A 47394-nucleotide genomic window follows, 5' to 3' on the forward strand; every position below is an offset into this window, starting at 1 on the left:
TTAGCAAAAGCAATTGAAAGTGCTTTTAATCAAGTTTCGTTAAATGATATTTATAATTGGTTTACCCATTCTTGTTACTGTACTTCACCAGACTGAGAAAGGCTATAGAAAATTTTAGCGATCGCCTTAGGCGCACACAGCAGCAGAATTTCAGTCACTGTATTGACAACGATACCCAGTTGAGAAATATATGCTGTCAGTAATTCGTTAACTCTTTTACTAGTCTTTTATGAAGCGCTTCAATAGATTCTAACTATGATTAAAAACGTTTTTGACTATCAAATTTACGCAAAATCTATGTAAATTAGCCTTTATTTTGTGCCTAACTCCACGGAACATAATTTTAAATGTAAGGTGGGCAACATCTAAGCACAATGCTTATATGACAGTGATTACACAACACAAGCGTATTTCAACAATTAGATATTGCATATCTGTCATTTTAAAAATGCCAAACTTATAAAAATGAAAATCATTTGACATTAAAAATATGGCGATTTTGTATCTTTTTCTTAAGTGTTATTTTATTAATCTATTAAATATAGTCACTATTTTACGTAATATCCACATGGTTGTATCACTATAAACAGGATTAAAAATAAAGGGTTAGTAAATTACTCTCGAAAACTCGTCTTTTTTTGACTGACCATACATTGCTTTTTTTATTGGGTATTATAATTGCGCTTCTTCATGTCAATAATGAATATCTTGTTTTCTGACGGATTTTCAAATATTGGAGATTTTTGCATCTACGGCTAAGAGTTCCAGAGTAATTACTTCTTATATCTCATTTTGCCAGAATTTTCTCTGTAATCTTGGAATTTTTTAGTAGCCGACATACATGGTTATTAGTATTACTGCTGGAAAAAAAATCAGCAATTCACACCAGACACGTAATATCCTCTGTGTATTGCTGCTGATAGGGGATATTTTGGGTTTAGTGTTGAGTTATTCGATGTGTTTATGGTTGAGATTGGGTAAGAATTTGCATGGTTTTGACCCTTTAATTTATGTATTTTTCCTTCTAGTTCTCGTAGGGTTATATTTAGCAGATACTTACCATCCAGATAGGCAAATAGCAGGTTTACGCGCTCCATACCGCATTCTGATTAGTAATTTTGTAGTTGGCGCTCTTATTGCAGCACTTATTTACTGTACTAGTGCTTGGGGAACAGACTTGCTTCTGAAGCGGGGAATTTGGCTTCCTAGCTTAGGGCTATTTACTATCTGGGCTGTGGGATTAAGAATAGGCGCAGCAAACTGGGCAAAAGCTCAAGCTCAACACAGTCGTTGGTTAATTTTGGGTGCAGGTAAAAAAGCCATCCTCTTTGGCAAAACTTTCCTTGAACGCAGTTCGTTAGGGCGCTTGATTTTCCTCTCAATGGGTGAACAGAACTCCAATGAGATAATAGAAAATCATCGAGTTTCTGTAGGGAGTCTGAATGACTTACCCCAATGGAGTCAACAACCTTGGTCGGGGGTAGTAGTGACGACTCCAACGGAGTTATCTGATGTACAAATGCAACAACTGATGCAGTTGCGTTTATCGGGGGTTTCCATTTACGGTCTTCCCGATGTTTGTGAAACCTTGTGGTATAAACTTCCTTCGTCTCTGCTTCAGGATAATTGGCTAGCTTTTGGTAATGGCTTTAATTTAACTGCTGACAGCATTAGTCAAAAGCTCAAGCGCTCAGTAGATATTATGCTGACGTGCTGCTTATGTGTGTTTTTATCTCCATTAATGTTGTTGGCAGCTTTAGCAATTAAATTAGATAGCCCTGGCCCGGTGTTCTACTCTCAAATACGGACTGGACTAGAAGGTAAGCCTTTTAAAGTTTACAAATTTCGCTCCATGTATCAAGATGCCGAAAAACGTGGGGCGCAGTGGGCAGATAAACGAGACCCGCGAATTACCAGGGTAGGGCGTTGGTTACGCCTAACTAGAATTGATGAATTACCGCAGATATTAAACGTTATTTGGGGAGAAATGAGCCTCATTGGCCCTCGTCCAGAACGACCGGAATTTGATGTCAAACTGCGTCAAGAAATTCCCTATTATGATTTGCGTTATATCGTCAAACCCGGTATTACAGGCTGGGCGCAGGTCATGTATCCCTACGGTGCATCAATAGAAGATGCTTACGAAAAGCTAGCTTATGACCTCTACTACATCAAGAATTACTCCCTAGCGTTAGATTTAGCGATCGCTCTCAAAACTATTCGAGTAGTATTATTAGGTAAAGGTAGATGAATCAAAAAGTTTTAGTTACCGGTGGTGCTGGCTACATTGGTTCTCATGTGGTGCGCCAGCTAGGTGAAGCCGGCTACGATGTTGTTGTGTATGATAACTGCTCTACAGGTTCACCCCAAGCCGTGCTACATGGTGAGTTAATTATCGGCGATTTAAAAAATTCCGAATGCCTTTCTCAAGTCTTTCATCAACATCAATTTACGGCAGTTTTACACTTCGCCGCCAGCCTGAGCGTACCAGAATCTGTTGCCCGTCCCCTAGACTACTACGCTAACAACACGCGCAACACCCTAAATTTACTTCGTTGTTGTCACGAAACAGGTGTTAACCAAATTATCTTTTCTAGTACCGCCGCCGTCTATGGACAACCGGAAACTGCCGTTGTCACCGAATCTACACCAACTGAACCGATTAATCCCTATGGACGCTCAAAACTTTCTTGTGAATGGTTGATTCGTGACCACGCCAAGGCCTCTGATCTACGCTACGTAATTCTACGTTACTTTAATGTTGCCGGAGCCGAACCCGGTGGGCGATTGGGACAGATGACAAAAGACGCATCCCATTTAATTCGTGTCACTTGTGATGCTGCACTTAAACGCAGACTGGGAGTAAAAATTTTTGGTACAGATTTCCCCACACCAGACGGAACGGCAATTAGAGACTACATTCATGTAGAAGACCTCGCAACAGCACATTTAGACGCTTTAGCTTATTTAGAGCAAGGTAACACCAGCCAAATTCTTAACTGTGGTTATGGACAAGGCTATAGTGTCCGTCAAGTCATCGACCGGGTTAAGGCAATTTCTGGCGTAGATTTTCCGGTGATAGAAGCGGAGCGTCGTTCTGGTGATCCGGTTTGTGTGACAGCTTGTAGTGATAAAATTCGTCAAGTACTAGGATGGCAACCGAAGTATGACGATATAGATCAAATAGTTCATAGTACCCTCGCTTGGGAAATGAGTAAACAAGAACTGTTCCTCAATTCACTAGCTGGCGCTGCTTAACTAATTCGCAATTCGTAATTAAGGACTCAACACTTTTTACTCATCACTCAATACTTTGTTCATCGAGAAAGTCTATGTGATCACTAAGGAACAAAATCTTAGTTAAGAATTGCAAATTCCGAATTATAAATTGATAGAAACCATAAGGGATCAAAATCAGACTGAGGATTTAAGCAAGAGACTCACTGAAAAAGCCATAATTTTATCCGTCTGTACAAATATTAAGACAAGTAGTTCTTAAGCAGGTTCACGAAGCAAAGGTTATACTTTGTGGAAAAGACCTGCTTAAATTACTGTTTTTAATCACTTTTGGAAATCAATGGTGCTAAATTTTCGCTTTGCTGTAGTCAGCGACTTACACATCGCGCTTCCTCACACAATCTGGGATCATCCTAGCCGATTTCATTTGGTAGAAGTGGGTATTCCCGCTTTTGAAAGTGCCATCAAACATTTAACAAAACTTAATTTAGATTTTCTTTTGCTCCCTGGAGATTTAACCCAGCACGGTGAACCAGAAAACCATAGATGGTTACAAGAAAGATTATCTAAACTACCTTTTCCTACTTATGTTGTGCCTGGTAACCATGATGTTCCTGTAGTCATGGCTAATGAGCAATCGATCGCTTGTGCTGATTTTCCCCAGTATTATCGTCAGTTTGGTTATGACAACACTGAGCAACTTTACTACACTCAACAATTATTACCTGGAGTAAGATTAATTGGTCTAAATTCTAACTTTTTTAACGAACAAGGCCAGCAAGTCGGGCGTTTAGATGCCCAACAATTCCAATGGTTAGAGGAAGTATTAGCAGCAGCAGTTGATGAACTGGTGTTAGTGATGGTGCATCATAATGTAGTTGAACATTTGCCCCATCAATCTCGCCACCCAATGGCATCTCGCTATATGTTGGAAAATGCACCAGAATTAGTGCGGCTATTGCAACGCTATGGGGTCAAATTAGTATTTACAGGCCACCTACACGTCCAAGATGTTGCTTGTGCTGAAGGTGTATATGATATTACCACAGGTTCTTTAGTCAGCTATCCTCATCCCTACAGGGTTTTAGAGTTTCATCGTGATCAGCAGGGTCAGGAATGGTTGCAAATTCTCTCTCATCGGGTGGAATCAGTCCCAGAGTTTCCCAATTTACAACAATTATCACGAAATTGGATGGGCGATCGCTCTTTTCCCTTCCTAGTAAAACTACTTACTCTATCCCCCTTAAATTTACCATTAGCCCAGGCACAAGAACTAGCTCCCAGCTTACGGGACTTTTGGGCAACCATCGCCGATGGGGATGCAGTATTGGACTACCCCCAATTCCCGCAACAAGTACGCCGCTATATTCAAACCTATAGTGCGATCGCCCAAACTGGTACTCCCACCATGATTGATAACAATAGCACCCTACTACTAGACAGGAAATAAACCAGGGACTGGGGACTGGGGACTGGGGATTGGGGAGAGTTACTTTGACTGTTGACTGTTGACTGTTGACTGTTGACTGTTGACTGTTGACTGTTGACTATTGACTATTGACTATTGACTATTGACTATTGACTGTTGACTGTTGACTGTTGACTATTGACTGTTGACTGTTGACTGTTGACTGTTGACTATTGACCATTGACTATACAAATTCTTCCTCGCCCCTTAATCTTCTACCGACAACTCTCGGCAAATCCCAAATACTGATGTATAACCGTGTAGAAAAGTTCTCCCGCCGACTGGGCCGATTTCACCACCGCAGAAAAAGCCACCTACCGGGACATCTTGAATGTAGCGTTTGAATAGCTCAGAATCAAAGTTAGGTTTGCCGTAGAGTCCTTCACCACGTCCTACACAGGAAAACATCAACGCACCAACAGCAGAGTTGTCAAATTCAGCTTTTGTTTGATACCGTTCTAGCAGAAATTCCAATTCTTCGGCGGAGGCTTGAGAATCTCGCAGGTGGAATTGTAGGCGTTGGCCGGGACGGACAAGATCACCGATAGCGATCGCACCTCCAGATGGATCTACACCCAAAATACTACGAATTAAAAAATCCCCTTGCTGCAAAGATAGCTTAAATTCATCCATTGCCACACCAACAAACAATGAATGTTGTGCCAAAGCGCGTTCTTTGTCACTCAAGCTAGCAATCAAATCTCGCAGCACCACTAACGGCACTTTTTCATCCAGTTCCAGAATAATATTACGTTCAGCTTTAGTTACCTGTAGTGGTTCACCAATCGGCCTGCATCCTTGCGCCACAATCGGTTCTAAAACTATATTGCCACTCAACGCCAAGCCCACTGTACCTTCACGATGTAGGCTACCATTACAAAACAAAGCCAGACGATTACCCATCCCGCCGACACTAGCTTGTCCGCCTAAAATTACTGATCCTGGGTAAGCAAAATCTAGCCCTTGTAATAAATCATTAATTCCTGAAGAGAAAGCACTAGACAGCAAAATAAAATGCGGTGTTGGCGATGGAGGCACACCAATCAAATTAATCCACGTATCTGGAGGGCTATCTAAATCTGGTAACTCTTCCCCCAAAACGTGAAAAACCTGTAAATTTACCCCTGGTAGGTGCGCCAAAGTCAGGCTGAGGGCGGCTTCTGCTTCTAATTCTTGTGTCTGTCCACTAGCAGTCGTACCGATCACGCCACCACCACTACAGCCAATCATCACTGGCACAGAAAGTTGTTCAGCCAGCAGTGGTAAAACCCTAGAGTACTCACTAGCGAATGCAGACGAAATGAACACTATCCCCAAATCCGCAGGAGCTGTTAAGGTCGAGACAGCCCGTTGTACTACATCTGTAACAGCTGCTTCTAGAGAAGGGCGAGTTGATAGGGCATTTGCCCACTGCATTCGGTCTGCCATGAATTTTGGGCTTCTTTTTCTGTTGTGGTTGGTCGTTGGCTGAGTTATCAGTGATGAGTAAGAGTACGACAAGTAATTTTTATTCTCTCACCCCGTGGTAAACTATCGCCACATCTCCCTAATCTTCTTCATCTCCTCTACTTCCACATTTTATTTACTTCGTTACCATTTTCTAAAATCTTAAAATAAATGCTACAGTTGGCGGTAATTTTCATCGATACATCAAGCTACCCAACTAGCTGATGCAGCTCATTAGGTAGAATGGTGATTGTTAGAACAAAAAAATAGCAACTTTTGCAACTTTTCCATACTGTCATTATCAACACACAACGAGACTAAAGCAATGACCGACACTCAATCAAAAGACATTCAAGACCAAATCCAGGAAGAAGTAGAACAAGCGCGTGCCGTTTGCGACATCTCAGGTAGCAACTCAGCTGAGTGTGCTGCGGCTTGGGATGCAGTTGAAGAACTGCAAGCAGAAGCCTCCCACCAACGCCAAGACAAAAAGAAAAATTCTCTAGAACAGTACTGTGACGATAATCCAGAAGCTGCTGAGTGCCGTGTTTACGATGAATAAAAATTAAGTTTGTGAATTTTTTCGGCAGACAAGCAACCAGAATCCTTTGATTCAGTAGTTTTAACCTCTGTTCATGGGGCTTTTGTATTCTATCTCCTCGAAACTTACACAAGTTGAAGCTTGTTGATCTAGTTGTTGATGAGATATTTCTCAGAGCAATTTGCTAAAGTAGGTGCAAAACATTGGCGCTGAGATTCTGTCAGTTGCTTGTTTTTTTACACTCGGACAAGGTGAGAGCAAAATCAACAAAAGTATTTCTAACTTAAAATATCCTTCACTCCTTATTCCTAGTCCTTATTCTTAAAAACTGACAATTAACTATGCCAAATAGCGTGTTGCGCCAGTTAGTCTGGATTGATTACCGACTAGCAGTGTTATTTCTGATGATTGTGCCGATAGTTCTGTTAATTTGGGCTTATGCTCAACAAGCAGAAGCAATACAAAAGCTATTAATGATTTATTGGCGAGTTTCTAGCTTACTAGCCATCACCATCTACTTAATGATTGCCCAATACCCAGTTAGTTTTATTTCTGGGTTAATAGGACAAATCCTCATTCCGATTTCCCTGTGGTTTTGGGTAGACATCAACGATGAAATTGAGTATCAACCCAGTGGAGTGTTAAAACTCGCTTTCACTTCTTGGCGTTGGGCTGTCACCGTTTATTCTCTTATAGGAACTATAGCCTTCGTACCTTTTTTGGGTTGTGCGTTTTCCAGCAATATTGGACAAAATCCCACTTGTAGCGTCTGGTTAGAAGCTCCCTTACTATTTAAAGATTATTTTCACCACAATAGTAAACCTGGTTTCTTAGGCTTTTTAGGTATAGTTTGTCTAATTATTTATGTACTATATCTAAGCTACTTTGTCGTTGTGAAGTTGGGCAAGCAGGGACGCTCGGCTACACCACAGTAAACTGTCACTGCACTTCAGTTCTCAATTTCCAGCTTTCAAAATGAATTCTATTGGCAAGCGACTAGAACAATACACCAGCAAACGTCCACAAGAAGTTTTATTAGTAACGGTGGAAATCGCTGATGAACAAGACAAAATAGCCATCTTCAAAGGTTTTTCTAGTTCATTGATGCGTCCCACTGCATTTGATCCCGATGTCCCAGTGATTCCAGACGAGGCAAGAGTTATTAGTGTAGATCGCATAGCCAGCCCCTACAATCCTGAATCTCCCCGTTATATCCAACGTGATATCTCCTGGGAGGTTATGGAAAATGTTCTCACGGAAGCGGGTGTTTAGGAGACAGGAGAACTATTGACGTTTGAATTTTGTACTCCTGCGGAGAACCCGTAGGGTATTTTGAATTTTGAATTTGGAGCGAAGCGACGTGACTAATGCGTAGTGGATATACTTTACCTGTTTTTGCTTGTGCTGGTGCGATCGCAGCTTTACACTGGTTACGCCAGCGTCAGTCTCTACAAGTTGCGTTGGTAGATTTAATTGAGCCTGCACAAATCGCTGAAGTACCTATTGAACAGGTGGCAGGACTATCAGAAAATATGGCTTTGGCAATTACCCGCAGTGATCCAGGCGATAATCTTGATTTGACTAAAAATACCCCGATTTGGGCTGTGGTGGAATGGGGACAAGGTGGGGGTGAACAGGTAACTATCAAGGGCGGGGAAGGGATTGGTAAGCAGGTTAATGCTGATAACCGTGCGGCTATCTATAGCTATGCTCAAAGATTGTTGCAAGCCAACTTAACTCGATTATTAGCCCCAGAGGAAAGCATTATTGTCACTATCATTCTACCGGAGGGGCGATCGCTCGCTGTGCGGACTTCTAATTCCGCCTTTGGGGTTGTCGAGGGATTATCTCTACTAGGAACCACAGGTATTTCTCAACCTTTGAGTTCTCCAGATCAGTTAGACGCGTTTCGTGGTGAGTTGCAACACAAAGCTAGTTTGTATGAAAGTCTGGTATTCTGCATTGGCGAGAATGGTTTAGATTTGGCGCGAAAAATCGGTATTAATGCTGAGAAATTAGTAAAAACTGCTAATTGGTTAGGGCCGATGTTGGTAGAAGCTGATGCCTTGGGTGTTAAGGAAATTTTATTATTTGGCTATCATGGCAAATTAATGAAACTAGCCGGGGGCATTTTTCACACCCACCACCACTTGGCTGATGGACGACGGGAAGTTTTGGCAACACACTGTGCTTTGGCGGGTTTAAGTAAACAAGATATAGAAATAGTGTTTCACGCTCCAACGGCTGAAGCTGCACTCAAGCACTTAAAAGCGTTAGATAGTTCTACAGGTAGTGATTGGGTAAATCAAGTTTATAGTGCGATCGCCGAAACTATCGATTCTCGTTGCCAAGAATATATGCAAAACCATAGCAGCAGAAGCACAGCAACCACAATCTGCGGCTCAATTCTCTTTGACCGCGATCGCAAAATTATCGTGAAGAGCAAAACTGCTTGTAACTTAATGGGAAATTTATGTTAATTTATTATGAATAATCATAAATAATCCCCATAAATATCTTTTTCAGTAGTGGTCTTAGTGTAATTTATACAGTTTAATAAAATCCCTTAGTGGCACAACAAACGCATTCTACCTAGCGTTTGTCACGGATTAACTCACCATTTATCAGTCTAAACAAGCTGAAAATGGTGTTTATGTTCAGAACCCAAAACAACCATCTACTACCAGACTCACACTTTCGCCATTTATGAATACAGCGGTGACTCTACTAACCGAACAAGCCCCTCAACCAATAGAAGAGTTTGGGCAGCTTGAGCGTCAAATTATTATCATATTAGACTTCGGCTCTCAGTATTCAGAACTGATTGCCCGACGCATCCGCGAGACTCAAGTATACTCTGAAGTTTTGTCTTATCGCACCTCGGCTGAACATTTACGCCAACTCAATCCCAAGGGCATCATTCTTTCTGGTGGCCCCAGTTCAGTTTATAGCGATCGCGCTCCCCATTGTGACCCAGAAATCTGGAATTTGGGAGTTCCCATTTTGGGTGTCTGCTACGGAATGCAGCTGATGGTCAACCAACTCGGCGGCGAAGTAGCCAAAGCTGACCGGGGCGAGTATGGCAAAGCATCATTACATATTGATGATCCCACCGACTTACTGACTAACGTTGAAGATGGCACAACAATGTGGATGAGTCATGGCGATTCAGTCACAAAAATGCCCCCAGGGTTTGAAGTGTTGGCACATACAGATAATACTCCCTGTGCTGCTGTTGCTGACCACGACAAAAAGCTTTATGGCGTGCAGTTCCATCCAGAAGTAGTCCATTCCATCGGTGGTTTGGCATTAATCCGCAACTTTGTTTATCACATTTGCGAGTGTGAACCCACCTGGACGACGGCTGCTTTTGTGGAAGAAGCTATTCGGGAAGTCCGGGCAAAAGTTGGTGACAAGCGAGTACTATTGGCGCTTTCGGGAGGAGTCGATTCTTCTACCCTGGCTTTCTTGATGCACAAAGCCATCGGCGACCAATTGACCTGTGTATTTATCGACCAAGGCTTTATGCGGAAGTATGAGCCAGAAAGGTTGGTAAAACTCTTTCAGGAGCAGTTTCATATCCCTGTTGAATATGTTAACGCCCGCGATCGCTTCTTAGATATCATGGCTGGCGTGACAGACCCAGAAGAAAAACGTCGTCGCATTGGACATGAATTCATTCAGGTATTTGAAGAAACATCTAAAAATCTGGGGCCCTTTGACTATCTAGCACAAGGGACTCTTTACCCAGATGTCATTGAATCAGCTGATACCAATGTTGACCCCCAAACCGGGGAACGGGTAGCAGTAAAAATCAAAAGCCATCACAACGTCGGCGGCTTACCCAAAGACTTGAGATTTAAACTAGTTGAACCCCTGCGGAAACTATTTAAAGATGAAGTCCGTAAAGTAGGGCGGTCTGTTGGTTTACCAGAAGAGATTGTCCAACGCCAGCCATTTCCCGGCCCTGGTTTAGCTATTCGGATTTTAGGTGAAGTCACCGCCGACAGGTTGAACATTCTCCGCGATGCTGATTTGATTGTGCGCCAAGAAATTAACCAACGCGGTTTATACAATGAATATTGGCAAGCATTCGCAGTTTTACTACCTATCCGCAGTGTAGGCGTAATGGGTGATCAACGCACCTATGCTTATCCCATTGTCTTACGCATTGTCAAGAGCGAAGATGGCATGACAGCAGATTGGGCGCGTGTACCTTACGATGTTTTAGAAGCAATTTCTAACCGCATTGTCAACGAGGTTAAAGGCGTTAACCGCGTGGTGTTTGATATTACCTCCAAGCCACCCGGAACCATCGAGTGGGAATAATAGCAATTCTAGAGTATTAGATAAGGTGGGCATTGCCCACCTTATTTTTTGAGATTCCGTTATGCTTAAGTATTCATCTCAGCATTTGTTAATATTACTGTCTGAGTTTCTGGGTTATGAGGACTCTTGAGGGAGTATTGAGCATTAGTTTGTTGACAAGCCACCATCGTTTTGACGTGTTCCATCTCATCATCACGGATGGCTACAAACACATCATAAAGATGATCGATTTTGGGACGGCGTTCCGAAGGAGAGTGAGCTGTTTGAAATTCATCAAACATATATAAGTCTCCGTCACGATAATAGAGTTTTGCTACCTCAGGGGCTGGCTGGGTTTTCAACTCTGCTTCGTGAGTTGTCAGAAATTTGTGATAGCTGCTGTAAGCGTGTTGTTCCACCAGTTCCATAAAGTTATAGGCAGAACGGGGAGAAACAAAATATACCGCAATAATAATCCAGTAATAAATTAAAGCAGCTGTTTTAGCTAAAAAGCGATCGCCCCAAAAACCTGCACCTCCCAAAGATTCCATAATCAACAAGTGATGCAGCTCATTCCAAGATTCGGCAAAGTGAACTTTTAGCCAGTCTGCTTTACGCCACCATCCCAAAGTTTCGTAGAGGTGTAAAACCGACAGATAAGAAAAATAAGGTACTCGCGCCACGGTTTCTAGTACATAAAAGCGAGGATAGGGGCGATCGCGATAAACTGTATTAATGACAAATACTAAAATACCAACTAATAAGCGGATCATTCTGACTCTCCATCAAGTATCGACAGTGTGCTTTTTTTCACCGTTTAACCTGTTATAAACAGGAAAGTTGAGGAACTTGTGAGGACTGAAGGTAATTAGTAATTGGTAATTAGAAAAATTATGAAACTCTGACACAACTCAGTACTTATTCTTAATCATTACGAGCGTGTTCAAATTCGTATACATAAAATAGCCGACTAAATCTTTTCAGTTGATATCCAACTACCGCCAACAAAATAGCGCCGCCAAGTGCTAACCAAAATCCTACTGGAGGTAACGTGAATATAGATGCACCTAAAGCCGCTTGTATTGCCACAGTTCTTGCATCTAAAATCACAGCTAAAAACAAGCAGACAGCCGCAGATATATAAGCGAGTACAGTCAGACGATTGATGTTTTTTAGCGCATCTTGGCAAACTGTGCAATTTTGAGTATGGGTTGTCCAGACATCAAATAGCTTCTGCTTGTCTTTTTCGGCTGGAGGTATATCGCTGCTATACCCTTCCGCCCAAGGTACACCACCACCAGCTCGGTGTTTCAACCACTGACGCAATGCAATCACCATCTTGTCTTGAGGATTGGGTGTATATACAGCGTTCAGCCATTTACCGTTTCTTCTCTGGGCAATAATTTTTTCTTGGTAATGCAGAAATACCATATCTTGGTGCAGAAATAAGGATGCTAATACATGAACCAACCAAACGGGTAGTGGTAGTCCAAAAAAAGATAATCCTTGGGGTTTCTTTCCTTGGGGATTTTTGACGAAAACTTGACAACCAATGTGGCGACACCAACCAGGACGAGTTGGCGTAGCATACAAAGCCAAAATTAACTGTCCACCATCCTTAGAGGTAGAAGCTATTCTCATTTGACAAGGTGGTTGAAAATCGTGAATTGCCTGTACTGTATTGCCTTGTGTTGGCTGAATTTCAAAGGCGAACCCATCTTGGGTAGATATGCGGCGTACAGGAATCATATCGTAGAATTTGGCATCCTTGTAGCGATCGCCTATGATACCGTGATGGGAAACAGGTACATGAGCGGGGTCTGAGACATTTTCCATAAAGTAGTCCCACCCATAGGGCAAATCGCGGAAATTCCAGGGTGATTTTATGACTTTACCTGAGTTATCTTCTAGTTCTGGAACAATTCGCGGTGTCTGCAATTGGCTTTCTATCTCGGCTTGTTCTCCTGCTTCCGCCCACACCCACAGTAGCCCCTGGCGTTCCTGCGTCGGATACACTACTGCACAGGATTTTTGATTTTTACAGTTGTTTGCCGCCGTCTGTTCGTCTTTAGACTGGGGTATACTTACACAATTCCCTTGAGCATCAAAACGCCAAGCATGGTAAGCGCATAAAAGTGTACCGTCTGCTTCGACTCGGCCTTCTGAAAGTGGTGCAAGTCTATGGGGACAAAAATCTTCAAAGCAGCGCCATTGACTAGAACCATCCCGCCACAAAACAATATCTTTGCCTAATAATTGCATAGCGTGAGGACGGCTAGGATCAAGGAACTCTACCACAGCTAGCGGATACCATTGCTTTGTCCATTGGAAGATATTTTCTTCTTTTGAGGATTGTTCGTTAGTTGCGTTATCTAATGAATTTTCGTTTTGGGAGTTTCCTTGCAACCTGGTTTCAGTAGTCATGGTAGAGTGTTTGCCTATTGTGACGTGGAAATTGAAGCACACAGAAGCACAGGATTTTCATCCTCTGTTGAAAGATGTCTGCTAAGAGCTTAATAAAAGGCTGTACTTAGTGGATTTTATCTTAGGAATGGATGACCAATACTATTTCCTGGGAGATATTCCCAAGAATTTTACTTCACCTCGTACTAGATTTCTGCAATTATTTATATGCCCTCGGCTGGATTCGTAAATAAAACTTTGAGCGCAATGATAATCATCAGAACAGCGAATATTTTACTTAAAGTTACAGTTGGTAAATTTGTGCCTACTTTTGCGCCTAACCAGCCGCCTAAAACGAATCCTAAACAAATGAGTGCGGCTATTTTTATATCAACATATCCTTGTTTATAGTAGACCCAAGCTGCTAATAAATCAATTGGTGGCACTAATAAAGCTAATGTAGTTCCTTGCGCTTGCTGTTGGGAAAAACCTAAGAGAAAAATCAGCGTAGGTAAGATAATTATGCCGCCACCAATACCTGTCATACCACTAACAATTCCTGCCACTAATCCTAGAATTAAGCAAATTAAAATGCTATTCATGCTTATATTTATCCTCGATTTACGTTTAGTATATGCAATAGTATTATTTTAAATTGAGCAACTATTATACAGGATGTATCTGGCTACGGCTATAAGAACGATTGTTATACAACTATTACCTAATTTTTGAACTATAAGTAGAGTAGAAAGTGTCTAGAAAACAATCAAAAATGGTGGGCATTACCCACCATAAATTTGGACTTTAAGAGTAGGTCATTGTGCAGCCCAATTATTTAGGAAATATCCTCATTTTATTAAACTAGATAACTTGTATTTGGTACAATTGGGAAAAAGGCATACTCATACCAAGCAGTCCAGATAAAACTGCGAATCCAGCGATCGCGTTTTTCTTGGCTCAATTCATAAGCAAAGGTTCCGCGAGATTCATCAATAGAAGATAGGTGAGAGTTGCAACCGCAACCATGCTGATAAGTAAAACCATATTTGGAGGCGATACTCTGCACCTTCATTTGCACGGCAAATACTTTACCAGCATGGAGGATAGCATCCCAAGAACGCTTGTGTTCAATATCCCGCTTATCAAATCTCAGGGCGCGTTCTTCAAACACATGATCTCGGTAAATTGGTGCTAGATGCACATGATAAAAACTTGCTGGTAGTTCGTAACCGAATTCTTGGAACAGTTCTAAACCAATCCGCGCAACTTTGACATAATCAGCATCTTTCGATTCCACTTCCCGCAGAATTTCCTCAAAGTTGGGATAGTTATGAGTCATGAAATCATAACCATAGAACTCCAGAGTTTCTCGTCCTAGTTGTCCAAATAACTGACAAAATGATGACTTGAGATGCGCTAACTCTGGACGTTCGTTAAACAAGTCAACGTCACCCTGTTCTAACTTGTATAAGAATAACTGCGCCATCTCCACATAAATTTGGGCGTTGCAGAGTCCCACATTGGCTGTACCTTTAGCGATGTCTTGCCATACAAGAGGTAGTTGAGCAACAGGAACAGCGTTTTCTCCGGCAATAATAGCAACATTGGGGAATTCAAGAAGTTGCATTGGCAATTTCCGTAATAAATTTTTAGTTTATCCTGAGATGTTATGTTGTGCGTGGGTTCAGCCCGCCGTAGACATCACCTTTATTCATAAATTTTGATACACTTCATTCATGAGGATGTTGAGCAATCACGGCTTCTAAAGTTGTGAAACCTGCATTTTGTGCAATAGCTTCTCTCAGCTGAGCCGAGTCTATGGCATCTTCTAGAGTTTCTAGGCGTTTTAAGTCATCCAGTCCAATTACCGCTACAACTGGCTTACCGTGGCGTTCTATCAAGATGCGCTCTTTTCCGTACTCTACTCGATTGATAATTTCTGGGAATTTGGCACGGGCTTCGGTGGCGCTAACAGGATTTATCATATATTTTGCAAAATGGTAAATTCAACAGAGGGAGTTGAACAAACAAAATGAATTCAGCCATGAGGACATCGCCCACAGGCTGAACACATCAAGAAATCATCCTCGTAGATACTTGTAAGCAGCGTAAGCCATAGTTACTACACCTGTAACGATCGCAGATTCATCGACTTCAAATTCAGGGTGATGTAAGGGATGATTGATAATTCGTTCAGGGTAGCCTACACCCAAGCGAAACATAGAACCGGGGACGTGTTCTAAATATACAGAAAAATCTTCTGCACCCAAAGAAGGTTCAGGTAATACCTGGACGCGATCGCTTGTCCAAGCTTCTTCACCTGCTGATTGAAACAACTGGGTGAGAGCATAGTCATTGTAGACACCGGGGACACCTTGGCGATAATTAACTTGATAACGCGCCCCGTAAGAATGGCAGACATTGGCAACAATTCTTTCAATCCAGTTGGGGAGTTGGGCGCGGGTTTCTGGGTGGAGCGATCGCACTGTTCCCAACAACTGTACTTTATCAGCAATTACATTCGGCGCTCTCCCACCAGTAATTTTCCCAATGGTCAACACCACCGGACGTAAGGGGTTCTGGGTGCGGCTAATGGCTTGTTGCAAGCTCGTAATCACCTGGGAAGCGATCCAAATTGCATCAATCGCCTCATGGGGACGCGCACCATGTCCAGATTCGCCAATAATCAAAATTTCTAAATCATCCGCCGCCGCCGTTAAAGCCCCGTAACGCACCCCAATCGAGCCAGCCGGAATCGAAGGAAAAACATGAATACCTAAAATAGCGGAAACGTCCTTGATTGCCCCATCTGCCACCATCCAGCTTGCACCTTGAGCAATTTCTTCCGCAGGCTGGAATAAAAACCGCACATTTCCACCCAATTCCTCTGTCATCTGAGACAGTACCATTGCCGCCCCTAAACCTACCGTAGTGTGGATATCATGACCGCAAGCGTGCATTACACCATCCGCCCGCGAGGCATATTCTAAACCAGTACGTTCTTGAATGGGCAAGGCATCCATATCTGTGCGAATTGCCAAGAAACTATGATTTTTCTCAGTAACTTGTAATTCACCAACTACACCAGTTTTACCAACACCTTCTTGTACACGCAGACCACTAGAAGATAAGACACCAGCCACAAAGGCAGCAGTTTGATATTCTTGACCGCTAAGTTCGGGGTGAGAGTGGATGTGACGGCGAATTTCAATGAGGCGAGGGGCTAGTTTTGTGGCTAAGTCTTTAATAAGGGTGAGCATTGCTTGATTTTCGTTGACAGGCTTTGTTCCATGATAGTTAGGGAATCGGGAATGGGGAGTGGGGAGTGGGGATTGGGGACAAAAAAGTAAAAAGTAAAAAGGTAAAAGATTTTTTCTTTTGACTTTTGCCTTTTTACTTGCTTTTATGGATTGAGGATGAAAGCCAAATCCAAAATAAACCCAGGTAAGACATCTTCGCCGGAAAGTTGGGGCGGTTGGTCAGCCGAAAAATTAATTGTTTCTACCTCAGCATCAGAGCGATAAATTTCTACTAAGGGTGTTTGTGGGTCAATGAGGAAACCCAAACGAGCGCCATTATCCCGATACTCCTGCATTTTTGCCCGTAATTTTTTTAAGGAATCGGTTTCCGAACGCAGTTCAATCACAAAATCGGGACACAATGGCGGAAAGCGCCGCCTTTGTTCACTTGTCAACGCTTCCCAGCGTTCTAATTTCACCCAAGCCGCATCAGGGGAACGAAAAGCACCATTTGGTAAGCGAAATTCTGTTGATGAATCAAATACTTTACCGAGTTTGGCTTGTCGATTCCATAAGTTTAAATCTGTTGTTAAATTAGCGTTTCTAATGCCGCTTTCGCCGCCTGTTGGGGGCATAATGATTAATTCTCCTTCTGCCGTCAATTCAATTCGCCATTCGTCATTGGCTATGCACAGTTGATAAAACTGCTCATCCGTTAGACCTACGGCTGGTGGGATGTTAAGGGTGAGAGTTTCCATAGGTAATTTGCCAATCGGGTTTATTTTATTATGAGCGATCGCCTACGGTGGGTCACGGTTTATGGATCATTGAGGCAGCTAACTTAATTGTTTCCCTTCTTGTAATATCTACCAACAGATAGGTGGCATAAATGAAGCTAGCGAATATCTAGTTAAGTATGAGTACTAACTAGAGTACATAAGTACTTTGCGTAAGTCCTACAGAGTAAACCAAACTTACATCCAGGATTTGATGAAAGCACTATTGCTCTATCCTCGGTTCCCTCAGTCTTTTTGGTCTTATGACCGCTTTATCGAAATTGCTGGACTCAAAGCTCTCTTGCCCCCATTGGGAATTATTACAGTTGCAGCACTGCTACCAAAGGAATGGGAAATTAAATTTTGCGATCGCAACGTCAACCTGGAAACAGAAGCGGATTGGGAGTGGTGTGACCTAGTAATCCTTTCGGCAATGCTAGTGCAGAAACCAGATTTTCATGCCCTAATTCAGAAAGCAGTACGCTTAGGTAAAAAAGTGGCAGTCGGTGGCCCTTACCCAACATCAATCCCCCAAGATGCCTTGAACTCTGGAGCGCATTATTTGATTTTGGATGAGGGCGAGTTGACAGTTCCTCAGTTTCTAGAAGCCCTCAACCAAGGTCAAGAACAAGGAATCTTTCGCTCTCTAGAAAAACCTGATGTTAGCCAAAGCCCGATGCCCCGTTTTGACTTGCTACAACGGGATGCTTACTTGATGATGGCTCTCCAGTTTTCTCGCGGTTGCCCCTTCAACTGCGAGTTTTGCGATATTATTACACTCTACGGTCGCAAACCACGTACAAAAGAGCCTCAGCAAACCATAGCTGAGTTACAGACTCTTTATGATTTAGGCTGGCGAGGGTCACTGTTCATAGTTGATGACAACTTTATTGGCAATCAGCGTAACGTCAAACGCCTCCTGCGAGAGTTAATTCCTTGGATGAAGCAGCACAATTATCCCTTCACCTTCATCACAGAAGCTTCTGTGAATTTGGCCGAAGATGAAGAAATGCTGCAATTAATGAGTGAAGCAGGTTTTTATGCAGTTTTTCTTGGCATAGAAACTCCTGACCAAGACAGTTTGCAAGTCACACAAAAACTGCAAAACACTCGTAATCCACTTGTAGAAGCCTGTCGCCAGATCAATGAAGCAGGAATGTTGATTTATGCGGGGTTTATCCTTGGTTTTGATGGAGAACGCCCAGGAGCAGGAGAACGAATTCAAGCTTTTGTAGAACGAACAAGTATTCCTCAACCGATGTTGGGTATCCTTCAAGCTTTACCCAATACTGCTTTGTGGACTCGTCTGCAAAAAGAGCAGCGTTTATTAGAGAATCAGGGTATTGGTGGTACTGAAGTGGGAGACCAAAATACCTTAATGAATTTTATTCCCACCCGTTCCATCGATGCGATCGCTAGAGAATATGTAGACGGCTTGTGGACGTTGTACGAACCCAGCAACTATCTCCGGCGATGTTTTCAGCAATGTCTGAGTATTGGCGTGTCTTCAAAGCGAAAGCAAACAATGCAATTTTCTCCGGGTCAGGGATTGCGGCTCGTTGCTCAGTTAATCTGGCATCAGGGCTTACGACGACCGGAAATTCGCTGGCAGTTTTGGCAACAACTCTGGACGATTCTGGTGAAAAAGCCTCAAGTTCTCAATATGTATTTAGGTCTATGCGCTGCGGGAGAACATTTTTGGGAGTACCGCACTTTAGCGAGGGAACGGATTACTCAACAATTAGGCTACGACCCACTCCAAGTCTCTGTGTTACCTAAGCCAGAACTGATGCTGATGAAATAGAGTGGATTGGTTCTAGTGGTTCACTAACCCAAAATTGCCATCTTTGCGTTTATTCGGCAGAACGTAGCCACTTGAGTGTTAATTATTAACGTAAGTTGCTAGTTATTACATCATAGTTACATAACTAGCAACTTACGTTAGTGTCTCACCGATCGCTACCAATTAGCTACAGCTTGAGCGATCGCATCCTTCGCATCTGCGAGAGATTTTTCACGAGCATCTTCGCCCATGTTCAAGGACTCAGCATGGATGAAGGTAACATCTGTTAGTCCCATGAACCCTAAGATAGCACGGAGATAAGGTTCTTGATAGTCATAGGCTGCATAGGGTGTTCCTGGTGGATAACTACCACCGCGCGAGGTAATAATTAGTACTTTTTTGCTGCTATCAACTAAACCTTTATAGCCATTTGCATCAACACTAAAGGTACGTCCTGCACGAACTATTTGGTCAATGTACGCCTTGAAAGTAGAAGGTATATTTAAGTTATACATCGGCACACCAAAAACTAAGCGATCGGCGGCGAGAAGTTCATCGATGAGGCTATTAGATAGTTCTATGGCTGATTTTAGTTCAGGGGTGTGTGATTCTGGTGAAGAAAAAGCCGCAGCAATCCAAGATTCATCTACATGGGGAACAGGGTTATGACCTAAATCCCGGTAAGTTACGGTATCACCAGGATGGCTATCTTTCCAAGATGTGATGAACTCGTAAGAGAGTTGGCGGGAAATAGAGCGATCGCCTCGTGGACTAGAATCAATGTGAAGGATATTTGCCATAAATAAATTATTTACCGTTACGCAGAGAATAGTTGTCGGTACTGAGTGTTAAGTTGCAAGACTATTTACCGACGAGTCAGAATGTACTGACTCATTACTCACCACTCATCAATATATTTGTCAAGTTCAAAAGTACTTGCTGAATCGACTTTAAACTATGTAAAGTTGATATGAAAAGTACGCACTTAAAAGTAAGCTACTTACTTAAAAGTAACTATGAAAGCTGAAGCACAAAAAGATGAAAAGCTCACTTGTGAAGTGGAAACCACTTTAAAGGTAATTGGCGGACGCTGGAAGGTTTTAATTATCAGAGAATTAATGTTAGGTGTCAAACGATTTGGGGAATTGCAGCGAGCCTTACCCGGAATTACACAAAAGATGCTTACCCAACAACTGCGAGAAATGGAAGACGACGGGATTATACATCGACAAGTTTATGCACAAATCCCCCCAAAGGTAGAATATTCTCTAACACCTTTGGGGGAAAGCTTACAGCCAATTCTCTATGCTATGCACGAATGGGGTGTGAAGCATTTAGCAAACAAATAATCACCAAAGCCAAAGTTATTTCAATTAGTTACTTTGCAAATATTCAATTGCTGCTTCTAATTTAGAGGGGTAGCTTTCAGCAAATCTTTCAAACCAAAGTCCTTCTGGAGAAAAGGGGTCTAGTTTTTCTAACCAATTTTGTGCTTGCTGTTTTAAAGCCTCTCGCTGTTTAGCTTTGATTTGTTCTTGTCGAAGTCTTTCTTGTTCTAGTTCTTGCTGTTTTCTCAGTTCCTCAGCCGCATCTTCAGCAGCAATATCTGCTTGAACCTCTGCCAATAGATTATCCATCATGGATGATGACTTGGGTTCAGAAGGACTGAAGGATTTGAAGATATTTGGTTGTTGTGTTTGTTCGTTCTCGTATTCAGCTTTGATTTGAGATAACAGCTTGTCTAGAGCATCCATAGCTAATCTGTAATAGCATTAAGTAGCACTTCGGAAAGACTCAAATCTTCCATATCTTCCATTGTAATGGTGTCACAGATATCAAATTTAGCACCAGCACCTTGCAATTCATCATCTAAAACTTTGAGAAAGCGGGTTGCTTGAGCATCTGAGCCGACTTGAATGAAGGAAATGGCTAATTCTTCATCTTTATCCATCCGGCGGGAGGCTTCGATGATCACCCTCATCACGGCTTTGCGATCGTCTGGTTCACCATCGGTAACTACTAAAATTGTCTCACCATTGGGCTTAGTTTTACCAGCGCCTTTGCGTTGAAAATAATCATCAGTTGCGTGTTTTAGCACAGCCGCTAAATCAGTGGTTCCAGATGGGTCATTTTCTTGAAAAATTTGATTAACTTTGGCTGAGGTAACATTTTCATAGCGCTTAAATCTGCCAGAAAAGACATATACAGTAATGCCATCTGGATCAAATTGTTCGCATTTACTAGCTAACGCCAAGGTAGATTCTTGTGCAGTTACCCAGCGATTTCTACCACCTTTTTGATCAGGGGTAGCCATACTACCACTTTTATCGATAATGAGAGTGTAATCACGATTTTCTAGCATCAATAAATTCTCCCATCGCTAACAAAAATAATTAAAATTAACTAGTCAATAATCGCCTTCATCAGCACATCTGATAAATTAGTTACTTCTAATTCATCTAAAGTGATAGTGTCACAAATATCAAACTTAGCACCCACACTTTGCAGATGATCATCCAAAGCTTTAAGAAACTTAGTTGCGTGGGAATCCGAACCTACTTGAATAATGGAAATTCTCAATTCATTAGCATTTTCTACAAGATGAGTCGCTTTAATAATGACTTCAAATACAGCTTGACTATCAACAGGTGTGCCATCTGTAATTACTAAGATGACTTCTCCTGCGGGCTTTGTTTTTCCTAGAGATTTGCGCTGAAAGTAACTATTGATGGCATCTTGAAGTACGCCAACTAGATTTGTGGTTTCGCTGGGGGAATTTTCTGCAAATAACTGTTTAACTTTGGCTGAAGTTACATAATCGTAACGCTGAAAAGTTCTAGAAAATAAATAGACAGTAATACCATCAGCATCAAACTCCTCACATTTACGAGCTAAAGCAAAAGTTGATTCCTGTATGACTTGCCATTTGCTATTTCCACTATTGCCATCTGGATTGGCCATGCTGGCGCTGTGGTCGATAATTAGGGTGTAATCACGATTTTCTAACATCATATTCAGTTGAATTAATAACTAATCAGTGATTGCATTCATTAACACATCTGCGAGGCTCATATCTTCTAAATCTTCCAGGGTGATGGTATCGCAAATATCGAATTTAGCACCAACACTTTGCAATTGATCGTCTAAAGCTTTGAGAAACTTAGTAGCTTGAGCATCTGAACCTACTTGAATGATGGAGATACCCAATTCTTCATCCCGTTCCATCTGGCGGGTAGCATGAATGATGGTTTCAAATACGGCTTTGCGATCATCTGGTTCGCCATCAGTAATTACTAAAATTGTTTCACCATTGGGTTTAGTTTTACCCGCAGCTTTGCGTTGAAAGTAGTTATTCAAGGCATCTTGCAGTACACCTGCTAAGTTTGTTGTTCCGGCCGGGTCATTTTCTAAAAATATCTGGGCGACCTTAGCTGAGGTAACATCGTCGTAACGTTTAAATTTGCCAGAAAATAGATAAACAGTAATACCATCTGGGTCAAACTGTTCAGCCTTCCTGGCTAAAGCTAGGGTTGACTCTTGGGCTATTTCCCATCTGCTTCTACCACCTGCTTGGTCAGGGGTAGACATACTACCGCTTTTGTCGAGGATTAGTGTGTAGTCGCGATCGCTCATCATAGTATTCCTTAAATTATTACCCTGCCGTTCTAGTCTAGTTCACACATCTCTGGTATAGGCGAAGACTTTAAGCTTTTGTATCAATCCTTGTGATCTTTTCATCCTTGGTGGTGAAATTTATGTCCTGGGAAACTGCCTTAGTCATCCGTCAACTACAGTGAAGTAAGGAATCTTGGAATATCAGGAGTAGTCATGTACGTACTGATTGGTGGAGCCGGCTTAGTGGGGTTAAGCCTGGCGCAAAAACTGGTGGAACTGGGGCATACTGTTGCCATAATTGATGTTGACCATACCGCTTGCCGTTACGCTCGTGAACAAGTAGGAGCAATGGCTTTTGAAGGTAGTGCGGTGAGTACAGAAGTATTGTTAGAAGCGGGAATCCGTAAAGCTGACGCTTTGGCGGCTGTTCTCAGAAGTGATGCCTTAAATTTAGCAATGGTAACACTCGCTAAACACTACGGTGTTTCCCATATTCTGTCACGGATGCGCCATGCCGATTTTGCTGAACCATTGCGTCTGGCAGGCGCTAATCATGTTATTAGTACTGTTGAACTGTCAGTTTCCACGATGGTGAATGCGATCGAGTATCCACAAGTGGAATCAATGATGCACTTTGAGCAAGGACAGATTGAAGTTTTAAAAATTTCTATTCCCAATAGTTGTTATGTAGCCAATCGTAGCCTAGCCGAAATTGCTCAGGATTCTCGCTTTCCCTCAGGTTCCCTCATTATTGGCTACCAACCCCATCCCCACGAAGATTTGGTAATTCCTAATGGTAGTACCGTACTAGAATCGGGTTCAACTATATTAATTGCAACCAAACCAGGTTCTCTGCATCAAGTGATTGACTTTATCGAAGGATGTAAATAGTTTGATGAAGTTTTGCCGACGTTTTTGTTTAGCGATCATAATCATGGTTCTTGTGTCTTGTGCATCAACCAAGACGACCTTAAAGCCTTCAAAAAAAAATACTTTAGCGACCCCATCCCAAAAGGTGGTGACTCTAGATAAAAATTTTCAGATAGCAATGGGACAAACCATCTATGTTCCCATCTATTCCCACATTTATCATTACAATCGCCAGGAGGTTTTTAATTTAGCCGCTACACTCAGTATTCGCAACACAGACCTGTCAAATCCAATCATCATCACTTCTGTGCGTTACTATGACTCAAATGGAAAATTAATTAAGCAGTATTTAGAACGTCCGATTCAACTTGATGCCCTAGCTTCTACTGACTTTTTTATCGATAAAAGTGATACTAGTGGCGGTTTAGGCGCAAACTTTATTGTCGAGTGGATAGCTGCAACAGCAGTCTCGGAACCGATAGTGGAAGCAATCATGATTGGTACTGATTTTCAGCAAGGAATTTCTTTTACTAGTCCTGGTAAGGTTATTAAAATTCAAAATTCAAAATTCAAAATTCAAAATTGAAGAAGGCAGGAGACAGAGGGCAGTCCCAATGAAATTTTTTTATTGGGACTGCCTTCTGTCTTTCTTTGATAAACCTGTGGAATAACTATTAATCATCGTCCAGTTGTAGCAACTTTTCATTAATAATTTGTATCCGATTCTGCCCAATATCTTGGGAGAGAATTCGTTTACGCATTGCTTGTGTGAGTGCGCCTTTTTCTGCTAGCAGTAAACGCCGACGGATAGCATCGAGTTTGCTAAGTGCGCCACTTTTATGATCAAATTCATCTGGACGGCGATTATAGAACTCTCGTAAAGCTTTTTCTGCACCTGCTACTTGTACTTGGTACGCTGAACGCATTTCCTCGTATACAGCTTTTGGTAACACTCCCGTTTTCAAGAGGGTATCTAATTCGTCTTGTGCGGCTTTGGCTGTGATTAGTTGGGCTTGTAATTCTTCAACCTGTTGCTGTGACTGTGAAAATTGGGATAATTTTAAACGTTTGACTAATAATGGTAAGCTTAACCCCTGCCCCACCAAGGACACTAGGACGCAGCCGAAGACTATAGTAATAAGACTTTCCCGTCCTGGCAGTGTGGTAGGTAAACTTAACGCCAAAGCCATTGACAGTGAACCTTTAATGTTGCCTAAAAACAATAAGTGTTGCCAGCGTAGTGGAATTGGCCTGTCAAACCAACTAACTCCTGCGAGTAAAGGATAGATTGTCAAAACTCGCCCGACTTGATAAGCCAAAACAGCCAGTAGAATTGCAGGCAAAGTTTGCCAAAGCGTGATTAGATTGATTTCTACACCAATTAGCAGAAAAATAAAGGTGTTAGCAGTAAAACTGGCATATTCCCAAAAACTCAATAAGGTAATGCGACTGGAAGCAGAAGTATTGCCAGACAGCCCAAAATTTCCGAAAATTAAACCAGCGACCACTACAGCTACAGCACCGGATACGCCTAAAAATTGTCCAACCTGAAAAGTTCCTAAGGCAACTGCCACAGTCAGCAGTAGGCTGCTTAGGGGATCATCTAAACGGTTAAATACAGGTATGCTCAGGTAGCCTAAGACTAAGCCAACAAGACAGCCACCCACAGAAATAAATAGCAGTTGTTGGATTCCCTCTATTAAAGTGAGCGAACCAGTCGAATATACTTGCAAAATTAAATTGAAGGAAACTAAGGCCGCAGCATCGTTAAATAAAGTTTCTCCTTCAACGATGGTAGAAAGGCGGGAGGGTACTGGTATTTCTTTAAATACGGCAATCATGGAAACTGTATCCGTGTTTGCCAGAATTACTCCTACAAGAAAAGCCGGTATCCAATTCAATCCCAGCCCAAATTTTAACAAGATGGCGATAATAGCACTGGAAAGTATAGCCCCTGGCCCTGCCAGCAGGGCAATTGGTTTGAATGTACTACGTAAGCGGCTGATATCTGTATTGATACCGGCTTCAAAGATAAGAATAGGCAGGAAAAGATTTAAAACCAGCGCCGGGTCTAAACCAATGGGACGAGACAAGAGTTCAGTTATAGGCAAACCTGCTAATACTAACCCTGTGACATAAGGAACTCGCAATCGCCGGGATAGCAACGCTACACCTGTGGCAACGAGTAAGAGAATAATAGAAATCTTGATTAATTCGGTAATATTCACGAAGATATGCAGAATTTATATGGTGTTCAATCAATTTTTGGAGGATACAGCCAGTTTGAACACTTCCCAAAGGATGAGAGGCTTGCATAAAGTTATCAATTGCAACTCTCCCCTACTAAAAAATGGAAAATTACCCCCTTTGTTATTTGGGCAGGTCACAACCTCGTTATAGATTGGTAATGTATCTATAACACCGGCCTAATTCGGGCTTAGTCTTTCACAGCGAAGGGTTGGGAAATGTTTGCTTCCTCAGAGACTTCTATACTGGGAATAATTTTACTTGTAGCTTTCACCATTTTGGGTTGGGGCTTTTACCGCGCCAGACCTTTTGGTAAACTGGGAATCTTAGCCTGGTTGCAGTCGGTGGTATTAATGGCTCCCTGGCTGTTATTTTTTGGTTTGTTTGCTGCCGGGATTTATATCAACATCGTCGGCATATTGTTCTTGGTCGTAGGTTCTGCTGGATTGTACATCTATTTGGGTAGACAGTTGCGATCGCTTGGACAAGATGCCATCCTCAAGCAACGGGCAACGGAAAGGCTGGCGGCTGAATCTTCACCAACGCCAGAAAATATCCCCCAGCCTGTGGGGGTAGTTGTAGAAATCATGCCAATCCCCGAAGAAGACTTAAATGTAATTAAAGGCATTTTCGGGATTGATACCTTTTTTGCCACAGAAACGATCGCCTACCAAGAAGGTGCTATCTTCAAAGGTAATCTACGCGGCGAACCCCAAGAGGTTCATACTCGTCTGAGTAAGAGTTTGCAAGACAAGTTAGGTGAAAAGTATCGCCTATTTTTAGTAGAAAATACAGACACTAAGCCTGTGGTGATTGTGTTACCCAGCACTAATGATCCACGCCCGACAACATTACCACAGAAGGCTTTTGCTGCCATCCTGGGTATAGCAACTATCGGCACTAGCCTAGAAACTGCTGGATTACTCTTGAATTTTGATTTATTTTCCACTCCAGCCAGATTGCCAGAGGCTTTGCCCATAGGGGTCGGGATATTTGCCATTTTAGTGGCTCATGAAATTGGGCATTGGTTACTTGCTCGCCGTCATCAAGTCCGCCTCAGCTGGCCTTTCTTTTTGCCGGCTGTACAAATCGGTTCTTTTGGGGCAATTACTCGCTTCGAGTCACTATTACCCAATCGCTCAGTATTATTCGATATTGCGGTCGCTGGGCCGATAGCTGGTGGGATTGTTTCTTTGCTCATGTTGATTGTGGGTTTGCTGCTATCCCACCAAGGCAGTTTATTTCAGTTACCCAATCAGTTTTTTCAAGGATCAATTTTGGTCGGTAGTCTAGCACGGGTTGTCTTGGGTTCGGCGCTGCAATCGCCTTTAGTCAACGTCCATCCATTGGTAATAATTGGTTGGCTAGGATTGGTCATCACCGCTTTGAACTTAATGCCAGCTGGCTCCTTAGATGGTGGTCGGATTATTCAGGCAATTTACGGACGTAAAACCGCAGGTAGAGCAACATTTGCTACTTTAATTGTGTTGGCATTGGTTTCTCTGGGTAATGCACTGGCGATGTATTGGGCGATCGTGATTTTGTTCTTACAACGGGATTTAGAACGTCCCAACTTGAATGAAATTAGCGAACCCGATGATGCTAGGGCGGCTTTATGCTTGCTTGTTTTGTTCTTGATGATTACTACCCTTTTACCTCTAACTCCTGCTTTGGCTGGGCGTTTGGGGATTGGTGGTTAGTTCAGTCTTAGCTATATCCTCGACTTTTTCTAAGTCGGGGATCTGAAAACTCAATTTCATCTTAAAGGGCTTCTAACCAAGCTTGTAAATTAGCCAAACTTGTAAAATCTAATAACGCTTCGCTCAAATCTTCGAGAATCGGTAGAGGTAGAGTGGAAATGTGCGATCGCATTTCTTGAGAAATTTCTCCAAATCGCTTAGTTAGCAATCGAATAACCAGATTCACAGCCTCTTGCTGTCTTCCTTCTTCACGCCCTTCTTCACGCCCTTCTTCCCGTCCTTCTTCCCGTCCTTCTTCACGCCCTTCTTCCCGTCCTTCTTCTTTAATCTCTCTATAAATTCTCGTTTCTTTAAGTGTAATTCCCAACATTTCTTCTACCTCTGTTTTACTTAATTGTTCAAACTTGTACACCATTATCGTTGTGATCATCTCTATTATGGCGCGGTTTGATGGTTGAGATGCTTGCTGTTGACTCCTTGTTAATAAATATCTAGCTTCCAAGGGTGCTTGTTCTTCATTTATCGTAGTTAAAACCATCAATGCTAACCATAAGGGCAAAGAGCGAATATCACCCAATTCATCTAAATACACTCGATGAACTTGGTTGCTGTTCAGTAATGCACGATGGGGATAAACATCGCTTTGTTCGGTATAGCGCGATGGATAAATGATTACCGCTTGCCAATCGCTAAATCTAGCACGGTTGCGGTAGAAGTATAACGCGGATTCTGCAAATACTCTTTCATAAAGCTGTTCATCTTTTTGGAACTGCACCTCACAGAAATACACAACACCAGGATTTTCGCTGTCTGGTGGTAAAAATACCCCATCGATTTCAAATTTTGGTTCTTTAACAGCTACCGAATCAAATCGATAAGACTCCGCATTTATAGGAGGGTTTGTCAATAATTCAAATAGTAAACTGGGAGATTGTTGGAACAGTTTATAAAATATCGAATCTCGACGCATGAAAGAATTTGGCTGATTTTTCGTTTATGGTTAACAGTCTCTGATAAAACTTAAAAAAGGGCAATTCTTTGCAGCCCCATACACCACAGAAGCCTCAATTCTTCCGTGGTGTGTCGCGTTTATTTATGGCTTCCAACCTGTAATCAGATTGGGATATTTGGCTGGTTGGGAGAATATTTGTTGGAAGCCGGCTTGACGTTTTGCGGATGCTTCCTGGCTGAGATTCCAGAGGGTTTCGTAGAAGAAGAAAGAAACGCCAGCAAAGTTGCGATCGCGTACTTTCTGTACTTGGGTTTGAATCTGTTGCATAGGTACGGAGCGATTTTTCAGCCCAGATAAAATCCCAATACTCACAGGGATATGTGCTTTGGCTGCTTTGACTTCTGGATATTCTAATTCTTGAACAAAAACGTTTAAATCATCCCGGTAAATTTGCAATACCAGTTCCTCAATCAGTCCCATTCTTTCCCATTTCTGCCAATCTGCTAAAAAGTAATCATAGGAGAAACGCTGAGGATTAGGTGCAACGGAAACCAAGCAATCTTTTTTAGTAGCTTTAATCGCTTTAAATACTCTTTGCATGAAGTTGGTAATTTTACTGGCTCTCCAACGTAACCATTCCGGATCACGGGGGTTTTTGGAGGGGGCTTGACCACGGTGTTCTTTTTTGTATAAAGCTACTGTGTAGGCATCGTAGCCTAATTCTGAAGGTAAGCCGAAATGATCGTCAAATTGAATACCATCAACGTCATAGTTTCTCACAATCTCCACGATTAAATCTTGGATAAATTGTTGAACATCTGGCCGGAAGGGATTTAACCATACGCGATCGTGTTTACCTTCCTTGACTATGCGACTACCGTTGCTGCGACTGGTTAACCATTGGGGACGGTTTTTGGCGAGGAGCGAATCGGCTGGAGCCATGAACCCAAATTCAAACCAGGGAATTACGGTTAGTCCTTGTTTATGTCCTTCCGTGACGATTTCTTTGAGCATATCTCGCCCCTGTAATCCTGGGGTGGGGTCGATCGCTCGTCCAATAACTTTGGCTGCAACTTTGCTGGGGTAAAGTGTATATCCCCAGTTCCACACTGCTGGATATACGGTGTTGAAGTTGAGTTTATCTAAACTTTGTAAAGATGTTTTGAGGCGATCTCGTTCAAATAATACATCACTATCAATATTGGTTAACCATACCCCTCTCAATTCAGATGCTAATCCTGCACCAGGCGTAATTTGAGCGTTTAAGGGAAACGATAGCATCACCGTAGCCACAACACTCAAAACCATCATTAAGCCAAAGAATACCTGCTTTTTAATTGCTGCAATATTAGGTAATAAAGATCCACTACACCACTTCACAAATACTTTCATAAATCGTTACAAACATCTGCTAAGAAAACATGAAGCATGACTGTAATAGTTAAGCAGAAGTTGCACCGTTTTGTTAGCGTTGAGTGGTCAGAAGCCTTGCCATAAAAGGCTGATAAAGTTGTCTTCAAATCGGCAAAACTACCTTTGGCATGGGATTTGCTAGCTCAAAAAGCTGGAAAATTTTCTGCTCTTACCTGTTTGTCAATCCCATATAATCTTTATATTCATTAGATAATTATGTAAATTTTTAACTAATTTTGGAAAAATAGTGTATCTTTATGGTGATTCTAAGTAAAAATAACGAAAGCTTAGGATAAAAAATCAAATAGTTACTTAAACAAGTAATAAGAATACACTAAGTAACTCTATCACTGTGTTAAGCAACTTTAGAAACCACGGATCAGGTTGATAATGAACAGCTTAAGTAACTCGCAAGACCTATTGACAGACATGACAGCCGCCACAAAAAGATTAGAAAGGGCGCTGATGCTGGCTACTGGCGAGTTCTCACTCATCTTAGCTTGTGCCAACTCTGTGAAAAAACAGCAGCAAACCCTTAATTCCTTACAAGAATCTTCTTCAACCAACATTCAAGAGATTACCCTCTCACCAACGGACGAGACACTATACACAACCATTAAAACCAGATTGGGCAATACTCAACCGGAAGTTCTGATGATTCGGGGTTTAGAATCGGTAGAGGCCATTAACCAACTCATTCTCAGTACAAATATCATGCGAGATGAGTTTCGTAAAGACTTTCATTTCCCCTTGGTATTATGGGTAAATGATGAAATTCTTCAGAAATTAATCTGGTTAGCACCCGATTTAAAAAACTGGGCAGCTAACACCATTAAATTCGATGGGGTTCAAAATCCACTGATGGAAACTTCAGCCCTAACTGCTTAAGACTGGTGGGGATTGGGGATTGGGAACAAAAAAGTAAAAAGTAAAAAGGTAAAAGATTTTTTCCTTTGACCAACTGTTTTCTATTTCTCTAGAAATACTTAGGAACAAAAAATTAATACACGAGCGTCCATCTTCACATATATAGCTGTCGCCAGTAGTGCTAGGACATCAACAGATGATACAACCTAGACACAAAAAGACTTTTCACCCAGTCCCCAGCTATATAGCCGTAGCCAGATAGATTAGGACATCAAGCTAAGAGCAAACGGTGACAACACAAGGCTTTCAAGTCTGTCAACCGTCAACCGTCAACCGTCAACAGCTATACATCAGAAGACATACCAGCAAGAAGTCCCAAGTAATGTTATCTGGGGAATAATTACGGAATTTATCTGATTTCTTAGGTATTAATTCTTGAACATTGCAATACTGAACTCTAGACGCTGATGTCAGCGTTTTATCTTAGGAATTATGCTGCCAATTTATCGTTATACTAAACAGGCTCAAATTATTACTGCTTTAATCTTGACTGGTATTCTATCTGTTGGTGGTGGGTTGACACTTATAAAGAACGCCAGCGCTTCATCTATCGATTTTTTAGCACAAAATGTTCCAGCGAACCGCTTACCGCGCCTTGTAGCTAATGCTGTGTTGCGGGATTTATCAAATAGAGAAGGAATTTCTTCCCTCTTTTTGAAAATCACTGATTATCGTCAACAAACTTGGCGCAATGGTTGTTTAGAACTACAGCGACCGGATGAACTCTGTTCTCAGGCTTTAGTTCCAGGTTGGCGAGTTGTAGTTTCTCGCGGTAAACAAACCTGGATTTATCACACCAATCAAAATGGTTCTGTGGTTAGGTTAAACGAACAACTTAACACAGGTAGATTACCCCAAAATGTGAGAAATGCTGTATTAGCAGAGGCGCGACAAATCTCAGGATTGCCAACTAGGGCTTTGAGTGTTGTGGAATTTCAGCCGACTAACTGGGTTGAAGGTTGTGAAGTCTCCACTTTTCCCAATCCTTGCGATCAAATTTTAGTCTCTGGTTGGCAAGTAACTGTAGGTGCTGGGAATCAGCGTTGGGTATTTGTCAGTAATGAAAATGGTGATAGAGTCCGGTTAGCAACTGGAAGTAATCCCAGTGCAAATTTACCAACATCGATTATAGATGAAGTGTTAGCGGATGCTTCCAATCGCAGTAGAAGCAAGATTGCAGTCAGTTCGAGAAATATTACCCAAGCAGAACGGGTGGTGTGGAGTAATGGCTGTCTAGATTTAGATGGGGGCGTTTGTACCTTCGCACAAGTGCCTGGTTGGCGTGTTACGGTCACAATAGGCCGGGAAAAGTTCGTTTATCACACTGACAATAACTTTTTAGTCAAGTTCAATCGAGCTGCTAGCACAACTACTGGTAATGTTAACTCTGGGCAACCAATACCTATTTCTGAAAGTGAATTACCGCCACCTTTAGATAGGAATGTGGTCTTCCGCTCAATTGCGAGTGGTGGTTTTACTGGCAGAACCTACGAGACAATTTTGCTCAATGATGGTCGATTGATTCGTGTGCAGATTGGTAATGCTAATGATTCTGAACGCAGTGTGCGCCGTCTGAGTCGCCAAGAATTACAGCAATTTCAGCAGTTGCTACAACGTTATAGAGGCGAATTTAATAATCTGCGCTACCCCGCACCCAGAAGCAGTGCTGACTTTATCACTTACACTCTTACTAGCCAAGAAGGTACAGTGGAATACAATGATATTTCTGTAAATAGCGTACCGAGAAATTTACAAGCTGTTATTACCGCTTGGAATCAAATTAACGATACCCAAATCTCAGATGATGGTAATCTCAACCCTGTACCGATTCGTCCCAGCGAGTTACCACCACCTTTAGATCAAGGTGTAGTATTTCGAGAAATTTCTAGCGGTGGCTTTGCGGGTAGAACCTACGAAACAGTATTACGTGATGATGGTTTGTTAATCCGTGTGCGGATTGGGGATGCGAATGATTCTGAGCGCAGTGTGCGCCGTGTTCCTATGCAGCAAGTACGTCAATTCCAACGGTTGCTAGAACGCAGATCACAGGAGTTCCAAAATATTAATTACCCAGCCCCTAGAGGTGCTGCTGATTTTATCACCTACACTCTGACCAGCGAAGACGGTACAGTACAGTACAACGATATTTCTCAGAATAACTTGCCGCAGGATTTACTGGGAGTGGTGCAAGCTTGGAGGGATATTGTGGGGAATAGGTAATTGGGAATGGGTAATTGGGTGTTTCTTGATATTAGAAGATTTCCTCACAAGTTCCTCATGTTTCTCGTTGAGAATAATGTGCAGTTAATCTCAACGAGAAATTCTTATGGATTGTCACAAATGTAAATCTCAGGGTCAATCTTGTAAAAAGCGATCGCCTAAATCGCTATTTTTTCCTAAAAGTCAGCGACCATTGACTGACAATATTTCACACAATCCCCAAATTGCTTTGGTAGGAATGCCCAATGTTGGTAAAAGTGTGTTGTTCAATGCACTAACGGGAATTTATGTCACAGTTTCTAATTACCCCGGTACAACTGTAGAAGTAAGTCGTGGGTTGGCGCAGATTGGGGAACAAAGCATCACAGTGATTGATACACCAGGAATGTATTCACTACTACCCATCAGTGAAGAAGAAAAAGTTGCCAGAGATTTATTGCTTTTAGAACCCGTAGTTGCTGTGGTTCATGTGGTAGATGCAAAGAATTTGGGAAGAATGCTGCCTTTAACTTTTCAACTGATAGAAGCTGGACTACCAATTTTACTCGCTGTCAACATGATGGATGAAGCCCAACGTTGGGGGTTGGATTTGCGACCAGACTTACTGGAGATGGAATTAGGGATTCCAGTAGTTTGTATGGCGGCTGCTTTGAACCAAGGTATAGATGAATTGCGACACAGGATAGCTTCACTTCTGCCAGTTCAGGTTGCCATGATACCAGCGTAAGTATTTGATATCAGGAGAAAAGGGCATGATTAGCCAAGTTATCTATCCAGAACCAATTGAAGCAGCGATCGCTCAACTAGAATCGTGGTGGCAGACATTGGGCAATCGCTATTTATTTCATAATTACTCACTATCACCTCGTAGCCTGGCTTTATTGTTGTTACAGAAAGACCCAGGATTATGGCAAATATTACAACAAGACCAAGAACAGTGTCGTCATCTGGAAGTTTTGATTACTGTTACCCAAAATCAACTTCATCAACCTTTGGGGCTAGCGATCGCTAATACTCGTCAAAGTCAGGCTCGGACAATAGAAAGATCAGTGTTGCATGAAACCAGAGAAGCGCGATCGTCAATTACAGAAACACTCCACCAACTCACAGTCAACCCTATTACTGGCTTCCCTATTCTTGTGGTTATTCTTTACTACGGAGTTTACAAATTTGTCGGTGAATTTGGTGCAGGGGAACTAGTAGATCGCATCGAAAGCTTTTTTGAAGTACAAATTAACCCATTAGTCAACCAAATCACGGCGCAAATCATTCCCTGGCGACCAATTCAAGACTTGATTGCTCATGACTATGGCATTATCACCTTGGGAATCCGTTATGCTACAGCGATCGTTTTACCTGTAGTTGCCACTTACTTCTTGATGTTCTCGTTACTAGAAGATAGCGGCTATCTTCCACGTTTATCTTTAATGCTGGATCGCTTATTCAAATCCGTCGGTTTATCTGGTCGTGCAGTCATTCCGATGGTGTTGGGCTTGGGGTGCGACACAATGGCAACAATAGTCACCCGCACCTTAGAAACCAGACGTGAACGATTAATTGCCACCTTTTTACTTTCTCTGGCCATACCTTGTGCAGCACAGTGGGGTGTAATTGTGGGACTACTGGCACAAAAACCAGCCGCCTTATTGTTTTGGGGAGGTTTTATCACCGCCATCTTCCTAGTAGTTGGGTATCTCACCGCCAGATTGCTACCTGGGACTTCCGGCAGGTTTTACATGGAAATTCCCCCTTTACGTTTGCCCAAATTACGGAATGTTTTCACTAAAACCTGGGTGCGGATGAAGTGGTATTTCTTGGAAGTATTACCCTTATTTATCTGGGCATCTGTGTTGATTTGGGTGGGACGTTTAACGGGATTATTTGACGTAATTATTCGCGCCATTGAACCTCTCACCTTGGCTTTAGGAATGCCAAAACAAGCAGCCCCCATATTTCTCTATGGCTTTTTCCGTCGAGATTATGGTGCAGCCGGACTATTTGATTTGCAGCAACAGGGAAGCTTGACAGGTAATCAGTTAGTGATAGCTGCGATCGTTTTGACTTTGTTTTTACCCTGTATTGCCCAATTGCAAATGCTGATTAAGGAACGGGGAACTAAAACTACTTTGGCAATAGTACTGTTTATTTTTCCCTTCGCCTTCCTTATGGGATATGTTGTCAACCTCGGTTTAATATTATTCGGAGTGAACTTTTAATATGAACGCCTTATCAACAGTTAAAGTCGGTCAACCGCAAACGGTAGTAAGTTTACGAACTCAAGATCAGGCTGTACTACAAAAGCTGATGGCATTCGGGATTTTACCGGGGAGCAAGTTGGTGCTAGAGCAACGCTTTCCATCCTATATCATCATGGTCGGCAGAACTCGCACCGCCTTGGATCGAGAAACAGCACAGTGTATTTTTGTGGAATCTCGCAATTGATTACTTTTGAGCAACCTTGATCGCAGATGTCTGTTCTGCTGATGATGTTACAGTGTCAGCTCGTAAAGCGCTGAACATCCCAAATCTACAGAGTCCCGTACCAAATGCCAGCCTCATCAGTAGTAGGGTAGGCACTTCTCGCAGAGATTTAATGAAACCAGATAGACCAAAACGCACCAATCCCTCCGGTCTAGCTATTCCTTGCCAGATAGAATCCAGCCAAGAGGGGAGTGTTTGTTTTGTCCAGTCTGCGGTGATTACCTCCCCTTCTACTAATCCCGTTGCTGCCAAAAGCTCAGAAAAGCCTTCAATGCTGGAAAAAGCTGGATGAGACCACTGATCTAGTAGTTGCTGCATTACTGGTTTCTCCCAAAAATTGAGGGGTTTTTGGCGATCGTCTCGCTGATTCCAGTCGGCTAAAACCATTATTCCACCAGGCTTTAGCACCCGCATCAATTCTTTGGCAAAAATGGCTTTATCTGGCATATGTGGGCCAGCTTCAATTGACCAAACTACATCAAAACTACCATCTGGGAAAGAAAGCGCCATCGCATCATCTACCAAAAACTGTGCATTCAGTTCCTGAGGTGTTAACTGCTGGGCGCGTTGGACTTGTTGGGGGCTGATAGTGATACCTGTAACAGCAAATCCATAATCCCGTGCCAAAATGCGACTACTACCCCCAATTCCACAACCAACATCTAACAGGGTAGTACCAGGGGGTAATTTATCCAAACCACCCCAACGCACCATTTCATGGACAAAATCAGATTTAGCCGTCAGAAAATCTTTCCTTTGCGGTGGCGAACCATAATGACCTAAATGGATATGTTCGCCCCAGTAAAACTCTAAAATCCCGTCTTCAGTCCACTGGTCGTAGGAATTGGCTACGGAGTTAGATGATTGATAACGTCTAGCAGTAATGAGATATAACGCGATACCTGCCGCTAGTAGTGTTAAGAAAAATACCAGTGTAGAAAACAACCAATTCATGAAAATAAAGCCTTAACATTTATATACAATTTTATCCCATTGCTTTCTTCGCAGAGTTTAACTATTCACGCCTACCTCATTACTTAGAACTGTATGTAGGGTGGGCAATGCCCACTATATCCGGGTTTTGGTGGGCATTGCCTACCCTACAGATACTTAGGAACACCAAAAAATCAATTATCTGGTCTGGTAGGGTGCGTCAGTATGAATAATTTCTGAGTATAGTTAGGTTCTATCGAACTGACGCACCCTACATTTGGATATTTTTACTGGAAGTCCTTACGTTAATTATTACTAGCGAATGATAGAGAAAATAGCTTTTGCTGATAATATTTCAGTTTTGGTATTCCTCTAAGCCAAAGAACCAATTACTTTATGAATAAGCTGCCGAAAATAGACCGTCAGCGAGAGCATCAAGCGAATGAACGGACTTTTTTAGCTTGGTTACGAACTTCTATCGCCTTGATTGGTTTTGGGTTTGCTATTGCGAGATTTGGGTTATTTTTGCGTCAGCTTGATATGGCGATTTCACAAAAAGAAACTTATGTCAATCCTCTATTCAACTCAGAGAATTTAGGGATTGTTTTGGTGCTTGTGGGAATTTTGGCGATCGCTCTAGCTGCATGGCGTTACAATCAAGTATTCTGGCAAATAGAGCGCGGCGACTATCGACCCAATCGATTGGCAGTATGGTTGATGACTGGAGTCGTGATGATTTTGGGGTTTTTAAGTATTCCTTTACTCTTGTTACGGGAGCAATCCATACCGCGACCATCTTCTATTTTCAAGCAGCCAAAATCTGAAAATATTCGTTAATAGTCAATAGTCAATAGTCCACAGTTAAAAGATAGTGGAAATCATCCCGAACCTCTACCCCAGAAAATGCAATTAATTAGCTAAAAAGCCGATTAATTAGGCAGTTTACCAATAGAGTACATTGTTAATAGATAATGTATATATAAAGTGTTGCGGATGAGATACTGACATATGGAATATTTGTAGGAAGTCGAATCAGTAGCCGCAAGCCCCATATAAATACTCATTTTGATAATGATATCACTTACCGTTGAATACTGATAATATCTGTAAAATAGGTAATTGGTAATGGTAAAGAACAATTACCTATTACCATTCATTAAATACATTTAATTCCCTGGTTCTGGCTATTTCTCATTCTTCTATCTCTACATTCTGAAAGTGCAGTTTAGGGCTAGGACAAGGATAAAATTATGAGCCAAACTTTTGCAACTATTGACGGCAATGAAGCTGTCGCCCGTGTTGCTTATAAACTGAATGAAGTAATTGCTATCTATCCAATCACCCCCTCTTCAGCAATGGGTGAATTGGCTGATGCTTGGATGGCGGAAGGTCGTCCTAACTTATGGGGTACAGTTCCCAGTGTGGTGCAGATGCAGAGTGAGGGCGGGGCGGCTGGTGCGGTGCATGGGGCTTTGCAAACGGGTTCCTTGAGTACTACCTTCACAGCATCTCAAGGGCTGTTGTTGATGATTCCCAATCTCTACAAAATTGGGGGTGAACTGACTAGTATGGTGGTTCACGTAGCGGCGCGTTCCTTGGCTACCCACGCCCTATCAATTTTTGGCGACCATAGTGATGTGATGGCGGCGCGTGGTACTGGGTTTGCTATGCTGTGTTCGGCTTCGGTGCAGGAAAGTCACGATTTCGCTTTAATTGCCCATGCGGCTACTTTAGATACACGGGTTTCCTTTTTGCATTTCTTCGATGGCTTCCGTACCTCCCATGAGGTGCAGAAAGTAGAGCTTTTAGCAGATGATGATGTGCGATCGCTCATTAATGAAGATAAAATATCTGCACACCGCGCCCGCGCCCTCACTCCAGATAGTCCATTGTTGCGGGGGACAGCCCAAAATCCTGATGTCTTCTTCCAAGCCCGTGAAGGTGCAAACCCTTACTACAACGCTTGTCCCGCAATTGTCCAAGGGATTATGGATAAATTCGGCGAACGGACGGGGAGATATTATCAAATATATCAATACCACGGCGCGAGTGATGCCGATCGCCTAATTATCATCATGGGTTCTGGTTGTGAGACTGTCCATGAAACAGTGGATTATCTCAACGCCCGTGGGGAAAAGGTAGGCGTTCTCAAAGTCCGACTATTTCGCCCCTGGGATGTAGAGAGATTTATCCAGGCTTTACCTAGTAGTGTACAGGCGATCGCTGTCCTCGACCGCACTAAGGAACCAGGAAGCGCGGGGGAGCCTTTGTATCAAGATGTAGTTACAGCGATTCATGAAGGATGGGTAAATAAAAATAATTCCCCAGTCCCCAGTCCCCAGTCCCCAGTCCCCAAAATTATTGGTGGAAGGTATGGGTTGTCGTCGAAGGAATTTACACCGGCGATGGTGAAGGCTGTGTTTGATAATTTGGCTCAAGCTACGCCGAAGAATCACTTTACTATCGGGATTAATGATGATGTAACGCATACATCCCTAGAATATGACCCTAGCTTTTCCACGGAACCGGATAACGTTGTCCGGGCGATGTTCTATGGTTTGGGTTCCGATGGGACAGTGGGGGCGAATAAGAACTCAATTAAGATTATTGGGGAAGGAACAGACAATTACGCCCAAGGTTATTTTGTTTACGACTCCAAAAAATCTGGCTCGATGACGGTTTCTCACTTGCGCTTCGGTTCTCAACCCATACGTTCTACTTACTTGATTGACCAAGCCAATTTTATTGGTTGTCATCACTGGGGATTTTTGGAACGCATCGAAGTTTTAAATGCGGCTGCTCATGGGGCGACTATATTGTTAAATAGCCCTTATGATGCGGCTACTGTTTGGGAAAATTTACCCCTGAAAGTCCGACTGCAAATTCTGGATAAGCAACTCAAACTCTACGTCATCAACGCCAATCAAGTCGCCCGTGATAGTGGGATGGGTGGACGCATTAACACCATTATGCAGGTGTGCTTCTTTGCTTTGGCGGGGGTATTGCCAGAAGCGCAAGCGATCGCCAAAATAAAACAAGCGATAGAAAAGACCTATGGTAAGAAAGGGGTGGAAGTTGTTCGCATGAACCTGCAAGCGGTAGACCAGACCCTAGAAAATTTACATGAAGTGAAAATTCCTCTTGAGGAAAAAGGGAAATGGATAGATGAAGAAGCACTCCTATCTAACCAAAGTCCCTTCTCCACAAGCGCCCCCAAGTTTGTGCGGGACGTTCTGGGAAAAATCATGGTGTGGCAAGGTGATGACTTACCTGTAAGTACACTACCACCTGATGGGACATTTCCCACAGGTACAGCCAAATGGGAGAAGCGCAACGTTGCTCAAGAAATACCTGTGTGGGATACAGATATCTGCGTACAGTGTAGTAAGTGTGTAATGGTTTGCCCCCACGCCGCAATTCGCGCTAAGGTTTATCAGCCGGGTGAGTTAGAAAATGCGCCACCGACTTTTAAGTCAGTGGATGCTAAAGATAGAGACTTTGTTAACCAAAAATTCACTATCCAAGTCGCCCCAGAAGACTGTACAGGCTGTGCTATTTGTGTAAATGTCTGCCCAGCCAAAAATAAATCCGAGCCATCCCTGAAGGCGATTAACATGGCAAACCAGCTACCTTTAAGGGAACAGGAAAGAGAGAACTGGGATTTCTTCTTGAATTTACCTAATCCTGACCGACGCAAGTTAAAACTTAACCAGATTCGCCAACAACAACTGCAAGAACCTCTATTTGAATTTTCCGGTGCTTGTGCTGGTTGTGGTGAGACACCTTATGTAAAACTATTAACACAATTATTTGGCGATCGCGCAGTCATTGCCAACGCCACTGGTTGTTCTTCCATTTACGGCGGAAACCTCCCCACCACCCCCTGGACGAAAAACAACGAAGGACGAGGCCCGGCTTGGTCTAATAGTTTATTTGAGGATAACGCCGAGTTTGGTTTTGGCTACCGTCTGTCATTAGATAAACAAGGGGAGTTTGCGGCGGAACTTTTGCAACATTTCAGCACAGAAGTGGGTGATAACCTTGTAGAGTCGATTCTCAAAGCACCACAGAAAACCGAGGCTGACATTTGGGAACAACGCCAAAGGATTGAGTTGTTAAAGCAACAGTTAGATAAAATTCCCACCTTTGACCCCCACCTCAAATCCAAAATCCAAAATCTCAAATCCTTAGCAGATTACCTAGTCAAGAAAAGCGTCTGGATTATTGGCGGTGATGGTTGGGCTTATGATATTGACTTTGGTGGTATCGACCATATATTGGCGAGTGGTCGCAATGTGAATATTTTGGTGATGGATACAGAAGTGTATTCTAACACCGGGGGTCAATCTTCCAAAGCCACCCCAAAGGCAGCTGTCGCTAAGTTCGCCGCCAGTGGTAAGCCAGCACAAAAGAAAGACATGGGCTTAATGGCGATGAATTACGGTAACGTATATGTAGCAAGTGTGGCGATGGGTGCGAAGGATGACCAGACACTCAAGGCATTTTTGGAAGCAGAAGCCTTTGACGGCCCATCGATAATTATTGCCTACAGCCATTGCATCGCCCACGGTATCAACATGACCACAGGCATGAACCAACAAAAAGCCCTGGTAGAATCAGGACGCTGGTTGTTGTATCGTTATAATCCACTGTTGCAACAACAGGGCAAAAATCCCTTACAGTTAGATATGCGATCGCCTACTCAATCAGTAGAGCAATCAATGTATCAAGAAAATCGCTTCAAGATGTTGACGAAAAGTAAACCAGAAGTAGCTAAACAACTGCTAGAACAAGCACAAGCTGAAGTTGATGCACGTTGGCAGATGTATCAATATTTGGCAAGTAGGTAATGTGTAATGGGTAATGGGTAATAGGTAATAGGTACAAATCTATTACCTATTATTGTTCATCAACAATCGATAAAATACGATTATAGAGAGAACGACTAACCCAAAATTTTGCTATATTGATTAAATCATCCAAAACGGGTTTAACTGATAAAATTAAACCCCGACTTTTTGCTTCTATCAAAATCCCTAAAATACCTGTAATTTTCAAATTATATTCAATTGCTATTTGTCTGCCCAACTGTTCATCTATAATTAACCAATCAGCCTTTAATTCTAATGCTAAAGCGATAGCAGAAGATTCACCTTCATCTAATTTATTTCTTAACGACACCACTAAATCATCGTTGGTGATTGGGTTAACTTGAATCCAATGCAATGTTTTAACTTCTTTAGCTCCGGGTATAGAATCTCCCCACTGAGTTAATTCATGAAAAACTGCTGATGGTATGATAATGCCGCCATAAAGTTGTTTTAGTAAATGAATTTTGCCTATAGCAGCTAGATTAGTAATAGGTGAAGTGTTGCTAACGATAGGCATAATTATTAAAGAATACCCAAATTTTGTAAATCAATTTCTAAGTCACTTTCATCATAATGAAGAGGAATATTTCTCTTTGCCAATTCATGTTGAAATTGCAATAAAGGCACTTGAGCCAACTGGGAAGCTTTACCAAGACTAATGTTCTTTTTTTGAAATAATAGGATAATCAGTTCGAGAATTAATTCCTTTTCTGATAATCCACTTGCTTGGACAATCTCATCAGAAATGACTAAACTCATCTTTGTTCACCAAGGTATCCAGATTATTTTAATTATAAAGGCTAGATAATTTAATTAATCCTTATCAATAATTACCAAAAAAAGGGGTAGATATACTACCCCCTTACCGAACCAGGAAACTTAGATTATTAGCTACAGCAGAACCTTAGCTAAAATTGGCTGCACACGGGTAGAGATTTCTGGTACATACACCTGTGTAACGTAGTCAGCAATCATTCTGTCTGTATTAAATAATGGTGCATTGGTTTTGATGGATGCTTTCATGACTTGCACCCAACGATGGGGAATCCCGTTGGCATCTTGGTCGTAGTATAGAGGTACAATTTCCTCTTCTAGCAACTTATACAGGGATTGGGAATCAATGCGGTCTTGTAATTCTTGGTCGCTGGTGTGAGCATCTTCACCAATCGCCCAACCATTTAAGCCTTTACCATTTGCATCGGCTTGGTAACCTTCACACCACCAGCCGTCAAGGACGCTGCAATTAATCCCACCGTTGAAGCAGACTTTCTGTCCACTTGTTCCCGATGCTTCTAGAGGACGACGAGGATTATTCAACCACACATCCACACCTTGCACTAATTTCTGTCCGGTGTAAATGTCGTAATCTTCAATAAAGGCAACACGGTTGATAATGCCTGAATTATGACACCATTCCATCAAGCGTTGGATAATCCGTTTACCTTCTTCATCGGCTGGGTGGGCTTTGCCGGCAAATACTATCTGCACTGGACGTTCAGCGTTGCTGAAAATGCGTAACGCTCGTTCTGCATCACGTAAAATTAAGTCGCCACGTTTGTAAGGGCTGAAGCGTCTAGCAAAACCAATTGTCAGGATTTTGGGATCAAGTAAACTATCACTGGCTTGAATTAGTCTTTGGTCTTCACCCCGATGTTCCCGTGACTTTCTGACTTTATAACGGGTGTAGGCGACTAATCTTTCTTTGAGGATGAGATGGCGTGACCATAATTCCTCATCGGGGATATCGTCAACTTTAGCCCACATTTGGGGATCAATGGCGCGAGTTTTCCAGTCTGCACCCAAGTATTGATTATATAGGTCGGCTAATAAAGGTGCTGTCCAGGTGGGTGCGTGTACACCATTGGTAATGTAACCAATTGGCACTTTCTCTTCCGTTCTTTGGGGATAGAGGACAGTCCACATCTTGCGGGATACTTGACCGTGTAGTTCACTCACACCGTTACAAGCGCGAGACATCCGCAGGGCTAACACAGTCATACCAAAGGGTTCCCAAGGGTCACCCAATCGCCGTGCGCCTAAAGCTAAGAATTGTTCACGGGAGAGGCGTAATTGTGTCCAGTAGTGGGCAAAGAAAGAGTCGATTAAATCGGGGGAGAAGACATCGTGACCGGCAGGAACTGGTGTATGGGTGGTGAATACGCAACTATTCCGCACGCTGGCTTCAATGTCGTAGAAGGATTTCCCTGTACGTTCGATTTCCAGACGAGCAATCTCTAGGGTACAGAAAGCGGCGTGACCTTCGTTGAGGTGATAGACGGAAGGTTTGATTCCCAAGGCTTGCAACGCCCGGACACCACCAATTCCTAAGACAACTTCTTGGGCGATACGGGTTTCCGTGTTACCACCGTATAAATGTCCTGTTAACCAACGGTCAATGGGATCATTGTCATGGCGATCGCTATCGAGTAAATATAAACTTACCCTTCCTACTTGCACGCGCCAGATTTGCACTGTTACCTGGCGCTGGCGAATCTCCAATTTAATTGTGAGTGGTTCCCCATGCTCATTTTTAATCAACTCAATGGGCATCCGGTGGAAGGAATTATCCACATAATAATCTTCTTGCCAACCTTGACGGCTCAAGCGTTGACGAAAATAACCTTGGCGATATAGTAAGCCAATACCCACCAACGGTACACCCAAATCGGATGATGATTTCAGATGATCCCCAGCCAAAATACCCAACCCACCAGAGTAAATTGGTAGAGATTCATGAATACCAAATTCGGCACAAAAATAAGCAACGGGGTTTTCGTGGGAAACTTGGGGTGCGACTCGACTCACCCAAGTATCTTTCTGGTTGATATATTGGTCAAACTCCTGCGCTAAGGCAGAAACTTGCTTGAGATAAAACGGGTCTTCAGCTAACTGGGTGAGGCGTTCGTAGCTGACCGATTCTAAAATTGCTACTGGGTTATGTCCACAGCGTTCCCACTCTTGGGGATCAATGGCTTGAAATAATGCTAGGCGATCGCCGCTCCAACTCCACCAATAGTTGTAAGCTAAATCTGCTAATCGCTTGAGGGAAAAAGGTAGCTTTTTACTTAAATGTAAGGCTGCTGTATTTGCACTGCTCTGAGACATAAAATTCTACGCTTTGAAAATTAAGTGTGAGATACTTGCGGTTATCAAAGAAATACTTTCTTGCTGCATGGTTGACAACACAGCATTAGTAAACGTCTTGTTTTTTCTCGATTTTACTCATCATCTACCCCCAGCCAACGCCATTCAGGTTGATTTGTGTTGAGTTTCAAGTAGTTAACTAGCACCTGAATTGGGGAATTTTATTGACATCAAAACTTACCTAAAATTAGTGATGTTTACTCTTTATATCTTGTAGAGACTACCATTATTTATCAGAGTTTTTGATGTTGTTTTATATCAATACCACTCACTAAATTTTAATTTATTTATTCTTTTGTAAAAAAATATTTAAATATATAACAATGTAGTGTTACCAGCCAAAACCTTATTAGCAAAATTATATTAGAGATGAAAAAATTCTCTGCATCCAAGAAGACCTTTCCAGCTAGTGAAGATTAATCGGTCTGATGGAAAGCTATGTGGAATCTGTTTTGCGTAAATTGACTGGGCTTGGAGAACTTACAAACAATAACTCTAGACTCATATGATCAATCGCATTACCTCTGTTTTTCTTGTTGGTTTGATAGCATCCGCTTCAGCTTTGGCTATTTCCCCCAAGGCTGACGCGAACACACCAGCGTTTTCTATCTTTGAGTTAGGTAGACAAAATAACAGTCGCTATAACCGGGATAACGACCGTCGTGATGACTGGGATAATATCCGCTATGACCGCGATAATGACCGACGCTATCGGGATAATCACCGTCGTCACCGGAATAATCACCGTCGTAACGATTGGGACAAAAACCGTCGCTGGGATAATAACCGTCACTGGGATAATGACCGTCGCTGGGATAATGACCGTCGCTGGGATAATGACCGTCGTTGGGATAATAACCGTCGTTGGGATAATAACCGTCGTGACGACCGGAATCGTGACTGGTTTCGTTATTAATCCCTCCGTTTTCAGTATATTAGGCTATTCTGCTTTTAAGTTGTAAAGTCCATCGTTAGGGCTGTTAACTGTCAACGGTTAACAGCCTCTGTTAATTTTGCTTAGAGGTTATTTATAGCGGGCGTTGCTGATTAGTGGGATGATTTTTGTCGGGCTTACGCCCCGCTTCGCTAACACGCAAAGGCGCAAAGACGCATACCGCAAGCGGAACCCGAAGGGTAGAATCAATATTCTGCTTTACAAAAAAGTCTCAATTCATCCCGCATTTATGCAACGCCTTATAGCGTAGTTCACAACTTCTCCAAAGAGATTGCATGATGACGGAGATGATCTGCGATGAAACTAGCAATGAAATAATAACTGTGGTCATAGCCTGCTTGATAACGTAAATTAAGCGGTTGGTTAACTGCTTTACAAGCTTGGGCGAATACATCCGTTAATAATTGTTCAGTTAAAAATTTATCAGACGTACCTTGGTCTATGAGAATTTGGCTGTGATAGCCCAACTGTTTGACTAATTCACTAGCATCATAAGCCAGCCAACTTGCTTGATTATTGCCCAGATAACGACTAAAAGCTTTTTGACCCCACGGACAGCCTATAGGTGCAACAATCGGTGCAAAAGCCGACACAGATTTGAAAATATGGGGATTACGCAAAGCACAGACCAGCGCCCCATGTCCACCCATAGAGTGACCAAAAATTCCTTGTTTCTCAGGTTGTATAGGGAAATTAGCCGCAATCAAAGCAGGTAATTCCTGCACAATATAACTATACATTTGGTAGTGCGATCGCCAAGGTTTTTCCGTCGCATCCACATAAAAACCCGCACCTGTACCAAAATCCCACTCGTCATCCTCACCAGCAATTCCAGTATTGCGCGGGCTAGTGTCTGGCGCAACCAAAATTAATCCATACTCAGCCGCGTAACGTTGCGCCCCAGCTTTAGCCATAAAATTTTCTTCTGTACAAGTCAAACCAGAAAGAAAATAGAGGACTGGTAGAGGTTTTTCGGCTGCTTGCGGTGGCTGATAAACAGCAAAACGCATTTCCCCGTTACAGGTAGAAGACGGATGAGAATAAAAGCCGAGTTTACCGCCAAAGCTTTGATATTCTGAGATCAGTTTGAGATTATTCATCTACTTAATTAAATCATCTGTTGTAGGTATACCCGGATAGAAGCGATCGCTCATCGTTGAAAGTTCCGTGGGAAGAAGGTGGTTAGGGTTGGGAAATATTTATCAATCATCATTGATAAAATGAAGTAGGTTGACACTCCTCAGCCTAATACTCACTGATGCTGCGAGGAAATATGCTGTTAACTGAACTTCGTGCTGATCGGGTAGTTCTCCATAATATTAGTTGGCAACAATTTGAGAATTTATTAGTAAATTTAGGTGAAAGTAGAGCAGCTAGGATTGCTTACGATGATGGCACTTTAGAGATTATGACCCCATTACCAGAACACGAATATTATAAAGAAATAATTGGTGACATTATCAAAGATACGGCTGAAGTTTTAGAGTTAGATTATGAATGTTATGGTTCAACTACCTGGAAACGAGAATTAAAAAAGGCTGGGATAGAATCTGACAATTGCTTTTATTTCCAAAATGAAGCCTTAATTAGAGGTAAGCTCAGTTTTGATTTAAATCAAGACCCACCTCCAGATTTAGCTTTAGAAATTGATGTTATGAGTAAATCATTAGATAGATTTCCTCTCTATGTTCGGTTAGGTGTGCCTGAAATCTGGTGTTATGATGCTGGAGACATCAAAATTTACCAATTGCAAGGTGAGAAATATATCCAAACCGAAACAAGTTTAGTATTTCCTAATTTAAATATTCAAGAAATTCCATCACTAATTGAAAGATACCGCATGGCGGGAAGGCGGGTATTTCGAC

The 47394-nt window shown here is 42.3% G+C and carries 43 protein-coding genes; 22 read left to right on the forward strand and 21 right to left on the reverse strand.

The window, feature by feature from the left end; genetic code table 11:
- Positions 1 to 841: 841 nt before the first annotated feature.
- The 3 genes from H6G14_RS23305 (at position 842) to H6G14_RS23315 (ending at position 4687) form a co-directional block, all read left to right on the forward strand.
- The gene (locus H6G14_RS23305; RefSeq protein WP_190570083.1) at positions 842 to 2251 is read left to right on the forward strand and encodes a sugar transferase; all 1410 of its coding nucleotides are present in this window, start codon (positions 842 to 844) and stop codon (positions 2249 to 2251) included.
- Complete coding sequence (gene galE, locus H6G14_RS23310) at positions 2248 to 3258, forward strand: UDP-glucose 4-epimerase GalE (protein WP_190570085.1); 1011 nt, start codon at positions 2248 to 2250, stop codon at positions 3256 to 3258. Before H6G14_RS23305 ends, galE begins: the two co-directional genes overlap by 4 nt.
- 319 nt (positions 3259 to 3577) lie before the next feature.
- On the forward strand, positions 3578 to 4687 hold the full coding sequence (locus H6G14_RS23315; RefSeq protein ID WP_190570087.1) for a metallophosphoesterase family protein: 1110 nt from the start codon (positions 3578 to 3580) through the stop codon (positions 4685 to 4687).
- Between the two features lie 225 nt (positions 4688 to 4912).
- Here H6G14_RS23315 and H6G14_RS23320 read toward each other — a convergent pair whose 3' ends face one another.
- Positions 4913 to 6133 (reverse strand): FIST signal transduction protein, encoded by a 1221-nt coding sequence (locus tag H6G14_RS23320; RefSeq protein ID WP_190570089.1) that lies wholly within the window; start codon positions 6131 to 6133, stop codon positions 4913 to 4915.
- Between the two features lie 343 nt (positions 6134 to 6476).
- On the opposite strand from H6G14_RS23320, the gene H6G14_RS23325 reads away from it, so the two are divergent.
- The 5 genes from H6G14_RS23325 to guaA all read left to right on the forward strand — a co-directional run bounded on the left by H6G14_RS23325 (position 6477) and on the right by guaA (position 11021).
- The gene (locus H6G14_RS23325; protein WP_010997001.1) at positions 6477 to 6713 is read left to right on the forward strand and encodes a Calvin cycle protein CP12; all 237 of its coding nucleotides are present in this window, start codon (positions 6477 to 6479) and stop codon (positions 6711 to 6713) included.
- A gap of 320 nt (positions 6714 to 7033) precedes the next feature.
- Positions 7034 to 7627 carry a DUF3177 family protein gene (locus H6G14_RS23330; protein WP_190570091.1) on the forward strand — a complete coding sequence of 198 codons (594 nt, stop codon included), beginning with the start codon at positions 7034 to 7036 and terminating at the stop codon, positions 7625 to 7627.
- Between the two features lie 40 nt (positions 7628 to 7667).
- Complete coding sequence (locus H6G14_RS23335; protein ID WP_190570093.1) at positions 7668 to 7964, forward strand: DUF7734 family protein; 297 nt, start codon at positions 7668 to 7670, stop codon at positions 7962 to 7964.
- 95 nt (positions 7965 to 8059) lie between these two features.
- Complete coding sequence (gene cbiD / locus H6G14_RS23340; protein ID WP_190570094.1) at positions 8060 to 9172, forward strand: cobalt-precorrin-5B (C(1))-methyltransferase CbiD; 1113 nt, start codon at positions 8060 to 8062, stop codon at positions 9170 to 9172.
- A gap of 226 nt (positions 9173 to 9398) precedes the next feature.
- A complete protein-coding gene (gene guaA / locus H6G14_RS23345; RefSeq protein ID WP_190570096.1) occupies positions 9399 to 11021 on the forward strand; it encodes a glutamine-hydrolyzing GMP synthase in 1623 nt (540 codons plus the stop codon).
- 65 nt (positions 11022 to 11086) lie between these two features.
- Here the strand turns inward: guaA and H6G14_RS23350 are convergent, their stop codons facing one another.
- The 7 genes from H6G14_RS23350 to H6G14_RS23380 all read right to left on the reverse strand — a co-directional run bounded on the left by H6G14_RS23350 (position 11087) and on the right by H6G14_RS23380 (position 17400).
- Complete coding sequence (locus H6G14_RS23350) at positions 11087 to 11773, reverse strand: alternative oxidase (RefSeq protein ID WP_190570098.1); 687 nt, start codon at positions 11771 to 11773, stop codon at positions 11087 to 11089.
- A 151-nt stretch (positions 11774 to 11924) separates the two neighbouring features.
- Complete coding sequence (locus H6G14_RS23355) at positions 11925 to 13424, reverse strand: aromatic ring-hydroxylating dioxygenase subunit alpha (protein ID WP_190570100.1); 1500 nt, start codon at positions 13422 to 13424, stop codon at positions 11925 to 11927.
- Between the two features lie 203 nt (positions 13425 to 13627).
- Entirely contained in the window at positions 13628 to 14005 is a 378-nt protein-coding gene (locus H6G14_RS23360; RefSeq protein ID WP_190570102.1) for a sulfite exporter TauE/SafE family protein, read from the reverse strand.
- A 254-nt stretch (positions 14006 to 14259) separates the two neighbouring features.
- A complete protein-coding gene (locus tag H6G14_RS23365; RefSeq protein ID WP_190570104.1) occupies positions 14260 to 15030 on the reverse strand; it encodes a hypothetical protein in 771 nt (256 codons plus the stop codon).
- A 103-nt stretch (positions 15031 to 15133) separates the two neighbouring features.
- The gene (locus H6G14_RS23370) at positions 15134 to 15388 is read right to left on the reverse strand and encodes a type II toxin-antitoxin system Phd/YefM family antitoxin (protein WP_190570106.1); all 255 of its coding nucleotides are present in this window, start codon (positions 15386 to 15388) and stop codon (positions 15134 to 15136) included.
- 96 nt (positions 15389 to 15484) lie between these two features.
- A complete protein-coding gene (locus H6G14_RS23375) occupies positions 15485 to 16663 on the reverse strand; it encodes a M20 family metallopeptidase (protein ID WP_190570108.1) in 1179 nt (392 codons plus the stop codon).
- Between the two features lie 143 nt (positions 16664 to 16806).
- Positions 16807 to 17400, reverse strand: a complete 594-nt coding sequence (locus H6G14_RS23380) for a Uma2 family endonuclease (RefSeq protein WP_190570110.1) — start codon at positions 17398 to 17400, stop codon at positions 16807 to 16809.
- 232 nt (positions 17401 to 17632) lie between these two features.
- On the opposite strand from H6G14_RS23380, the gene H6G14_RS23385 reads away from it, so the two are divergent.
- Positions 17633 to 19222 carry a B12-binding domain-containing radical SAM protein gene (locus tag H6G14_RS23385; protein ID WP_190570112.1) on the forward strand — a complete coding sequence of 530 codons (1590 nt, stop codon included), beginning with the start codon at positions 17633 to 17635 and terminating at the stop codon, positions 19220 to 19222.
- Between the two features lie 155 nt (positions 19223 to 19377).
- Here the strand turns inward: H6G14_RS23385 and H6G14_RS23390 are convergent, their stop codons facing one another.
- Positions 19378 to 20001, reverse strand: coding sequence for an FMN-dependent NADH-azoreductase (locus H6G14_RS23390; RefSeq protein WP_190570114.1), 624 nt, complete (start codon positions 19999 to 20001; stop codon positions 19378 to 19380).
- Between the two features lie 216 nt (positions 20002 to 20217).
- Between H6G14_RS23390 and H6G14_RS23395 the strand changes: the two genes are divergently transcribed.
- Positions 20218 to 20550, forward strand: a complete 333-nt coding sequence (locus tag H6G14_RS23395) for a winged helix-turn-helix transcriptional regulator (protein ID WP_190570117.1) — start codon at positions 20218 to 20220, stop codon at positions 20548 to 20550.
- Positions 20551 to 20574: 24 nt separating this feature from the next.
- On the opposite strand, the gene H6G14_RS23400 is transcribed toward H6G14_RS23395, so the two are convergent.
- Genes H6G14_RS23400 through H6G14_RS23415 form a run of 4 tightly spaced genes read right to left on the reverse strand, consistent with a single transcriptional unit; the run spans position 20575 to position 22837 of the window.
- Positions 20575 to 20955 (reverse strand): salt stress protein, Slr1339 family, encoded by a 381-nt coding sequence (locus H6G14_RS23400; protein ID WP_190570119.1) that lies wholly within the window; start codon positions 20953 to 20955, stop codon positions 20575 to 20577.
- Between the two features lie 2 nt (positions 20956 to 20957).
- On the reverse strand, positions 20958 to 21563 hold the full coding sequence (locus tag H6G14_RS23405; protein WP_190570121.1) for a vWA domain-containing protein: 606 nt from the start codon (positions 21561 to 21563) through the stop codon (positions 20958 to 20960).
- Positions 21564 to 21604: 41 nt separating this feature from the next.
- Positions 21605 to 22210, reverse strand: a complete 606-nt coding sequence (locus H6G14_RS23410; protein ID WP_190570155.1) for a vWA domain-containing protein — start codon at positions 22208 to 22210, stop codon at positions 21605 to 21607.
- 21 nt (positions 22211 to 22231) lie between these two features.
- The gene (locus H6G14_RS23415) at positions 22232 to 22837 is read right to left on the reverse strand and encodes a vWA domain-containing protein (protein WP_190570123.1); all 606 of its coding nucleotides are present in this window, start codon (positions 22835 to 22837) and stop codon (positions 22232 to 22234) included.
- 192 nt (positions 22838 to 23029) lie between these two features.
- Here H6G14_RS23415 and H6G14_RS23420 point away from each other — a divergent pair, with 192 nt between their 5' ends.
- Together H6G14_RS23420 and H6G14_RS23425 are read left to right on the forward strand one after the other, a co-directional pair.
- Positions 23030 to 23707, forward strand: coding sequence for a potassium channel family protein (locus tag H6G14_RS23420; RefSeq protein ID WP_190570125.1), 678 nt, complete (start codon positions 23030 to 23032; stop codon positions 23705 to 23707).
- Positions 23708 to 23711: 4 nt separating this feature from the next.
- Positions 23712 to 24272 (forward strand): DUF3124 domain-containing protein, encoded by a 561-nt coding sequence (locus tag H6G14_RS23425; protein ID WP_190570157.1) that lies wholly within the window; start codon positions 23712 to 23714, stop codon positions 24270 to 24272.
- 88 nt (positions 24273 to 24360) lie between these two features.
- Here the strand turns inward: H6G14_RS23425 and H6G14_RS23430 are convergent, their stop codons facing one another.
- Complete coding sequence (locus tag H6G14_RS23430; RefSeq protein ID WP_190570127.1) at positions 24361 to 25914, reverse strand: cation:proton antiporter domain-containing protein; 1554 nt, start codon at positions 25912 to 25914, stop codon at positions 24361 to 24363.
- A 237-nt stretch (positions 25915 to 26151) separates the two neighbouring features.
- Here H6G14_RS23430 and H6G14_RS23435 point away from each other — a divergent pair, with 237 nt between their 5' ends.
- Positions 26152 to 27633, forward strand: coding sequence for a site-2 protease family protein (locus H6G14_RS23435; protein ID WP_190570129.1), 1482 nt, complete (start codon positions 26152 to 26154; stop codon positions 27631 to 27633).
- A gap of 61 nt (positions 27634 to 27694) precedes the next feature.
- On the opposite strand, the gene H6G14_RS23440 is transcribed toward H6G14_RS23435, so the two are convergent.
- Positions 27695 to 28603 carry an Rpn family recombination-promoting nuclease/putative transposase gene (locus H6G14_RS23440; RefSeq protein ID WP_190570131.1) on the reverse strand — a complete coding sequence of 303 codons (909 nt, stop codon included), beginning with the start codon at positions 28601 to 28603 and terminating at the stop codon, positions 27695 to 27697.
- Positions 28604 to 28726: 123 nt separating this feature from the next.
- The gene (locus H6G14_RS23445) at positions 28727 to 29977 is read right to left on the reverse strand and encodes a glycoside hydrolase family 10-like protein (protein ID WP_190570133.1); all 1251 of its coding nucleotides are present in this window, start codon (positions 29975 to 29977) and stop codon (positions 28727 to 28729) included.
- 411 nt (positions 29978 to 30388) lie between these two features.
- Here H6G14_RS23445 and H6G14_RS23450 point away from each other — a divergent pair, with 411 nt between their 5' ends.
- From H6G14_RS23450 to H6G14_RS23470, 5 genes are all read left to right on the forward strand, one after another.
- Positions 30389 to 30886: a hypothetical protein gene (locus H6G14_RS23450; protein WP_190570135.1), complete on the forward strand. Its 498-nt coding sequence runs from the start codon at positions 30389 to 30391 to the stop codon at positions 30884 to 30886.
- A gap of 471 nt (positions 30887 to 31357) precedes the next feature.
- Positions 31358 to 33145, forward strand: a complete 1788-nt coding sequence (locus tag H6G14_RS23455) for a hypothetical protein (protein ID WP_190570137.1) — start codon at positions 31358 to 31360, stop codon at positions 33143 to 33145.
- 106 nt (positions 33146 to 33251) lie between these two features.
- The gene (locus H6G14_RS23460; protein ID WP_190570139.1) at positions 33252 to 33872 is read left to right on the forward strand and encodes a FeoB small GTPase domain-containing protein; all 621 of its coding nucleotides are present in this window, start codon (positions 33252 to 33254) and stop codon (positions 33870 to 33872) included.
- Between the two features lie 25 nt (positions 33873 to 33897).
- Positions 33898 to 35361, forward strand: a complete 1464-nt coding sequence (locus H6G14_RS23465; protein ID WP_190570141.1) for a ferrous iron transporter B — start codon at positions 33898 to 33900, stop codon at positions 35359 to 35361.
- Between the two features lies 1 nt (position 35362).
- The gene (locus H6G14_RS23470; RefSeq protein ID WP_010996278.1) at positions 35363 to 35587 is read left to right on the forward strand and encodes a FeoA family protein; all 225 of its coding nucleotides are present in this window, start codon (positions 35363 to 35365) and stop codon (positions 35585 to 35587) included.
- On the opposite strand, the gene H6G14_RS23475 is transcribed toward H6G14_RS23470, so the two are convergent.
- Positions 35588 to 36580, reverse strand: a complete 993-nt coding sequence (locus H6G14_RS23475) for a methyltransferase domain-containing protein (RefSeq protein WP_190570143.1) — start codon at positions 36578 to 36580, stop codon at positions 35588 to 35590.
- A 375-nt stretch (positions 36581 to 36955) separates the two neighbouring features.
- Between H6G14_RS23475 and H6G14_RS23480 the strand changes: the two genes are divergently transcribed.
- Both H6G14_RS23480 and nifJ read left to right on the forward strand, forming a co-directional pair.
- Positions 36956 to 37396 carry a YidH family protein gene (locus tag H6G14_RS23480; RefSeq protein WP_190570145.1) on the forward strand — a complete coding sequence of 147 codons (441 nt, stop codon included), beginning with the start codon at positions 36956 to 36958 and terminating at the stop codon, positions 37394 to 37396.
- Positions 37397 to 37809: 413 nt separating this feature from the next.
- Positions 37810 to 41409 carry a pyruvate:ferredoxin (flavodoxin) oxidoreductase gene (nifJ, locus tag H6G14_RS23485; protein ID WP_190570148.1) on the forward strand — a complete coding sequence of 1200 codons (3600 nt, stop codon included), beginning with the start codon at positions 37810 to 37812 and terminating at the stop codon, positions 41407 to 41409.
- 49 nt (positions 41410 to 41458) lie between these two features.
- Here the strand turns inward: nifJ and H6G14_RS23490 are convergent, their stop codons facing one another.
- The 3 genes from H6G14_RS23490 to glgP all read right to left on the reverse strand — a co-directional run bounded on the left by H6G14_RS23490 (position 41459) and on the right by glgP (position 44535).
- Complete coding sequence (locus tag H6G14_RS23490; protein ID WP_010996955.1) at positions 41459 to 41947, reverse strand: PIN domain-containing protein; 489 nt, start codon at positions 41945 to 41947, stop codon at positions 41459 to 41461.
- 5 nt (positions 41948 to 41952) lie between these two features.
- The gene (locus H6G14_RS23495) at positions 41953 to 42189 is read right to left on the reverse strand and encodes a UPF0175 family protein (protein WP_010996956.1); all 237 of its coding nucleotides are present in this window, start codon (positions 42187 to 42189) and stop codon (positions 41953 to 41955) included.
- Positions 42190 to 42321: 132 nt separating this feature from the next.
- On the reverse strand, positions 42322 to 44535 hold the full coding sequence (gene glgP / locus H6G14_RS23500; protein ID WP_190570150.1) for an alpha-glucan family phosphorylase: 2214 nt from the start codon (positions 44533 to 44535) through the stop codon (positions 42322 to 42324).
- Positions 44536 to 45079: 544 nt separating this feature from the next.
- On the opposite strand from glgP, the gene H6G14_RS23505 reads away from it, so the two are divergent.
- Positions 45080 to 45490 carry a hypothetical protein gene (locus H6G14_RS23505; protein WP_190570152.1) on the forward strand — a complete coding sequence of 137 codons (411 nt, stop codon included), beginning with the start codon at positions 45080 to 45082 and terminating at the stop codon, positions 45488 to 45490.
- A gap of 290 nt (positions 45491 to 45780) precedes the next feature.
- Here the strand turns inward: H6G14_RS23505 and fghA are convergent, their stop codons facing one another.
- Positions 45781 to 46629 carry an S-formylglutathione hydrolase gene (gene fghA / locus H6G14_RS23510; RefSeq protein ID WP_190570153.1) on the reverse strand — a complete coding sequence of 283 codons (849 nt, stop codon included), beginning with the start codon at positions 46627 to 46629 and terminating at the stop codon, positions 45781 to 45783.
- A 173-nt stretch (positions 46630 to 46802) separates the two neighbouring features.
- Here fghA and H6G14_RS23515 point away from each other — a divergent pair.
- Positions 46803 to 47394: Uma2 family endonuclease (locus H6G14_RS23515; RefSeq protein ID WP_190570159.1), on the forward strand; the 592-nt coding region annotated here is incomplete at its 3' end.

Source organism: Nostoc parmelioides FACHB-3921 (assembly GCF_014696625.1).
Taxonomy (GTDB): Bacteria; Cyanobacteriota; Cyanobacteriia; order Cyanobacteriales; family Nostocaceae; genus Trichormus; species Trichormus parmelioides.

Excerpts from the sequence above, each read along its gene's own strand:
- H6G14_RS23305 (WP_190570083.1), top strand. The coding sequence starts at position 842 with ATGGTTATTAGTATTACTGCTGGAAAAAAAATCAGCAATTCACACCAG.
- galE (WP_190570085.1), top strand. The coding sequence starts at position 2,248 with ATGAATCAAAAAGTTTTAGTTACCGGTGGTGCTGGCTACATTGGTTCT.
- H6G14_RS23315 (WP_190570087.1), top strand. The coding sequence starts at position 3,578 with ATGGTGCTAAATTTTCGCTTTGCTGTAGTCAGCGACTTACACATCGCG.
- H6G14_RS23320 (WP_190570089.1), bottom strand. The coding sequence starts at position 6,133 with ATGGCAGACCGAATGCAGTGGGCAAATGCCCTATCAACTCGCCCTTCT.
- H6G14_RS23325 (WP_010997001.1), top strand. The coding sequence starts at position 6,477 with ATGACCGACACTCAATCAAAAGACATTCAAGACCAAATCCAGGAAGAA.
- H6G14_RS23330 (WP_190570091.1), top strand. The coding sequence starts at position 7,034 with ATGCCAAATAGCGTGTTGCGCCAGTTAGTCTGGATTGATTACCGACTA.
- H6G14_RS23335 (WP_190570093.1), top strand. The coding sequence starts at position 7,668 with ATGAATTCTATTGGCAAGCGACTAGAACAATACACCAGCAAACGTCCA.
- cbiD (WP_190570094.1), top strand. The coding sequence starts at position 8,060 with ATGCGTAGTGGATATACTTTACCTGTTTTTGCTTGTGCTGGTGCGATC.
- guaA (WP_190570096.1), top strand. The coding sequence starts at position 9,399 with ATGAATACAGCGGTGACTCTACTAACCGAACAAGCCCCTCAACCAATA.
- H6G14_RS23350 (WP_190570098.1), bottom strand. The coding sequence starts at position 11,773 with ATGATCCGCTTATTAGTTGGTATTTTAGTATTTGTCATTAATACAGTT.
- H6G14_RS23355 (WP_190570100.1), bottom strand. The coding sequence starts at position 13,424 with ATGACTACTGAAACCAGGTTGCAAGGAAACTCCCAAAACGAAAATTCA.
- H6G14_RS23360 (WP_190570102.1), bottom strand. The coding sequence starts at position 14,005 with ATGAATAGCATTTTAATTTGCTTAATTCTAGGATTAGTGGCAGGAATT.
- H6G14_RS23365 (WP_190570104.1), bottom strand. The coding sequence starts at position 15,030 with ATGCAACTTCTTGAATTCCCCAATGTTGCTATTATTGCCGGAGAAAAC.
- H6G14_RS23370 (WP_190570106.1), bottom strand. The coding sequence starts at position 15,388 with ATGATAAATCCTGTTAGCGCCACCGAAGCCCGTGCCAAATTCCCAGAA.
- H6G14_RS23375 (WP_190570108.1), bottom strand. The coding sequence starts at position 16,663 with ATGCTCACCCTTATTAAAGACTTAGCCACAAAACTAGCCCCTCGCCTC.
- H6G14_RS23380 (WP_190570110.1), bottom strand. The coding sequence starts at position 17,400 with ATGGAAACTCTCACCCTTAACATCCCACCAGCCGTAGGTCTAACGGAT.
- H6G14_RS23385 (WP_190570112.1), top strand. The coding sequence starts at position 17,633 with ATGAAAGCACTATTGCTCTATCCTCGGTTCCCTCAGTCTTTTTGGTCT.
- H6G14_RS23390 (WP_190570114.1), bottom strand. The coding sequence starts at position 20,001 with ATGGCAAATATCCTTCACATTGATTCTAGTCCACGAGGCGATCGCTCT.
- H6G14_RS23395 (WP_190570117.1), top strand. The coding sequence starts at position 20,218 with ATGAAAGCTGAAGCACAAAAAGATGAAAAGCTCACTTGTGAAGTGGAA.
- H6G14_RS23400 (WP_190570119.1), bottom strand. The coding sequence starts at position 20,955 with ATGGATGCTCTAGACAAGCTGTTATCTCAAATCAAAGCTGAATACGAG.
- H6G14_RS23405 (WP_190570121.1), bottom strand. The coding sequence starts at position 21,563 with ATGCTAGAAAATCGTGATTACACTCTCATTATCGATAAAAGTGGTAGT.
- H6G14_RS23410 (WP_190570155.1), bottom strand. The coding sequence starts at position 22,210 with ATGTTAGAAAATCGTGATTACACCCTAATTATCGACCACAGCGCCAGC.
- H6G14_RS23415 (WP_190570123.1), bottom strand. The coding sequence starts at position 22,837 with ATGATGAGCGATCGCGACTACACACTAATCCTCGACAAAAGCGGTAGT.
- H6G14_RS23420 (WP_190570125.1), top strand. The coding sequence starts at position 23,030 with ATGTACGTACTGATTGGTGGAGCCGGCTTAGTGGGGTTAAGCCTGGCG.
- H6G14_RS23425 (WP_190570157.1), top strand. The coding sequence starts at position 23,712 with ATGAAGTTTTGCCGACGTTTTTGTTTAGCGATCATAATCATGGTTCTT.
- H6G14_RS23435 (WP_190570129.1), top strand. The coding sequence starts at position 26,152 with ATGTTTGCTTCCTCAGAGACTTCTATACTGGGAATAATTTTACTTGTA.
- H6G14_RS23440 (WP_190570131.1), bottom strand. The coding sequence starts at position 28,603 with ATGCGTCGAGATTCGATATTTTATAAACTGTTCCAACAATCTCCCAGT.
- H6G14_RS23445 (WP_190570133.1), bottom strand. The coding sequence starts at position 29,977 with ATGAAAGTATTTGTGAAGTGGTGTAGTGGATCTTTATTACCTAATATT.
- H6G14_RS23450 (WP_190570135.1), top strand. The coding sequence starts at position 30,389 with ATGAACAGCTTAAGTAACTCGCAAGACCTATTGACAGACATGACAGCC.
- H6G14_RS23455 (WP_190570137.1), top strand. The coding sequence starts at position 31,358 with ATGCTGCCAATTTATCGTTATACTAAACAGGCTCAAATTATTACTGCT.
- H6G14_RS23460 (WP_190570139.1), top strand. The coding sequence starts at position 33,252 with ATGGATTGTCACAAATGTAAATCTCAGGGTCAATCTTGTAAAAAGCGA.
- H6G14_RS23465 (WP_190570141.1), top strand. The coding sequence starts at position 33,898 with ATGATTAGCCAAGTTATCTATCCAGAACCAATTGAAGCAGCGATCGCT.
- H6G14_RS23470 (WP_010996278.1), top strand. The coding sequence starts at position 35,363 with ATGAACGCCTTATCAACAGTTAAAGTCGGTCAACCGCAAACGGTAGTA.
- H6G14_RS23475 (WP_190570143.1), bottom strand. The coding sequence starts at position 36,580 with ATGAATTGGTTGTTTTCTACACTGGTATTTTTCTTAACACTACTAGCG.
- H6G14_RS23480 (WP_190570145.1), top strand. The coding sequence starts at position 36,956 with ATGAATAAGCTGCCGAAAATAGACCGTCAGCGAGAGCATCAAGCGAAT.
- nifJ (WP_190570148.1), top strand. The coding sequence starts at position 37,810 with ATGAGCCAAACTTTTGCAACTATTGACGGCAATGAAGCTGTCGCCCGT.
- H6G14_RS23490 (WP_010996955.1), bottom strand. The coding sequence starts at position 41,947 with ATGCCTATCGTTAGCAACACTTCACCTATTACTAATCTAGCTGCTATA.
- H6G14_RS23495 (WP_010996956.1), bottom strand. The coding sequence starts at position 42,189 with ATGAGTTTAGTCATTTCTGATGAGATTGTCCAAGCAAGTGGATTATCA.
- glgP (WP_190570150.1), bottom strand. The coding sequence starts at position 44,535 with ATGTCTCAGAGCAGTGCAAATACAGCAGCCTTACATTTAAGTAAAAAG.
- H6G14_RS23505 (WP_190570152.1), top strand. The coding sequence starts at position 45,080 with ATGATCAATCGCATTACCTCTGTTTTTCTTGTTGGTTTGATAGCATCC.
- fghA (WP_190570153.1), bottom strand. The coding sequence starts at position 46,629 with ATGAATAATCTCAAACTGATCTCAGAATATCAAAGCTTTGGCGGTAAA.